This is a genomic window from Ancylobacter oerskovii (assembly GCF_018390555.1).
GTDB classification, from domain to species: Bacteria; Pseudomonadota; Alphaproteobacteria; order Rhizobiales; family Xanthobacteraceae; genus Ancylobacter; species Ancylobacter oerskovii.
Window position 1 is genome coordinate 1 of the sequence record NZ_JAHBGB010000006.1, and the last position, 53,320, is coordinate 53,320.

A 53,320-nucleotide genomic window follows, 5' to 3' on the forward strand; every position below is an offset into this window, starting at 1 on the left:
CATGAGGCCAAAAATCAACCCAAGGACTCTCTCCTAAGCCGGAGGAGAAAAGGGTCTCAGGTCATCGGTCATCGGCGTCTCTCCAGACTGACCGGATGGTAGCTTACCTAGTGAGAGAGTCGAGTCAGGGCGCGGGAGCCTATTTTTTTCCTGCTGGCGCAGCCTGCACGGAGCCTGTGTCTTCGTTTGGTTTGCCGACGTCAGCGATATCGAGTTCACCCTGAAGATATCGAAGCAGGCGAGTAACCGCATCCGGTTTGAATCTCAGGTGGCGACGGTCATGAGACACCTCGCCAAGTTCTAGGACGAGTTGCAGAGATTGTGCCGCCGCCTTCGCCGCCGCGTCTTGTGCGATGCGTTCCGCATAGCGTTCAAAGTCTGCTTCGTAGCGGGATTGTTCGTCCACTTCCTCAGCTTCGAATGAAGCTTCAAGACGAGCGACAATCTCGGCGTTCATGGAGCGGCCGTTCTCGCGTGCGGCTGCTTCAATACGCTCACGTAGGTCAGGCATCATCCGCAGCCCAAATGGTGCGATGTTGCCGATTTTCTCGTCTTTAGGCTTCTTGGCGCTCATGACGACACTTTGTAGCCAAGAAGTCATTGACGGCAATCGTTACACAATGTAGCCATAGCTACACAGTGAAGTTAACGCTGTGAGTCAAAATGGGCACCCTAATGAAGTCTACCCGGTCTTCAGCGCAGCCGCCCTTCGGTCTGCGGATGCCGCCGGCGCTAAGGGAGAGGGTACGCGCAGCGGCCTTCGCCAACCGCCGCTCCATCAATTCAGAGATCGTGCTGATCTTAGAGCAGGCGTTCGCGTCCGCTCAGGGCGGCGACGGAGCACAGGCCTCGTAAACCAAACGCTCCGTCGCCGTTTCTCGTCCGTCGCCTGCCAGGGCGGCGTCCTAATCAACCCCGATGTATGAGGCATCGAGAATGACCGGCAAGGAATATAGCAAGGCCGCGACGATTTCCATCGCCGGCACTGACGTTCAGCAGGTGCTCTATAAGGGTGAGCCTGTCGTGACCTTCGCCATGGTGGATATGATCCACCAGCGGCCGGATGGGACCGCGAAGGATGCGTTCGCGCGCAACCGCGAACGTTTCGTCGGAGACACCGATTTCTTTACGCTATCTCGGAAGGTTTGGCCTACCGACATGCCTTGGCCCTTCGGCGTCAAAGCACCAGTCGGCACCCTCCTGACGCGCCGGGGCTATCTCAAGCTGGTGAAGCCCCTCACTGACGACCGCGCGTGGGAAGTGCAGGGCGAGATGATCGACCGCTACTTTGCGGTGGAGAAGCTGGCGGCGCTGGCACCCGACGTGCTCGAAATGATCCGTCGCGACGACGGCATCTCCCGCATGCTGGCGCACAAGGTGACGGAGCAGGGGAAGGTGCAGGAGGAGCAATCGAAGGCGCTCACTGTCATCGCCCAGGAGGTTCGCGCCCTCGTCGCCCTAGTGCAGCCCTCTGTCCCCGGCGTCATCATCCGGCATGGCAAGTCGGCCGGCGAAATCCTCGCCTCCGCCGGCTTCACCGACGTGCCGAAGAATCTCGCCAAGTGGTTCGGCAACCGGCTGGAACAGGCGGGCTGTCGCGTCGAGGGCAATGGCCACAGCGGTCTGACCTACTATCGCCTGTTCGACCCGGACCGGTCGGAGGCCTACCTGAAGAACGGCGGCAAGGCCGCGGTCGAGATGAAGATCGCCGAGCGGAAGGGGCAGGGGGCTTTGGCTCTGTCGGGCCGGCATGCCGCGGTGCCTTATGAAGAGGTGGAAGGCGACCTTGTTGCCGAAGGGCGAGGCGTCGTCATCCTGAACGGCGAGGTCGTCGTCATCGACACCAGCGTCTACGAGCCGGCGGCCAAGACGGACTATCTCGTCATGCGGTCGGACGGCCAGTTCACTGTGAGCCAGATCACACCGCGGCTCTACGCCGGCATAACTCCGCATCCGCGGCGTGGGGTCGGGAGCACCGGTGGAGGGAAGGACTGGCCGTTGCACATTCTGGGCAGGGTTTTGGAACGCCGCCCCATCCGCGCGCGGCCGGTGCTCGCCATCGACAACGGGGCAGGGGCTTCGGCCTGAGGCAGGTAGCGGGGAGGGCGGCGTGAGAGTCGCCCTCTTCGTCGGGGCGCGGCATCGTGATAGCGCCCCGACCGCTTTCCCTATTTCCTCCGCAACTTTCCACCATACATGAGCGAAGGGTGGCGACGGAAAATTGAGGAATTCGGGCGGAGAATCAGGGATAGATCGGCAACTAGGAGCGGTTGCGGAACGTCGAACATCCCGTTTATGGTCTGTCCAGATTGTGAGGGACGTCATGACTTGGCGCGATGATGTGCTGGATAATCCTGCGGCGAAGGGCAAGCGGTCCGTTCGCGTTGCAGTGACCAAATCGCGAGCGCGATTTGCTAAGCACCACGCGAAGGTGGCAGCGCCGATCTCTGGCCGGTTTCACCTTGTTGACCCGAAGGGCGAAAACGTCGCCGTGGTGCAGGTCCATCGGTTTCGACAGCGCAGGCGGAGGATTGCCTTTCAGAAAGGAGCCTGCGTCGCCAAGTCCGGTGTTGAGGTTCTGCATCTTGATGAGGCTGTCCTGCAGCCTCGTACGACCAACGAAGTGGCGCGCCAAACCGAGGGCGACGACATCGTGGCTTTGGTGAAGCAGTTCGCTGGTGGTCATGACGAGGCCGTGCGTTGGTACAGGAGCAACCCCATTCCGTCGTTCGGTTATCGGACGCCGGAAGCTCTGGTAAATGAGGGCAAGGCGAGCGCCGTTCGCAAGTTTGTTGACCGCATCTTGCTCGGCGGTTTTGCTTGAGGCTCGTCGCCACCTGCTTTCGCTCCATGAATCCGCAATATGCGCATGAACCGCTGTCCGCGGAGGGCGCTAGAATCCATGGCGGGCGCTTCAACGAAGTTGGGGTGTCCGCTTTCTATTTGGCAAGCACCTGGGAAGGCGCGATGAGGGAAACCAATCAAGGACTGGTTTTCCTTCCAGTGACCATCTGCTCGTATGAGGTGGACTGCGACGGCCTCGTCGACCTTCGAGATGAAGACGGGCGTGCAGCGCAAGGAGTCGCGCTGGAGGATTTGGCGTGTGCCTGGGAACTGATCGAGACAAACGGTGGATACCCGCCATCATGGGCCGTCGCGGCCCGGTTTCGCTCGTATCACGCACCGGGGATTTTGGTGCCAAGCTTCGCGAATGGGGCTCTGCCGACCGACTTCAACATCGTGCTTTGGCAATTTAGCGAACGCCGGCCGTTCTCGGTCAAGCCCATTGATCCGGCTGGCCGACTTCCACAGCCGCCGACTTAGACGCCCTCGAAGCGAACACGCGTGGGCCTCGCGAAAGCGGGGCCTTTTCTTTTGAGAGCATGTGAATGGCTGTTCGCACCCGCATCGAGCCGATCGACCGAGACACCCGGGCGATCATAGCGGCAGACCTTTCGCCGGAGGCACAGAGTCAGGCGCTGGCGGCCTTCGCCAATGAGCAGCTTGCTGAGGCGCAGCAAATGAACACCGCCGCGCTCGGCTATCTGCCGGCGCACACGACCTATGTCGACGGCGCCGAAGGACGGCCGGTCGCGGATGTTAAGCCCGACGGCAGCGTGGTGTTCGTTTTTGATCTGGTCGACGACGCATTGACATGGATCGGCGAACAGCTCGTGAAGCACTCCCCGGTGCTGCGCGGGACCTATGCGGCAAGCCATGTTCTGCTGGCTGATGGCGTCGAGGTGACGCCGGGCGAGCCGATCCCGGCAGCTGAGGTCTATGTGTTCATCAACAGCCAGCCCTACGCGCGCAAGATCGAAAAGGGCCTGTCGCAGCAGGCGCCGCACGGCGTCTACGAGGCGGTGGCGGTGCTTGCGGCGCAACGGTTCGGCAATGTGGTGCGGATCGGGTTTACTTGGCGCTCGCTCGTCGGCGGTGCCGTTTCGGCTTGGGCTGCCACCACCAAGATGGAACCGCGGCGGCCATATCTGAAGCGGTCGCGTAAGGCGTTTCAGGACTGGCTCACCCGCCAGCCGGCCATCATCATCAGGACCGGAGGCCGCTGATGGCGCAGAAGCCTGTAATTGACGCGGTGAACGATCGGCTCGCCGTCTATTGGACGCTGTGCCCGGTGTGGGAGGCGAACACCACTACCCAGCCGCCAGCCGACGGCTCAGGCTACCTCGAAATCCAGTACCCGGTCACGAACGCGCAGCAGGTGAGCATCGGCGCGCCGGGGCAAAACTGGCTTCGTGACGAGGGCGTGATCCGTGCCGTCTTCCATGTTGAGAGCGGAAGCGGCCTCTCGGTAGCGTCCACATGGGCGGACACCTTCTCCGCCCTGTTCCGGCTCAAGCAGTTCGACGGGGTTCAGACGTGGGCACCGTCCTCGCCTGCCGTCGACGATGAGAACGACAACGGCGGCTATTACGTCGTGTCGGTCGCCGTCCCCTACTGGTTCGACTACCTCGGCTGATCGCCGCTCCCCCTGACATCGCTGGAGATTTCCCATGCCCCTCGCAAATGGCAGCGGCACCCGCATTGCGCTCGTGCCGGAGACCGTGTTCGGCACCACGCCGGCCAACCCGACCTTCCAGGTGCTGCGCATGACCGGCGCCGGCATCCGCTCGAACAAGACCACCGGCACCTCGGAGGAAATCCGTCGGGATCGGAATGTCACCGACGAGTTCCTGCGCGGCGTCGACGTCGCCGGGGACAACAATTTCGAGTTCTCCTACGGCTCGCAGGATGACCTGCTGGCGGCGGCCCTGTTCAGCTCGTGGAACACCGACGTGCTGGTCAACGGCATCACGCCGAAGTCGTTCACCTATGAGGAAACCCTCGAGCTCGGCCCCACCGACAGCTTCAGCCGGTTCACGGGCGTGATGGTTAGTCAGCTGTCGCTCGACGTACAGGCCCGCGCCGCCGTGACTGGTTCTGTCTCCTTCATGGGACAGAAAGAGACGCTCGGTACCGCCGCGCTCGCCGGCGCGACATATACCGATCCGAACGCCAACAAGGTCGAGACCGCCTCCGGCAGCATCGCGGCGCTGAACGTCGCCGACGTTCCCAACGTCGCGGTCCGCCGCGTGCAGATCCAGGTGGCCAACAACCTCCGAACCCGGCCCGTCGTCGGATCGCTCTATACCGAGGAATTCGGCTTCGGCGTCATCGACGTGACCGGCACGATCGAGGCCTATTTCGCGTCGAATGCCCTGTACCAGAAGGTACTCGACCACGGCGGCGGGGCGCTGGCTTTCACCATCGGAACGGTCGCGGACCAGAAGTACACCTTCACCCTGCCGAAGATCATCTTCCAGTCCGGCGAGCGGACGCAGCGCAACAACACGAGCGACGTGATGCTGACCCTGCCGTTCCGTGCCGTGCTGGATGGCACCACCGGCGGCTCGCTCAAGATCGAACGAGCGGTGGCGTGATGCGCGAAATCCAGATCCTGGCCGGGTTCACCGGCTACCCGAACGGCAAGAAGCGCGCCTTCTCGCCGGGCGTCGAGAACGTCGCCGAGGACTATGCCGACCTGCTGGTCGAGAAGGGCCTCGCGAAGGAAATCCCCACCAAGACGGCCCCCGCCAAGGCGGCCAAGGACGGAGACGAGAAGTGAAGCTTAGCGCTATCAAGGTGAATACCAAGGCGATCGAGGCGGGCAAGTGGGTCGGCGATATCCCCGAAATGGGCGACCTCCGGCTCAAGGTTCGCGGCATTGGTAACAGCGACTTTAATCGCCGGTATGACGAGCTCGTGCAGGCGATCCCGCGCGCCGAGCGGCCGAACAACCGTCTGACGCCGGACGCGCAGCGCAAGCTGACGGCACAGCTCTATGCCGAAACGATCCTACTCGACTGGGAAGGCCTCACCGACGACGACGGGGCGCCCGTCGCCTTCAGCATGGAGTTCGCGGAGCAGGTCCTCGCGGATCCCGAGATGCGCGACTTCGTGTTTGCGGTGCGCTACGCCGCGCAGCAGGTTGCCGGCGAAACCGCGGACAGCAACAAGGCCGACGCGGGAAACTAGCCGAGGCGCTCCGGTGGTTTGTCGAATGGGGCCACCGGGTCGAGTTTCTGCTCGACGCTTGGGAGCAGGGGCAGATCGCTTTCCCCGAGGCGCTGGCAACCCAGCCGGACTTGCCCGGCGAGCTTCTGTTCGCCTGGGGCGCCTTCTTCGATCTTCGCGACGATCGGCCGATGATGGCCGGCGCCATCGGTCGTATCCCTTTCATGGCGATCGAGAAGTGGGCCGAGCGCCACGGTGTGCTCGGCGCCGATCAACTCGACCGACTGGTGACGCTGGTGCGCGCCATGGATGACGAGTGGATCAAGATCGAGGCGGAGAGAATCAAGGCTGCCGCAAGACCCTGACCATCGGGAGTATTCTTACCGGACGGCAGAGGGAGGCGGCGCGCTGAACTTGCCGTTGTGAAGGCAGTCCAGTGGCGCCGGCTGTCCTTCAACCCTTAGCTCGCACGGGCGGGCCACCACGGTCGCTCCGCGGCCCTCCGGCAAGTGAACGCGCATTTGCCAGACATACAAGCCGGAATAAGTGTCGAGGACGGTCACCTTAAGGCCGCCCTTCACAGTTGTGCAGTCCAAGTCTTTTAGCCATGCCGAGTCCCCCTTGTCGCGGGCCTGATAAGCCTGAGGCACAGCTCGGTATGTGCTGCAGACGAGAGCATTGTCGACTGTGACCAACGGCGGCATCTGAGCCTGCGCGCTCTCATTGGCGCCCAACACCGCTCCGAACGCCAACATCATCGCTACAAGTCCGAAGCGCATTGGATGCTCCCATGGTTGCACTCTCCGCCATCCGTGAACTGACCGTTCGAGGTCGGAGCGAAGGGCTCGATACCCTCACCGCCGCCCTCGATCGCGTCAAGCAGGCGCAAGAGGGCGTTGGCACCGCAAGCGAGACCAGCGCGCGCAAGCAGGAGAGCGCCCAGCGCGCCTGGGCTCGCCACGAGGCGTCCGTGGATGGCACCGCACGCGCTTATCAGAAGCTCAACCGCGACCTTTCGCTGGCTGAGCGTGCATTCGGACAGAACGTCATCACGCTCGACCGCTTCCAGAGCGAATGGGGCCGCATCCGCAATGATCTGGAACGTGCGGGTATCGAGGGCTCGATCCGGCTCAATGTTGACCAGTCCGGCCTGAATAGCCTGCTCGGCATCCGCGACACGGTGCGAGACGCGGCGCGGGAGAGCGCATCGGCCTTCGAGCAGGAATTCGCCCGTCTCGACGACATTGCCCGTCAGCAGGGTGAGGCTGCCGGCCGTGCCTTCCAGCAGGCCCTGAACGACAACTTCAGGATCGGCGGTCGTACAGCCGCGCAGAACGGCGCCACCTTCTCCGCTCTGGAGGAGGCGATGCGTCGCCAGGACGAGATCGAGGCGGCGCGAGCGTCGCAGCTCGCATCGTCGACCCAGCGCGGGTATGCGGACCTGTTCGGCTATGACCGGTCGCGCAATTCCGCCTCGGCTTCAGCCGCAGTCTTTGAGGAGGTGGCCAGGGAGCAGGAAGCACTCGCGGCTCAGGCGGTGGCCTTGCGGGGGCAGATCGACCCGCTGGGAGCGGCGTTCGATCGGATGAATGCAGAGGTTGCCCGCTACAACGTCCTTGCCGACGCCGGCCTGATCTCGACGAACGAACTCGCCGTGGCGACCAGTCTGGCGCGGGATCGCTTCGATCACACCGCGCGGAGCCTCAAGACGATCAGCGACACCGGGTTGTCCAGCCACATGTGGACGAACCTGTCGTTCCAGATCAACGACGTGGCCACCATGGCGATGTCCGGCGCCGGTGCTCTGCAGATCCTCGGCACGCAGGCGGGGCAGGTCTTCCAGGTCCTGCAGCAGGGCGAGCGTGGTATCGGCGGGACGCTCGCGGGCATCGGCTCCGAAATCCTCGGCTTCCTGACGTCGCCCACTGGCATCGCCATCGGCGTGACGGCTGCGGTGGCGGGGGCCATCGGCGCGGTTGGCTACTACTCCAATCAGGCTCGCCGAGGGTTCGAGAGCGCGGATGAATCCGTCTCTCGGCATGAGAAGTCGATCCGGGCCCTGAAGGATGCCTATGGTGAGGCCGCCAGCGGGCTCGAAGAATATGAAAAGCAGTCGCGGCTTTCGTTGCGTGCCGACGCAACGTTGTCGCTTCAGTCGACGCGTGCCTCTCTCGCCGCGAGCAGCCGCGATGCGATTGGAACGCTCGGCCAGACGATCGACGAATACGGGGTGAACGTCTTCGCGGTGAACTACCGGTTCAATGCCGCGCGCAAGGAAATCGAGGAGTTCCAGAAGTCGGCCGAGGCCGGCACGCCGGACTTCCTTAAGCTGCGGGACGCGGTGGCGGGCATCTACCTCGCCAATCCCGGCGATGATCGCCTGCGCAAGATGTATGAGGAGATCACCGACCTTACGGCGCAGGGCGCCCGGCTGCAGTCGATGTTGCCGAGCGCGACGCAGGCGGTTCGGGACTTCACCGACCAGTTCGGCGGAAACAAGCTGTCGACGTTCGAGCAGGGGTTGGGCCGGATCATCGGCATGGTGCCGCGGCTGAAGGAGGCGTTCGACCTCCGCACGCAGGCTGGTGATATCGAACAGGCCTTCGTCAATGGCCGTGCCCGGCTGGGCGCCGATCTCAGCAGCGGGCAGATCAGCCAGGGACAGTATCGAGCGCGTCTCGGCACGCTGGAAAGCGCCTATGGCGAGGCGATGGACGCCAACCGGCAGGCTCAGTCGACGCTGCTTTCGCCGATCGAGCGCACGCGCCGCGAACACGAGCTCGAACTCCGGGCGATCCAGGCGAAGACGACCGAGCAGCGCGCTCAGATAGAGATGGATCGCGTTCGTCTCGGTCTCGCGGGCCAGAACGTCGGCTCTGCCGAGCGCGAGTTGCAGATCCAGCAGGCGGGCGCGCGAGTTCAGGCTGAGGCCGCTCAGCGCGAACGCGATCTCGCCCAAGAGCGGGACCGCGCCACGCGCGATCGTTTCGAAGGCGCGCGGCTCGATCTGCAATCGCTCAGCCAGTCCGCCCGCGAGGCGGAGACGATGCGCTATGCCTACGAGCAGATGGCAGATGCGCGCCGAGAGGCAGAGCAGTTCGGCCGCTCCACCGTCTCGGACGAGCGGATCCGCAGGATCAAGGCCGAGGCGGAAGCGTGGGGGGAATTGCAGGAGGCCATCAATCAGACGAGGCTGACCCAGGATCTGCTCTTCGACCGCCAGCAATTCGGCCGCAGCGGTGTGGAGCAGCGGGTGTACGGCACGATGCGGTCGGCTGGGCTGCTCGACACCAACGGCGAAATCACCGGCGCTTATAACCAGGCCATTGCGCAGCAGATCCGGCTCAACGCCAAGGTCGAGGAAATGCAGGACATGTGGCGCGGGACGGGTAGCCAGATCGTCGAAGCGTTCACACAGGGAGGTAACGTCGGGCAAGCTCTGCTTCAGCAGGTTTCGTCGGTCTTCAGCAACTACGCGGGCAATGCGATAGACAACGGGATCAACAGCTTGATCTCGAGTGCCTTCCCGAGCCTCGCGCCCGGACTTGGCCGTTCGGGCCCCCGCGGATCGAGTTCAGCCAACCCACTATGGGTGACATTTGCCGACGCCGGAGGTCTCGGCACTCTCCTCGGCAAGGCCGGGAACGACAACGCGAAGGGCGACACGCTCTCCAAGCTGCCGGGCATCGGCTCCGATCGGGTGGCTGGCGGCGACAGCATGGCCAGCGTGCTGTCGCTGTCGAAGTCGTACGAGGGTCTGAACGAGCGCCGCGACACTGCTGCGATCAGCAGCATCCTTTCGGCGTCGGGCACCGCACAGCTGGACCCGACCAAGCAGGCGTGGTGCGCGGCCTATGCGAACGCCGTGCTGGCGCAGTCTGGGCTCGGTGGCACCGGGTCCAACCTCGCCTCGTCGTTCCAGTCGTGGGGCAAGGCGACCACGACCCCGGCGCTCGGCGACATCGTGAACCTGAAGCCACAAGTGGCCGGTGCCTCCGGGCATGTCGGGTTCTTCAACGGCTTCAGCGGCAGCAACGTGCTGGTGTCGGGCGGCAACCAGTCGAACGGCGTCACCACGGCGGCATTCCCCGCGTCGGAAGTCGTCAGCTTCCGCACCGCGATCACCGACGCCACCACCAGCACGTCGAAGTTCGGCACCGGCCTCACCGACGCCGCCTCGCAGGTGGCGGGCGGGCTGGGCCAGCTTGGCGCCGGCGCTGGCGGCGTTGCTGCGGCGGCGGGCGGAGGTGGTGCCGGCCTCGGCGGGCTGCTGACCGGCATCCTCGGCTTCGCCGGCAAGATCTTCGGCTTTGACGAGGGCGGGTTCACCGGGTTCGGCGGCAAATATGAGCCGGCCGGCATCGTCCACCGCAAGGAATACGTCTTCAGCGAGGAAGCGGTGAATGCGATCGGCGTGTCCAATCTGGATGCCATGCACCGGGTGGCCAAGCGCGGCCGGAGCTTCGCGTCCGGCGGCTATGGCGGCGGCCCGGTCGCTGTTCCGATGCCGGTTATGGCGAAGTCGGGCCCCGACCAGATCGTGATCGATGTGCGCGGCGCCACCGGCAACGACGAGATCCAGCGCATGGTCGCGGCGGGGATCAATCAAGGCATCGCCGCCTATGACGGGCGGATGCGCGACGGTCGTGTGCTGGCGCAGCGGCTCAAGGGCGCCAACAAGCGGTTCGGGGCGCGCTGATGCTGACGCCAGAGATCGCCGAAGAAGCCGCCAAGCGCCAGGCGCGGGTCGGTCGGCTCTACCGTTTCGACTGGATCCCCGGCCCGTCGCGCTACTGGTCCGGCTTCGCTCCGCTCCGTACCCTCGATGGCCAGGAGTGGAAGGGCACCGGCGATGTCATAGGGCTCGGGCAGTTGACGGCGCTGGTGAACGACAGCGCGCCGGAACAGACCTTCACCCTCTCCGGCGTGACGCAGGAGTTCGTCGACAAGGTGACGGGCAGCGAGGAGAACTATCGGCGCCGGATGGCCTTCATCATGTTGCAGGCCTTCGATGACAACTGGCAGCCGAAGGGCCTGCCGCGGGTGACGTGGTGGGGCCAGATGTCCACCTTCATCGTCGCCGAGGACCGGTCGGATGGCATAAAGACCTGCACCATCACGCTGCAGGGCGAGAGCGTGCTGGTGAACCGCTTCTCGCCGCGCCAGTCCTACTGGACCGATCCCGACCAGCAGCGGCGCTTCCCGGGCGACCGCGCCTGCGAACGGGTCATGGGCATGACCGACAAGACGCTGACGATCCCCGGCCGATAGGGAGGACGAGATGATGGATGATCGCAGACTTTCCCGAGCCCTCGGCATGGCGGCGGCGCTCGCCTGCACAGGCGACAATAATATGCGGCCTCATCTGCACGAGATGGCAAAGGCATATGCCGATCTGATCGAGCGCTTCGCAAAAACCGACGATGCCACCTTTGCAGCGTACTGGATCGGCATGTGGTCCGACATGCCGGCCTCAGCGGAATGCGATTCCGATAGCCTCGGCAAGAGTCTTGCCCAGGCCGCTGCCGGCACCTGTCAGGATGCTGCTTAGCGCACCTCCGATAGCGCGCAAGGCGCCACCTTTTAGGGTGTTGGCGCCACTCTTTAACGTCGATGTGAGGTCGGTTGCTTCCGCGCGCTCCTCCTTGGTCAACGGCAGGCTCGGCAGGATGACTTCGATCTCCGACAAGATCCTTGCAAGGTCGGTGATCCCCACCTGTAGCGCAGCATTTTGACTACTGTTCGCGCCAGCGACCTGAACGACACTATAATTGGCATGGATCGTGAGGCCGGAAAGGTCAGGGTCACGCATAGGTACCGCGACCCCTAGACGTTCCGCTTCCATCTGGCCGCGCTGATTGAGGCCGATCGATCCTATCTGGCCGCCGCCCATTAAGCCTTGCTCATAGATCAGCATGGTCGCGCGCTCGAACTCGTCGGCCGTCGCGCCGATGGCTGTTTTAATCTTGTAAGTCTCAACATCCCAAGAGGGATGACCTGCCCCGTGCTCGTACACGTATCGAAGAATCTGATCGCGAACCTCTCTAAGCCGCTGCGGTGAAATCTGGTTCGACATTGTTGCTGCCCCCGTTTCGAGAACGGTAGCAGGGCGCGTGCCGGAGTCGAGACGGGTCTTTTCATGCTCCGCTCATTTCTGATCGACCACGCCCGGCGGGAGTTCGCCTGGGGCACCGAGGACTGCTGCCTGCTGATCGCCGACTGGTGGCGCGCCAATCATGGCGTCGATCCGGCGGCCGGATGGCGCGGCACCTATAGCACCGCCGCCGAGAAGGATGCGCTGCTCGCGCGTGAGGGCGGCGTCGCGCGCATCGTTCGCCGGCTCGCCCTCGATGTCGGCGCCGAGCGCACCTCCGACCCAAGACCCGGCGACTTCGGCGTCGTCCGGGTCGATCGCAAGCATCTCGGTGCCATCCGCGCGCCGGATGGCAAATGGGCCACAAAGAGCCTCGCCGGGCTCGTGCTGTTCACGCCGATCCACATCGTCGCAGCCTGGAAGATCTGATGCGTCGCGCCATCCTGCTTGCCACCACCGCGCTCGCGTTGGTGATGGCTCCCCCACGCCCTGCAAAGGCCGATCCGATCGTCACCCCGTTCGTCCTGTCGCTGGGCGCGGGCTTCGGGACGGCCGCGACCGGCCTGACCGCGCTCGGCACGATCGTCTCGACCGGCTTGCAGATCGGCATCGCCTATGGCGCCAGCTATCTGGCGTCGGCGCTGGCGGACCAGCCGACCGCGAAGCCGGTAGACATCACCCAGATCGTCAAGCAGGACGTCCCGCCGCGCTGGAAGCACTACGGCCGCCGGAAGGTGGGCGGCGCCATGCTGATGGGCGAGACGATCGACGACGCGCTGCACATCGTGCTGGCGCACAACGAGGGGGAAATCGACGGCTTCGAACGGTTCTTCCTGCACGACCGCGAGGTAACATTCACCGGAGGAAGCGACGGCGGCGGGATCAACACCGAGCCCTATCCCGACGGGTCGATTACGCTGGAGGTGCGGAAGGGCACCGATGATCAGACGGCCTTTGGCGGACTGGTCTCGACGGCGCCGTCGCTCTGGACGAACGACCATCGCGGCCGCGGCATCGCCATGTCCTATCTGCGATGCAATGCCGTCGAGAGCGAGAAGCAAAGCGACGTCTACCCGCAGGGCATTCCGGCGCTCACCAACATCGCCCGGTACTCGCTCTGCTACGACCCCCGCACCGACACGCGCGCCTGGACCCGCAACATCGCCCTGCAGCTGGCCGACTTCCTCACCAGCCCGGACGGCCGCCAGATCCCATGGGAATACATCAACGTTCCTCGGCTGATCACCGCGGCGAACATCTGCGACAGCGCCTTTCCGAAGAAGGATGGCAGCACCATCCAGAAATATGCCGGCGGGCTCTCCTACGACCTGCCCGGCGAGCCCGGTCCGGTGGTGGCGCGGTTCCTCGTGGCCATGGACGGCCGGCTCTCCCTGCTCTCCGATGGCACCATCGCGATCGACGCCGGCGCCGCCGTCACCCCAACCTATACGCTCACCGACGATCACATCATCGCCTACGAGCTCAAGCCGGTGCCGGCGCTGGGCGACGAAGTGAACGAGGTCGTCGTCAAGTACTCGAACTCGGCGGCCGACTACGCCGAGGCGACCTGCGATCCGTGGCGCGATGAAGACGACATTTCGGCGTCGGGCCAGATCAAGAGCCACCCGCCGATCGAGGCCTATGAGGTCGAGGATCACGCCCATGCGCGCTACCTCGCCCGGCTCGCCTGGCTGCGGAAGAACGCGCCGTTCCAAGGCTGGATCAGGAGCGACCTCGACGGACTGAACGCCTTCGACGAGCGGTTCATCCGTATCAAGGGCACCATGTTCAATCTCGACCGGACGTTCGAGATCACGGCCGCGCCGGAGTTCGATTTTACGACGAACACCGTCACACTGCAGGTGGCGGCCTTCGACCCGGAGGAAGCCTACAACGGCTGGAACCCGGCGCTGCATGAGGGCACCGCGCCGACGATCCCGACCAAGGCATCGCCGACCACCCTGAACCCGCCGGCGAACCTCGTCGTCACGCCGAAGAGCCGGACGCTCTCGACGGGATCGCTGGCGCCGATCCTCGAACTCACATGGGATCCCGATACGCGGCTCGGCCTTGATGCCCGGGCGCAGATCACGTCCTCCAGCGAGGATGCATGGACGGACATCACGGTCGTGAAGCCCGGTGGCGCCACTGCGCCGACCAAGGCGGTGTCCGAGACCCTGAACGACGGGCAGGCGTATGACCTGCGGGTGCGGTGGGTGACGTCGGCCGGCAAGTTCAGCGATTGGGCGGTCACGGAAAACCATGTTGCCGTCGCCGACGCCGTGCCGACCGACGACCCCGTCGACATCGCGGCGGAGGCCATCGGGCCGGGGCAGGTGCGGGTTTCTGGCGTGGCACCGAACTCGCCGAACGTGAAGCAGATCAAGATCTTTTCGAACACAACGGCGACGCCTCCGGGAGGCCTGCCGGACAAGACCATCAACATCATCAACCCCGGCGACAGCTGGAGCACCGTCATCAACGGCCTCGCGGAAGACGATTGGTATTTCTGGGCGGCCGCCGCCAACGGTTCCGACCTCCTCAGCGACCTGGTGCCGGCAGCCGACAACCCCGTCGCGGTCGAGGCCTGATCATGATCGACATCGACGAATGGAGCCCGCACCTCACCCCGCGCAACAGCTTCTATGAACTGAAGGGGCTGGTCTCCTCGGGCGGCCGGGTAGCGGACGGCCGCGAGCAGCGCGTGCAGGATGATGTCGGCTTCTGGCGGCATTCCCAGACCTACGCCATCCGCAACCGAGCACAGGCTCTCGCCTATAGGGCAATGCTGACGCGCCTACGCGCCGGAGAGGCCATCCTCGCCAAGGTGTTCGACGCCTATGGGCCTCCGACCACCGGCACGGTAGCGGAGCCTTCCGCGAGCCTCACGGCCGCGGCTGATCTCCGGGCAACCACGGTCAGCATCTCGACCTTTGGCTTGATCCTTCAGCCTGGCATTGCCTTCTCGATCGGCCACCGGCTGCACCGGATCACCAAGGTCGTTTTTCACACGCCCGGCGGCACAGCCGCCTGGAACGGCTCCGCCCCATGGGATGGCTCGGCGCCTTGGATCGGGCAGCCGGCAGCCGGGCCGGATCTCTGGACCGTCAACATCCAGCCTCCGTTGCGGCAGGACCTCGCCGCCGGCACCAACGTCGACTTCTTCAACCTCCAGTGCCTGTGCGTCATCGAGGATGTCACCTCCGGCGACATTGACCTCGACCTCGGCTTCTTCGCCGACCCGACGCTCTCCCTGATCGAAACCATCTGACGCTCATCCGAGGACAATATGGCTATTGATCCGCTGCCGTCACCGGTCGCGAATGGCGATGTCGTGACTGACAAAGTCGACGAACTCGTCGTGGGTGCGAATGTCCAGGCCGATAAGGTGGCCACGCTCGAGGTGCGCGGCGTCACGGCCCGCTATGCCCGGCCGGGTGACGAGGATTTCAGCTGGTCCTCGACCCTGACCGGGCCGGCGAAGGAGCGCCCTCTCGGTACGGTAGGCCTCTCCGTGAACAATGCTGACATGGGCGCCTCGCTGCGCATTCGCGGCGAGGACGTGCCGCCAGGGCCGGGCTACCTCGACGTCGGCCTGCGGACGGACTTCGCGGTGGAGGAAGGTCGCACCTATGCCGTCACCTATGTGCTGGCGCGGTCGACCGATCCGACCGATCCCGTCGGCCATGGCGTCGAAACGCGCATCCAGAACCTCTCCGCCGGTAAGGTTCATGTAAGCAACGCGCGCCTCGGCGACGTGCTGTCGCCCACGGTGGCGGGAGGCGTCATCGCGCTCACCTTCCTGATCGGCAAGCCGGGGGCACCCGGGACGCTCGCCTACACCATCCCGCCGACGTCGCGGTACATCGTCCCCTATGTCCGGATCTACGGAAACGGGCAGGAGACCGACCTCGCCGTCATTGGACGGATCGAGGACGTCACCGACAAGATCGTCGGCGGCGCGGACATCGCCGGGATCCTCACGCGCGTCACCTCCGTGGAAGGCTCGGTTGCCGGCAAAGCCGACACCACCGCGCTCGCTGCCGAGACGGCCGCCCGTGAAGGCGCCGTGGCGGCGCTCAGCGGCGAGGTGGCAGGGCTCGCGGCGGATGTCGCGGGCGTTGTCGAGATTGCCGACAACATCCCGATCAAGCAGACGCCGCCGCCGCTTCTCGGTGTGCGCGACAAGATGGGCTTCCCCATCGCGAAAATCGGTGCGAACTACCTCAGCCAGCCCAAGCTTTGGAAGGTGCGTCCGGGCAAGGGGCTTCGGGTCTTCGACAAGTACGGGTTCCGCTGGCCGCTCGGTGGCGGATCGACCCCCACGCCGACGCTGACGACCTATCCCACGGCGTATGGCCACTGGCGCGACAACGATGTCATGAGCCGCGTCTGGTCCGACGACGTGATCATGGGCTTCATTTATTTCGGCCAGAGTTACGAGAAGTTCCGCAACAACTCGGCGGCTCCGGGCGGAGCGGAAACCGTCATTCACGGCACGCCGATTCAGCCGGGCTATGCGCTGATGCCGAACATCGGCCTGCACGTCGACGGCAACGCCTTCAGCAGCTTCGTCGACCTCTATGAGCAGCAGCTACCGGACGTCCCGCTGGCCTCGTCCGAGAGCCCCTGTTCGATGTTTTCGAACAGCGTCCTGACCTACATGCAGACGGCCTTCGGCTTCAAGCGCCAGATGGTGTGCCTGTCGGTGGCGGATGTTGGCCAGCCCTGGCGGGTGTTCATGAAGGGCTCGACGTTCTTCGGCCACTTCGAAAACGCTCTTCGGAACTGCAAGGCGGCGGCCGAGGCGCGCGGCAAGCGCTTCGTTCTCGGCGCCGTGATTTCCTCGCAGGGGCAGAGTGACGGCGTTCCGCACATCGAGGAGCGGGTGCAGCGCGATATGCGCTGGCAGTTCATGATCGAGGAGGCCGCGCGCCGCATCCTCGGGCAGTCGGATGAGGTGGCACTGGTGCTCCGCGGTGCCGACCGCGCATATGGCTGGAACCGGCTGGCGCCGATGGACGCGGCCCATATCGAGGCCTGCCGCCGCAGTCCGGGCCGCATCCTGCTCGCGGGCCCCGGCTATCCGCACCGGGGCGGTGGCGAGCACCCTGTCAACGAGGGCTACATGACGCTCGGCCTGGCCGACGCCGATGCGGTGAACCGTGGTCTGCTCGGCGCCAAATTCATCCCGGTGGTGGCGGACAGCCTCGAGTGGCTCTCGGCCACTCAGTGCCGCATCAACTTCTCCATGGATTCCGCGCGCCAGCTGGTGCTGGACGACGGCACCGGCCCGGTAACCGCCACCGGCATTGAAACCTCGAAGGGGATTTTCTGCCGCGACGCCACGGATGCCTACGCGGCGGATATTCCCGTCACCTCTGTGACGGTCGGATCGAGCGGCTTCACCGCCAGCCCCAACCAGTCGATCTACGTCACTCTCGGCCGGGCCGTGAACCAGCAGGACTTTCTGCTGGGCTACGCCAACTGGCAGACCGACGTGACCCTCAACGGCAACACGAAGGCGCGCGGCCTGATCCGCGACGACTTCCCCGGCGAAACCGCCACCGGGCTCTCCTACCAGCATCATCGCTGGGCCATGCCCTTCATGTTCAACGCGTTCAAGAGGTTCTGACATGCCCGACATCTTCACCCCGGAGGCCGGGGCGCCGCGTGATAATCCCGAGGATATGTATTTCGGGGATCAGCACGAGGAGCTGATCTATGCCAACTGGACGCGCAATACCAAGGCGACGGTGCAGCGGAACATGGTGACCGGCGTCGAGGACGCGACCGTGGTCGGCGTACCGGTCTACGACACGACCTTCACCCGCTTCCTTCGTGGCGCCAGCTATCTCAACACCAACCGCCCGACCGACGGGGCGTTCACCGTCATGATCGCAGCTCGTCTGCCGGATGCCGGGGAATCCATCGCCAGCCCGTCACGCGTGTTCTGCAATTACGCTGCCGGCACGACGGCGGCCGGCAGCGCGGGCAACACCGGCGTGCATTTCCGGCAGCTCACGACGCCGGGCGTGCTGACGTTCTCCATCCAGACGCAGCTGGCGGGTGGGTCGTTCTCTCGCTCCAGCATCGACACGATCCCTTACACGACCAATGTCTGGGAGATCTTCACGCTCAAATTGCGCGACCGCAACGCGGCGGCGAAGGCCATGCTGGCAAACTATGCGACGCAGATCACCTTCCCGGGTGGCCGGTTCTACGACCCTATCGCAACGCCCATGGCGTTCGGTTCCACCACAGAGGCCGTCACCACCGGCGCCCGGCTCGATCTTGCGGCGGCGGTGTGGTCCGACAGCTGGCTTGAGGACGCCGATGAGGCCGCGCTGCTCGCCGACTTCCGGGCTAAAGTGGGGTTGGATATCCCCTCACTTGCCTGAGCGCCAACCCGCATAGCCGTCCACCCGCCGCCCGCTGGGCGGCTTTTTGTTGTATGGTGTTGGCATGGATATTGATGACGTCGTTGTGCAGGTGATGCTAGGCGTTTCGCCTCAGCAAACGGCTGATATGATTGAAGCCGCCATGGACCGCTATAGGACAATTAGCTTCCTCGGCGGCTACGATCCTCGTCATGTTGCTGGCGAGCTATTCTCTCTGATGCGGCGCGTTGGCGACCTCACCGATCTTTCCATAAGTGATCAGATGCGCTCGATTGGGGGCGAAACACTAGAACACGATATGTTGCTTGCGGACCCGTTCGAGCCGAATGAGTATTGCGGTCCGATATCGCCGGGAGAAAAAGCATTGATAGAGATGTACCAAGCTATGCTGAGCGCTAGTCAATTAGCAAATCAGGGAGGTGAATAAGAGAATTATTGCGGAGAGGTATCGACCACGATTGGTTGCAATATTTGGTAGATGAAAGTCCGCAACGCCGAATCCATGCGAATCAACAACACTGAGATTTGGCTGTCCTTCATATTGGTAAAAATCCTTATCGAACTTGAATATATTTAGCTTTTTCAAATCATCTACAGTCACGATGGTTAGCTTATTGATTCGACCTGAAATGTCTGGATCATCAAATGAGGTGCGAATTCTATGAGAAAATTTATTTCTTACGTTTGACACGATTTTTAAATTTACAATAATTTCTTGATGAATTATTCCGGTAAAGCTGGCAAAATTTATTTTGTTAGCATTTCGACTCAATACGCCGTTATCGCCAAGCATTGCCTTAATTGCATCCTGATTTGCGTTTGGGTACTTTTTCTTTATGTACTCTCCTAGGTGCTCATCAAGAATTGCAGTCCCGACTATGCAAAGTTCATAGTCGCTCTTGTCGTGCAGCTCTACGAGAACGTCTCTCAATTGTTGAAAATTCTCATAGGTCAATATTGCCACTATCAACGCTCCCGCCGGCTTCATTGCCTAAGGCGCCAATGTTAAGGGAGAAACATTAGGTCCAATTCCTACACTTCTGTCGAGTCTATACGCCGCTCGCCGGTCGGCCTAGAGCCGCGGCTGGCGCAGCGCTCTGTGTGCGGTCAGCCAGTCGGGCCAACCGAAGAAGTGCTGGAATGCCACACAGAACAGGGTAACCGCTGCGACCACGATCATGACCTGAAGGTGGCGTCGCGATGGCGGGCGGCGCGCCCACATGGCCATACGCATCAGCAGTCGGGCGAGGTCCATTCGATCGCTCCTTTGGTGCGGACGGCGGGGGTCTCGAACCCGCGCTCTGTAGCGCCGGCGCTCTTCAACCTCGTGCGTCGCCCTTCGGGTTGCCCGCAACGGCAGCGGCTTGCTGCTCAGCAGCCCTCGCGCGTCTCCTGACGATGGCCTTTTCTACCAATTCCTTGGCCTGAAACCAGTGGCGCTCAGCTTGGCCATCTGGGCGCCCCTCCTTTTCCCAAAGACTATGGGCTCTTATGCGCACCTGCTCTTCCCGTTGCCATGCCCGCTCTTCGCGCCCGCTCATAGTTTTCTCCACACCAGCGTGTTTGTCCGACAGCCTAACCGAGCCCATCACCGGCTCGATGACGGTTTTCCGATCAGCGGAGATGAAAGAATGAACACACGGGAGCTGCAAACGCGGCTCACGGCGCTTGGCTATGCGCCGGGGCCGATCGATGGCGTTATGGGCCTGAAGACGCGGGCCGCGACCGTCGCGTTTCAGCGGGCGGCGGGGCTGTACCCCGACGGCGTCGCCGGGCCCAAGACCGAGGCGGCGCTGATGGCGGCCATCGAGGCGCGGACGGCCGATGCCACGCCGGCGCCGGTGCGCCAGAGCATGAGCGCGATCGGCCTTGCCGTGCTCATCAGCCGCGAGGCGCGCAAGCTGACGGCTTATCGGGACACCAAGGGCATCTGGACCATCGGCATCGGCCATACCGCCGCCGCCGGCGCGCCGATCCCCTATCAGGGGCTCACGATCACCGCGGCCGAGGCGGACGCCATCTTTGCCCGCGACCTCACCCAGTACGAGGACGCGGTGCGCGCCGCCATCAAGGTGCCGCTCGCCCATCACCAATTCGATGCGCTGGCCTCGGTTTGCTACAACATTGGCACCGGCGGCTTTGCGGGCGCGACGTTCGTCAAGCGCATCAATGCCGGCGAGAGCTCGGCCCGGATCCGCGCCGCCATCCTCATGTGGCGCAAACCGGCGGAGATCATCTCCCGCCGCACCGGCGAGGCGGACCAGTTCGTCACGCCCTACAGCGTTTCGCTTCCCAAGGCCCGGTCCACCGATGCCCGGCCGATCAGTCTCGCTGCCTGAATGGTCATCCTCTTCTTGGAGAATCTCGGAGGTAATGACACCATCCCCACAAGTCGGGGGATGGCGTGGAATTCCAGACGGCGGACACGATTGATGGCTGGCTGGAGCTAGCACGGGTGGCGAGACGCATGGCAGAGATGGCCATGAGCGAACCAATGACGCGCAATGCTGCGTGGGCCCATGCGGGTTTTGCCTGTGAATGTCTGCTCAAGGCATCCATCATGGCAAAGGAGCGATTGAATCGCTTCCCGGACCGGCGAGAGAGGCGTGAATTGTATGTCCATGACCTCGGCGCCCTCGCCAAACTGTTGGGCGTGCAAATAGGTCCAATGGATGAAGTGGCCCCCGCTTGGATGGTTGCGCTGGAATGGCGCAGGGATCATGCTTATGTTGATGGACGTATGCCCGTGGCTGTTGTCCAAGGCTTGTTTGACGCGGTGTTCTCTGATGGAGGTGTTGGCGAATGGATAGTCCGCAACTACCTCAGAAATTATACGACGCCGGGAGGCAGTATTTTTCCCAGTTAAAAGAACTTGGATTGCGGCCTGAAGGTCTGATGTGGGTGTGGGATAACACACGCAGCCAGTTCATCCTCATGATGATCTGGTCCGGCATTGATCGCGTAGGCCCATTGGCTGTGGCCAAGATGCTTTTTAAGGCATACAGGGCTTCTGCGCTGACACAAGATATCGATCCGTTTACGGTCCATGTGCGCAGTAACAAAGAAGTTTTGGCAGCGCGCATGAACGACGCTATCGCCACCGGAGCCGACGAGTATCAGCTGCTGCGGAAGGATCGGGAGCATCCCGATGAATTCCTGTATCAGTGGGCGAAGCCTTGGATTTATACGCTTTCAGAGAAGCGGAGATCCGCAGTGGATACCTCGCGCGATTGGAAGCGCTTTTCTGGCAACATCGAGAAGCTTGCCGCCTGAGGCGCCTCACATACTTCTTGACCAAAAGGCCCCGCTGTAAGCGGGGCCTTTTTCATTGGAGATCATCATGAGCACGACCACGAAGGCCACGGCGAACGCCGTGCTGGCCACCTTGACGCCTGCCATCGCCGCCGCGACGCATCGTGCTGTCGCACAGACGGCTTCCGGCCTCGGCGGCACCGAGGCCTCTGTCATCGCAAAGGAGGTGGCGAAGGAGACCGCCGCCGTGGTCGTCAACCAGACGAACAATGAGCCCTGGTACCAGAGCCGCGTGACGTTGGGCGCCATCCTCGCGGCGCTCGCCGGCATTCTCGGGCTGTTCGGCTGGGCCTTCCCGGCCGAGATGCAGGGCAAGGTGATCGACCTTATCGTCGCCCTCGGCCCGGTCATCGGCGCGGCCCTGGCGCTCTATGGCCGCTGGGCCGCCAAGAAGCCGCTGGGCTCCTGACGACGTCTCACCCGCTGCGCATGAGGTGCCTGTGATGCCCAACTCGGAAAGGGGGGCGGCAATGGACCAAGACAGCCGGCAGTCCTTCGATGTTCTTGACACCCGCCTGCGCGCCAATGAGCGCGGGCTTGCCGATGTGCAGTCGACCATGCGGGATGGGTTCGCTGAACTCACCCGCCAGATCGGCACGCAGTACACCAAGTTCGAGCAGGCGATGGCCGCTCAGGGGGCGCGGTTCGAGCAGCAGATCAACGCACAGAATGCATTGATCGAGAAGCGGAGCGAGCCGAAGTTCCAGATTTACGCAATCATCATCCCGATCATCCTCGCCGCCGTCGGCTTCGTCTGGGCGATCCTCCAAACGCAGATCTCCTCCAAGCTCAATCAGGAGACCTTCGTCGTCGCCACCGAGAGGGCGAAGGAAACCCGCCAGGGGCAGGAGAAGGCTGTCGAAGCCATCGTGGCGAAGATGGTGCCGTTCGAGGTCCACAAGATCCAGTGGGATGCACAGGCCTCTGAGAACGCCAGCCTTCAGCGGCAGATCGACGAGGTGAAGCGGAGCTCCGCCGACACCTATTCGGCGCGTGACGTCATCCTGCGGCTGGAAAGCCGCCAGCGGGAGCTTGAGGATTTGGTGATGCGGGGGCGGGTCGGTGCCGCTTCCCCCTGAGGCTTGCATCCTTCGTGTGCCTGGCGCGGATTGGGCTGTGCTCGATCTCGCGACCGGGCGCATCCTTCTGACACGCGGACACAACGACATCATCGGATCGGTGGAGGATCTGCGGCGCTCGCCCGCGCGCTCCTTGCTGCCAGCGATCAGGTGGCAGGAGGTGCAATGGTCATGACCGGACGAAAGCCGCGTGCTTCAATCTGCGCTGTGGATTGAAGCGCATCGGCGCGAGGAGGACAAATGCCTGACCTTAGCTATCTCGCTGCGGCAGTTGGTGCAGCTCTCGACGACCGGACCGATATGACGGTTCGCATCCCAACCGACTATGCGACGCTCCAGGCGGCTATCGACGACCTCAAGAACGCTCCCGTTCAGCAGGGTAACCGCATCCTCTTGCTGATCGAAAGCGGCCATGCGCTCACGCACGGGCTGAAACTTCTCGATGGAGACTACAGCAGCTTTGTCATTGGGAGCGAAGATGCCATCGTTGAGCTGGCACCGAGTTTCGTCGCCATACCAAATGACACGCGGTACGGAGAGGCGATGGATGAGCGGGACGGTGCTCTGATATTTATGCTCAACGCACGCGGTTTGAACGTTGAGACAGTCGTGGATATGGGATTTCGTAGCGATGCTGATGTCGGCGTGTTTGTCGGCACCAACTCATCGATAAATTTTACTCCAAGCAGTGGAATTAAAAACTCATATTACAATAATTTATTCAGCGTAAATTCTAGAATTTGGTGCGATCAAGGGATATTTACTAACGCCGGAGCCGAGGGCATTCGGGCCCGGGTTGGCTCGACGATCATGGCATCGACCGCCAATTTTGATGATTGCTGCTCTCACGAAACTCCCGCAGACGCATCGATATTTCTCAGTCGCACCAGCACCGGGTATTTCAACGGAGCCACAGCCAGGAATAGCGGCGCCATGGGAGTGGCCGTGCATCGATCGGTCGGCAGCTTCGAAGGGGTCAATTGCGACAATGCCAAGACATTCGGACTGCAGGTTGATACCGGATCAGTGGTGAATGCCGCTGGCATAACTCTCACGAATGCACAGGGTCGTGCTCTACAGGCTCAGAGGTCCTATGTCAGCATCAGAAATGGACATTTAGAAAATTCGGCAAACAAACCTATTCAGATTAGTTTCGGTGCCATTGTAGACGCGAACGGCGTTGGCGTAGATGATATATCGGATTACATAGAAACTGGCACGCCAAACCAGATAAATGGATCTGGTATTGTTTTCAACGCAGCCAATCCATCCCCTCTAGATGGAAATTATGGGACCTTTTCCAACACAGGCGCGTCGAACGGCAAAGAATTTGGAACGGCCAGCATTCTTTTAAGCAGTAGGGATAGCGCAACTACCGCCCAATCTCACTATGGGTTCTACAATGCCAATGGCCAGGTCGGAAGCATAACGACCGCCGGGGCCCGCACCCGTTATCATGTCACTGCTAGTGCGGCAGTTGTCATTACCGGAGGCAGCGGCAGTCCCGAAGGAGCGATCGTCGCGTCCCCCGGCTCGCTGTATACCCGCACCGACGGTGGGGCAGGCACGACCCTCTATGTCAAGGAAAGTGGCACCGGAAATACGGGGTGGGTTGCCAAATAGTAGGTTGTGGACTGAAGCCGGACGATCACCCCAGGTCGTCCGGCGTGTTATCATTCTCTGCGAAGCCGGTTCGATGAAGGCGTCGCCTTTGTACCGCCATGGCACCTTGTGCGAGCTCGCGCATCATCCCGCCATGTACACGCCCATGGATCCGGTCTCCGTGTGGGAGACGCACAGCACGAAACGCACCCTTGGAGATGTCGAGGGCGCGGCTCGCTTCCTGCTGGAGCGATGGCCGGAGGAGTTCGCCGAGACGCCCTTGCATCGCGGCGCGCGGCAGGTCGCTCTCGACGCGCTCGCAGGCCATGTTCCGGTCGATGCGTTCCGCATGGCTTTTGTCGCCGCGGCCGAAGAGGCGGGCATCTTGGCCTAGCTCGCTGCGTCACGCTTGTTGCACTTCTTGCAGGGGATGCCGCGGGCGATCTCAGAGAAGGTGAGCTTGCCTTTTATTTTGGCACGCAGCCCGCATCGTGTGCATTTGAACTCGGCCCAAGCCACGCGTGCGATCGAGCCGGATGCCGGGTCGCTGCTCCCGACAAGGGGCGAAGCTCGCATCATCACCCGGCGTTTGCGGGTTGTGTCCGGCAGGGAGGGCGGTGTCGACATTGCCAAGCTCAAGCAGTCGAGGTTCAGAGGGTCTGCCCGATTTGCATGATCGATGCCGTTGAGACCTATTCCAAATCGTCAGGCGTCTCGCCGTAGCGCGATCGTGGCCCCGCCAGTCCTCTCCGAAGACGGGCGGGCTTTTTGCATTGTGTGGTCACCGCTCGCACTCCCCACGTTCAGCAAGGGAGAAGTGCCATCGCACGGCTCACTGGAGCCCAAGCGATTTAATCGTTCACAATAGCGTCCGACATTTTCAACTACTACACTTCCTTTGCCGTTCCGGGAGCGGCTCATTGGTGTTCTACGCAACGATGGAGTCATCATGACGACCGCATTTTTCCCAACTTTGGTTGAGGCTCAGAGTGCCGGCGCGCCGACCCCCCTACCAGATTACGTGCATGTCCTTGACTACGACGCTCCAGGTGTCGGTGTCGGAGGGGAGGCGATCTATGCACTACAAAAGGATGCCGAAGGCGATCCGCTCACGATGGATTCTTTCCCACCATTCGGAAGCACCTTATTTGCTAACGGGACATTTAGCTCAAATTCGTCCGCAGGGTGGACGTTGGGCGCCGGTGTCACAGTGAGCTCTAATCGATTAAATGGCCTTAATTCAAGCAAGGCGACGACAACGTTGGAGCTGATAGCCGGGCGCCGCTACAGACTGAGTTGGAATTGCACGAGAGATAGCTCGACATACGCGGCGCGGGTCTATCCGAACGGATACAGCTCGAGTGATATTGTCCTTGTTGCAAATGCAGGCTCCGGCCCAAAGACCGTGGAAATCGTTCCATCGATCACGGGCACATGGATATTCGAAGTGGGAGGTGAGCACACCGGATTTATTGGGTGGTGGGATAATTTTACCTGCCTTAACATGCTTGATCAGGGATATGTTCAAATATTCGGATATGCGTATTTGCCGATGCCTCTGGAGTCGAGAGATGGTGTTGGGGGATACTTACGTCCGGAGATGTTCAGGCTAGATACGACAGGCGCGGGATATGATGACGATGCCTTCACGCGGATGTTCTTGCGAGCTCAGGCTATCGGTGGGGACATAACAATTAAATTGCGGGGGCGCTATCGTTGCAGAACGCCGCGACAGACGTTAACGCTGCCAAAAGGCGCATCAATTACCATAGATGGCGAAGATAGCGGTCATATTGACCTCCGTAGTGGAACTATTACTGAAGCGGTACCGTGGCTTATTTTGCGCGGACCAGGCTACACGGGAAACACAAAGACTTATGTGATTGCTCCAGTGATCGAGGGGGCCACCTCGATCATGGTCAATAGTGCGACGGGTATCCAGCCGGGTGACTGGGTCGCCATCACATCCACGCATCAGTACTACATCGGTGTTCCCGGTGTGTCGGGTTACGCGGTGGCGTTTCGCGGCGAGAAGATGCAGGTGTGGAAGGTCGAAGGCAACAAAGTGACGTTCGCCACTGGCACCATTCTTTCCTACGATCTTGCAGCGGATCCGGTGGCGAACCCAGTCAACGTCCGAGTAGTGGATCTCGGCGGCACCTGCGCGATCAAAGGCATTTCGGCCACCGGTCCTGGCGACGGAAAATCGGAAGGTAATAAAGAAACCGAAACGGCGGCAATCGGCTTCATCTCGGCGTCTTATTTCGAGCATATGAAAATTCACAGTACCAGGTGTGAAAATTTCAAAGGCTCATCTATCAATCTAAGTTTCTATGGCTTCGGAACGATTTCGGATGCCACTACGCTTGGCTCGCGTCTTGGCGATCCGTCAAACGTTACGCCGACAAAGATCAGTCAGCGCTTCTATGGCCTCCAGCTTCAGGGAGCGGGGCCCACAACCGCATCCAATATCAATGGTGAATATTGCCGGCGCGCTCTCGATTGCGGGTTTATGAATTTCCAAGGTTCTTTCATCGATGCTGCCAACAGCTCTGAGGGGGTCATCACCCAACAGGTCGTCGTCACCGGCGGAATTTCAAAGAGATGCGAGACGGCACCCTCGGGACATGAATGCCATGAATTCTCGCTGATCGGCCATCGCGCTCACGATGTGGACGGGCTCACGATCCGTGGCAAACACTACCACATATCAGACCTTGTCATGGTGTCATCCGGAGGTATCGGCATTGGCGGGGTGGTCCCTGCCAATCCGGCAAGCTACTCAGAGGATCCCATCGCCGGAAACATTTCGCTGAACAATATCGAACTTTATGGCGGCGGCATTCGTAGCCGCGTCGGGTTCGAGTCGCTGAGCATGCAGAACGTCAAAGTACGGGATGCAAGTAACCCGGTGTGGCTGACTGGCAAGCATCAGTCGAACGTGAGGATCGTTGATTGCGACCTACAGGGGACAGGAGGCCAGCCGGTTATTTGGCTTCAGTATCCTATCAAGTTTGACGGATCTAATATTACGATCCGAAATAATAGGCTGGCCGGAGGATCGTATGGAATGCTGCATGAGGGCGCAGTCGAGATCGTAAAGAATATCGACGTATCCGGCAACACCTTTGAAGGAATTTCATCCAGTTACGTTAAGCTTGACCCTCTGGGTGGGGATTGGGCTTCGGACGGCTCGCTTCGCTTTCAAAATAATCGCGTTGTCGGATCGTTACTTTCCGTCCCCATAGATGCATCCGGCCTTGTTCTCAATGCGACTGACAACCAATGGGGGACGGGTGCGGTTGTTGTGGAGCCATCATCGGGCACCATCCAGCTGCCTGACCTTCTCTTGGGGCCGACGATACGGGTGAGGGCAAAGCTTAGTGCAGCCACGACGGTGACGTCGATCGTTGGCGCTAAAGATGGCCAGCTCGTGCAGGTCCTTCTGGATAGCGGATCGAGCCCTCTCACTCTTGCAGCGGAGGGAGGAAATCTCATCTCTTCGGCTGACGTTGTTCTTAACAACTTAAACGATACCGCCCTTTTTGTGGCTCATGGTGCAAGCCTTATTCTGTTGGCAAAGGCGGAAAAGGACAATGTGAGCGGTAACTTTATTGCCGGGCAAAGTTCGGTCCCTATCACTTTGACGGGCACGACGGCTCAGACGGTGCTCGCCTCTGTAAATATACCGGCAAATTCTTTGCGCCCGAACGACAGCATAAGGGTAACGTCCCTGTGGAGTCATGACAGCAGCGCCAATGTAAAAACAATGAAGGTCAGATTTGGGCCGGAATATTATAGTAATATTTCGGCAACAACGACAGTGTCGTCTAGATTGCAGGTGCAGATCTATAATAGAGAAAAAGACACGGATTACCATCAAGTGACTGCACCCGCAGGACTCGTGGCGTTCGGACCGTCTTATTCGGGAGTTTTGGAGAGGAATGTAAGTACGAATACGATTCGCCAAGTCACGTTGACAGGGACATTGGCGTCAATTGACGGGACCATAACCTTAGAGGCGTACACTGTTGAGGTGATACGGGCGTAGTATGTGACGATGGTATTTTCCGCGCCCGGCCTCTTTTGGGGGGCGGGCGAGGTTTTCCCATTCGACGGCAAATGGCGCGGCATCGCGCCATTCAATCGCCCAAGTGCAGGACTTTGCGCCAATCGACTTGTGCGAGACCGAGGCGCTGATGCCGGCTCTCGCTAACCCCGCAGCGCCGTCACGATCTTCTCAAGGTCGTTATAGCCCGCCAGGATGACGGTGCCGTCCTCCACCGGGATATAGTCGGCCCGGAAGGCGATCCTGACGGCGTCGCCCTTCTTCTTCACGATGTCGACCGGAGCCGGGATGAAGGCGGACCAGCCCGTCCATGTCCGCATGTCCTCGGGTGGGTTTTCGGGCGCCATGGCCCATTTATCGCCGTCCTTGATCACGCGGCTCTGAACAAATGCGTAGGGGTCCATGGCCCGCTTCATGGGCGATTCCCGCCTCTCGCGCCACCCCCTACCAGGATCGGGCTTGTTCTCTTTTCGTTCTCGTGGAATCAATCTGCTCATCAACCGATGGAGCCGACCATGCCGAGCGAGCGAGCGCCCGCCGAACGCGAACCTATTGTCATCACGGATGCCGATATCGACGAGGCCATTTCGACTTGTGGCGGTGACGCGCGTGAGGCTGTCCGAGCGCTGCTGATCGCCGGCCAATTCATGGAGGTGGAACTCGAGGAAGCCCGCCAGGAAGCGAGCTGGGGCTATATCCGAGGACGACCATCCCGGCGAATTCGTCAGGAAGGACAGGAGGGCTAACAGATGGTGCAGAGATCAAAGCGCACCTTGGCAGGCGCCGAACAGATGCAAAAAGACCTCCGGCAGTTTCACCACTTGGTGCGGCAGTGGGCGGGCGAGGTGCCGATCGGGACGAACGTCTATATCGGCTGCGACTTCCTCAACTATGCGATCATCATGATGGACATGCAGCTAACGGCAGCTATCCAAAAGGCGCCTTACGAACGGCCTCCCGGATTCCAGGGCCTAGAGTGATCTTCATAGGAGAGAGGGCTGTGCCGGCAACGATGATGCACCCTCCTCGACAGGTCGCTCCACGATCACGACGGCCTCATCGGGCAAGGGTCGCTGAAGCGCCTTCGCCTCGTCCCATGGAGCGCGCAGCCAAACCTCGCGCTCCTCTGCCGTCGTCAGGATTACCGGCATCGCCTTGGTGTGGACCGAGCCGACTACGGCATTAGGCTCGGTCGTCAGGAATCCGTAGAGGTCGGCCGTCACCTCTCCCTCTTTGATCTTCCGCACGCCGGTCCATGTGGTCCACAGCCCGGCGAAGAACGCCAGCGGCTCGTCAGGCGACAGGGCGAACCATGACCATGTGTCCGGGCCGCGAGCGCCCTCGGGCGGCTCGCTGAACGAGGTGAACGGCACGAGGCACCGATGCTCCACGCCGAGCCAGCGCTGCCAGTGCCGGCTTGAGGTGTTGCGGATGTTCGTCACGCCCTTGTCGGGCTCGGCGCGCAGGAGCGCCTTGAAGTCGACCACCTGGCCTTTCGCCTCCAGCTTGGCGGCGCGCTTCTTGGTGGCCTCCATATGGACGACCTGCGACGTCGGCATGCCCCAACGGGCATTCACCAGCTCACGCTCGCTGTCAGCACCGGCCCGTACAATCGGCGCCGGATAGTCGGGATAGATGCCCGGCTGCGGCGCGAGGTTGCCGACGCCATTTCGGAGCGTCCCGACAAGATCGGCGATGGCGGAGAGATTGGATTTATGGCTGTACAGGTTGCACATGGCGACTAGTCGTCAGCCTGCGCGTGGCGCAAGCGGTGGCGAATCCATAAGATCACTGCCGCCGAATAGGCCAGTCCAAATCCAATCCCGGCCCAATACGCCCACTGCATCACGGAGCCGCGCCGACGCTATCCTTGACGCACTTGGTCGTGAAGCTGGTCTTGGCCGCCCCGGCCAGCTTCTTGGTCGCGGCCCGAGCGTCGCACGCCGTCTGAGCGTCGCGCTCGCACTTCCCGAGGAAGCTAGTCCTGGCAGCGCCTGCGAGCTTCTTGGCGTCAGCATTCGCGACGCAGCTATCGGCGAGAGCAGGCCCGGCGAAGGCAACCAGAACGGCGAGAGTGATGAGCGATTTCATCGAACCGTCTCCTCTTCAGGTGCCGGGAGCTAATCACGGCTCTGTGTCGGCGTCGAGATCTCGGGCACTCATCGGCGTCGCAGGAGAAGAGACACGTAATGCCCGACAAAACACCCGATGAAGGGGAAAAATAGGGCTGTCCAAATGGGGTAGCCACTACCGTGGGCAGTTAGACCCATATTGCCGATGGATAGCGCGAAGAGAAGTCCCGCGACACCAAAGGCCGTCGGCAGCGGATTGCGACGCACCACGCGACCGCCCCACCGTACGACGGCACTGAATCCAGACACGGCTTCATCCCCAGTTGCCCGGCCAGATCTTACGGTGACGGAGAGCGGTGTCTACTACCCCTCCTTCTCCCCGAGAGCGGCGCGGCCGGCACGCCTTTCGAGCATGGCTGCCTTGAGTTCGTCGGCCGTCTCGTGATTCTTCGCGGCGCGATGGGCGATGACCCAGATAGCATTGGCGGTGCGGTAATATTGCTCGGCCGGCATGTTGCACGAACAGAACCGCACTATCTCGTCAGCGATATCAAGCATCTCGAACAACTCGTCCTTAGGAAGCTGGACGCTATCCCCCTCACTCTGCATTGCGTGCGTCCTCCAGAGCGGCGCGGCCGGCGGGGGTGTCACGTCGAACACACGCCTCGATGCCGGCGGCGATGGCCTGATTCGCCGAATACTCGCCGCCGCCATGTGCGATCAGCGCGGCGAAGCAGACCCTGCTCTTGCTGTCCTCCATGTCGCGGGTGTTCATGCAGCCCCCGCCTATGAGGAAGGCGCGTCCGCAGAAGCGGCAAGGCCTCTCACTCATCCTTCGCCTCCTCTGCGAGGCTCGGGGGTGCGGGGCGCCCTGAAATCGAAGCGATCCGGGCCATGATTGTTCACCGCGGCGGCAAGCGTCTTGGCCCGGCGCTCAGCGTAGCCATCCGACCCGCATTCGACGATGAAGCCATCGGCAAAAACGACGCAGAAGACGGTCGCTCCGCCGCATTCGCTATTGATCTGCCGATGACAGACGATGGCCTCGGGGCTGCGGATCTTGTCGATGTCAATCACATGGTTCTCCCATGAAGAATAGACCGATACCGAATTCGGTTCATCGCCCGCGATATGTCTTCCACCATCAGGCGGTCGTCGCGAAGCAGGTTGCAGAGGTACCTTTCCTCATGGCCAACATCGCCGTCGTGATGGTCTGTCAATTCGGACGGAGCCCCCTCAGGACCGGTCTCCGTTCTGTCCACTAATGCCTTCAGGATGGCCCGGCGCAGGCTCTCTGCGTCATGGCCGGCCTCGTAGTTCCACCCCGCCACGTCGAAGCTCTTTACGAGCGCGATGGCATATTCCATCGCCTGATCGAGATAGATCGGCTTTGCAAAAGCCAGCACAGCCGCAACGCCCTCCTTGTTGCCGCCCTCCGCACCCCAAAAGTGCTCCATGGCGATGTCGAGGATATCTTCATCGCGAATAGGCGATGCCCTTCGTTCCATCATCCCTCTCCCAGAGCCTCAGCCGCGAGGCGGCGGATGTCCTTCGCTGTGCTGCCGATGCTATCGTTCGTGCGCTCGATGATGGCGCGGAGGGCGGCAGCGTAGCGGCCGGCCTGATGGCCAAGCGTTACGATGTCCATCGCTCTCAGGGCCGAATGGCGCTCTAGCTCCTCGATGCGTGCGGCACCGGCCAAGAACCGCTCGGCCGCGTCCATATCGCCTTCTCGCCGTGCAATGATCGCGCACGCCCGCAGATCATCTGCGCTGCCTATTGGAACGTGCGAGATCATGATGCCACCTCCTTCTCCTCACCGGCGCGCTGCTCCTCGCGGACTATGAGGGCCTGAAGGATGCAGGACAGGATCGCGTAGCAGGTGCGGTGACGGCCATCGCCGGGGGCTAGATCCGCATCAAAGCCGCCGTCGAATTTCTCGACAGGGAATTCGCGCTTCAGCCTCTCGCCGGCCGGCCCGTTGTAGTCGGGTCCGATGCTGGCGTGGCCGGTCAGGGAGCATAGACCGGCGGTGATCCACCAGTTGGGGAACACCTTCGCGACCAAGGCGTGGGCGGCGTCGATGCTGGCGGTGTAGGTTGGCGCCCTGTAGAGGTCGCGCATGCCATCGCTGATGGGCGGGTCGCCAAGTAGGCCGAAGGCCTCCTGATCCAACTCGCGATCCGGCCCTTCCGCAGCCTCGCACCTCTCAAGGAGGGCACGAAGGCGAACCACATCGTGTGACTGGTGGGAGGTCATACCGCCTCCCTAAGACGGGCCTCGGCGGGGATGGGCGATAACCCATCCCCTTCAGAGACCGCAGGTCCAGCGGCAACCTCCAGCAGAGAGCGAAGGCGGCCCTGTATTCTAGCGCGAACAGGCCAGGCGCACCAGCGAAGGCGGGTGATGTCGGGGGTGGGGGTCATTTAATCTCTCCCGCGTCTCTGAGTTTCTTGATCCAAGCGGTGAGGCCGGCTTGCCCAGCTGATGCGGGGCAGGTCTGCGCGGTGTGGTGCGCCCCCTCCGAACACACGTCATGTTCTGGCGATTCACGGTCGACCCAGAACCGATAGATCGGCAGCCAGCAGACGTGACAGTAGGCGCAGAACTTCCCGTTCAGGGTCTTGAGCGGCGGCAGCTCTTGCATGCTCACGTCCCTGTCTCCTCGTTGAGGATGGCGTCTACCGCCCCACGCATGAAGTTTCTGAAGACCGGATAGGATTCGCCGAAAACCTCATATCGGCCGTCGCGAACGAGGTCGGTGACGCGCTTGAAGAAGCCATCATCGACTTCGCGCAGCGCTTCGACGGCAGCGCGGGCAAGCTCCATGTGGAGGTTCGGCGTTTCGTCGAAGTCCTCCATGTTCGCGCCGGCAATCGCCCTCGCCACCCGTTCGATCATCGTCTGCTCAGCCGTGGTCATGCGGGGTCTCCTTGGCGGCTTGCGGATCGACAGCGGGCACCCACACGCCGTCAACCTTCTCTTCAATGCAGAGCACCGCATTCAGCATGCAGCTCTCATCCCAGCCGTTCCGCACGCCTTTGCCATAGAGATTGGGCGACGTCTTCCCGCACGCAGCGCAGACGAAGACGTACCCCGGCCTCGCGAACTCATTCGGCATGGGGCATCTCCACCAGATCGCTGCCATTGAAGGGGGAGGGGATCACGCGAACGGACCCGGAACGGCCCGTTGGGACTTTGTTGGGACTTTCGGTTCCGTCTCTTGCCATTGGGTGCCTCTCTATGCCATTTGGTGTTTCAGGCATCAGGTCGCCTGATGTCTAAAAACGTTGGAACACAACGGGTTTCGGTCGGCGGGGTATAGCGCAGCCCGGTAGCGCGGAAGTTTTGGGTACTTCAGGTCGCAGGTTCGAATCCTGCTGCCCCGACCAGACCGGACGCGCGCCGTGCTTCGCCGTCATGCCTGCTGGAGAAAGCCGGGCCGCGGACCTCGGTGTCGCGGGGATTTGGGAGCGCAGGGTCGATGGTCGCACGCATCTACAAGCCGAGCCGGAATGCGATGCAGTCGGGCACCGCCAAGACGAAGCTGTGGGTGCTGGACTACGAGCCCGAGCAGCCCCGCTTGGTGGAGCCGCTGATGGGCTATACCAGCTCCGGCGACATGAAGAGCCAGCTGCGCCTGCGCTTCGACAGCAAGGAAGAGGCGGTTGCCTATGCCGAGCGGCACGGCATCGCCTACCAGCTGCAGGAGCCGAAGGAGCCGGCCCGCCGCCGCATCGCCTATTCCGACAATTTCAGCTTCCGTCGCGTCGGTCAGTGGACGCATTGACGCCGGACCGGCCGGTGTCTTCGGGCGCGGCCGAACGTGGCGGCGCCCGTGCTGGCGGCGCCCGTGTTTCCAGCGCCCGCGTTTCCAGCGCCTTTGCCGGAGGCCCCGTAGCTCAGCTGGATAGAGCAGCCGCCTTCTAAGCGGCAGGTCCCTGGTTCGAGCCCAGGCGGGGTCGCCATCCATCCCCTTGGAAATAGCCGGGTCATGCGGGGGGGCCCGCATGGCGCAGCGAGGCGGGTGCGGCAATTTCGGCCGCTTCGCGCGCTTGTCGGCCGCGCGGCGTCGTGCCGCTCATCCTCCGACATGATCGCCCGGGCCCAGCTCCGCCATTGGGGCGGCCATCACCTTGCCGATGCGGCTGCCGCAGCCTCGCGCCCCGTGGGTGATCGGCGCGCGGCGGCCCGTTCACCCACGGGCAACCGGCGCCGCCGCCGAAAAAAGGCCGGAGAATCTCGCCACTCGTCCGAAATGTCGCCGGCAGATGCATCGGCTGGCCGCGACTGTCTCGCTCCGCCGGCCCCTAAGATGGGTGCAAAGGGTGGCGAGGGGGCCATGAAGGCGCCCCGCCCGCGTGACGGAGAATAGCATGCTCGATCATCCCGGCCCCACCGAGAACCAGCTCCACGCCTGGGACCGGGATCACTTCTTCCATCCCTCCACCCACATGGCCCAGCATGCGCGCGGCGAGACGCCGAACCGCATCGTCACCGGCGGCGAGGGGGTCTACATCGTCGATCGCGACGGTCGCCGCAGCCTCGATGCCTTCGGCGGACTTTATTGCGTGAATGTCGGCTATGGCCGGAAATCCATCGCCGACGCCATCGCCGATCAGGCGCACCAGCTCGCCTATTATCACGCCTATGCCGGCCACGGCTCCGAGCCCTCGATCGAGCTCGCCAAGATGGTGATCGACCGCGCCCCCAAGGGCATGAGCCGGGTGTTCTTCGGCCTGTCCGGCTCGGACGCCAACGAGACCAACATCAAGCTCATCCGCTACATCAACAACGTGCTCGGCCGGCCGGAAAAGAAGAAGATCATCTCGCGCTGGCGCGGCTATCACGGCTCCGGCCTGATGACCGGCAGCCTCACCGGGCTGGCCGGCTTCCACAATCTGTTCGACCTGCCGATGGGCAACATCCTGCACACCGAGGCGCCGTATTATTTCCGCCGCGCCGACCGCAGCCTCAGCGAGGAGCAGTTTTCCGATTTCTGCGCCGCCCGGCTGGAGGAGATGATCCTCGCCGAGGGGCCGGAAACGGTGGCCGCCTTCGTCGGCGAGCCGCTGCTGGGCACCGGCGGCATCGTGCCGCCGCCGGCCGGCTACTGGCCGAAGATCCAGGCGGTGCTGAAGAAATACGACATCCTCTTGGTGGTGGACGAGGTCATCACCGGCTTCGGCCGGCTCGGCACCATGTTCGGCTCGGATTTCTACGGGCTGGAGCCGGACCTCATCACCATCGCCAAGGGCCTCACCTCCGCCTATGCGCCGCTCTCGGGCGTCATCGTGTCGGAGAAGGTATGGAAGATCCTGGTCGAGGGGTCGGACACGTTCGGCCCCATCGGCCATGGCTGGACCTATTCCTCGCACCCGCTCTGTGCCGCCGCCGGCGTCGCCAACCTCAAGCTGATCGACGAGCTGGACCTGCTCGCCAATGTCCGCGACGTCGGCCCCTATTTCCGCGACGCGCTCGCCGATGCGCTCGCCGATCACCCGCTGGTCGGCGAGGTGCGCGGCGAGGGCCTGCTGGCCGCCGTCGAGCTGGTGCGGGACAAGGACGACCGGGTGTTCTTCGACCCGCCGAACAAGGTGAGCGTGCGCGTCGCGGCGGCGATGCTGGAGCGCGGCGTCATCGCCCGCGCCATGCCGCAGGGCGACATCATCGGCTTCGCGCCGCCGCTCTGCCTCACCCGCGCCGAGGCCGACATCGTGGTGGGGGCGACGAAGCAGGCGGTGGAAGCCGTCGCCGCCACGCTGTGAGCACCGGCTTTTGCCGGGGCGTTCCGCGTTCTAAACACATCGACGGGGCGGGTTGGTTCCCGCCCGCCCATTGCCTGGAGGCCTCATGAAGATCGGCGCCCTGTTCCCGCAATTCGAGATCGGCACCGATCCGAAGACCATCAAGGATTTCGCCGTCATATCCGAGGAGCTCGGCTACACGCACCTCACCGCCTTCGACCAGATCATCGGCCTCAACAAGGCCAGCCGCCCCGGCTGGACCTATGTGCACGATGCCGAGGACATGTTCCACGAGCTGTTCGTGCTGTTCGGCTATCTGGCGGCGGTGACGACGAAGATCGATTTCGTCACCGGCGTGCTGGTGCTGCCGATGCGCGGCACCGCGCTCGTCGCCAAGCAGGCGGCGGAGGTGGACCTCTTGTCCGGCGGGCGGCTGCGGCTCGGCGTCGGCGTCGGCGTGAAGCCGGAGGAGTTCGAGGCGTGCGGCGAGGAATTCGGCAATCGCGGCAAGCGGATGGACGAACAGATTGATGTTCTGCGTAAGCTCTGGTGCGCCGATCTGATCACCTATGAGGGCAAGTATCACCGCATCGAGGATGGCGGCATCAATCCGCTGCCGGTGCAGCGGCCGATCCCGATCTGGATCGGCGGCGTGTCGGAGGCGGCGATCCGCCGGGTCGCGAAGCTCGGCGACGGCTGGCTGCCCAACTTCCAGGCCGACGACACCGGCCGGCGCGGCATCGAGGAGATGAAGGCGCGGGCGCGGGCCAATGGCCGCGACCCGGATGCCATCGGCATCGAGGCGACGATGACCATCATCGACCGCACCCCGGCGGAGCTGAAGGAGGAGGTGGAGGCCTGGCGCGCCATCGGTGCCACCCACATCACCGTCAACACCATGCCGGAACGCTGGGTGGAGGAAGAGAAGCGCTGGAACAAGGCCGACATCGGTGGCCTGCACGACCCGCAGGCGCATATCGAGGCGATCCGCGACTTCCGCGCCGCGCTGCCGCATCTGTTCTGAGGAAGGTTCCGGCCGCCGCCTGTCACGTGGCAGAGCGGCCGACCCATGGTGCAGTCCTTCTATGCGCCGCCCCGTGGGACGCCCTTATCCTGAGGTGCGAGCGTAAGCGAGCCTCGAAGGATGCTCGCCATGGCGCACCCGGACCACCATCCTTCGAGGCCCGGCTGAGGCCGGGCACCTCAGGATGAGGGGGCTCGGATATGAATGTGGCGCCGTCAAAGACGGTATCGACTATTGAGGACCCCGCCCATGCCCGTCTTCCCGCGCGAGGAATATCTCGCCCGCCTCGCCCGGGTGAAGGCGCGGATGCGCGCGCGCGGCCTCGACGTGCTCGTCTGCGCCGATCCGGCGGGCATGAACTATCTCACCGGCTATGACGGCTGGTCCTTCTACGTGCACCAGTACGTCGTGGTCGGCCTCGATCGCGAGGAGCCGCTCTGGGTGGGACGGGCGATGGATGCGCCCGGCGCCCGTCTCACCGCCTTCCTCGCCGCCGATTCCATCCGCGCCTATCCCGAGACCCATGTCGATTCCCCGGCGCTGCATCCGGCGCAGTTCCTCGCGGGGGTGATCGCCGATCTCGGCTGGCAGCGGTCCGTCATCGGCGTCGACCTCGATGCGTTCTATTTCACCGCCCGCGCCTATATCGAGCTCGGCAAGGCGCTGCCGGCCGCGCGCCTCGTCGATGCCGAGCTCATGGTCGCCTGGGTCCGGCTGGTGAAGTCCGAGGCCGAGGTGGCGCTCATCCGCGGCGCCGCGGCCATCGTCTCCCATGCGATGCAGGTCGGCATGCAGGCGGTGGCGCCGGGGGTGCGCGAATGCGATGCCGTCGCCGAGATCACCGCCGCGCAGTTCCGCGGCGCCGCCGGCTTCTGGGGCGACTATCCCGCCGCGCTCGCCAATGTGCCGCATGGCGCCAAGACCGCCGCGCCGCACCTCACCTGGTCCGGCGAGCGCTACAGCCACGGCGAGGTCGCCTATCTCGAACTCGGCGGGTGCCACGCCCGCTACCACGCGGCGCTCGCCCGCACGCTCTATATGGGCACGCCGCCGGCGAAGTTGCTCGAGGTGGTGAAGGTGGTCGCTGAGGGCATGGAGGTGGCGCTGGATACCGCCCGCGCCGGCGCGACCGCGCATGAGGTGGCGGGCGCCTGGAACCGCGTCATCGCGCGGGCCGGCTATGAGAAGCCCTCGCGCATCGGCTATTCCATCGGTCTCAACTATCCGCCCGACTGGGGCGAGCGTACGCTGAGCCTGCGGGAGGGCGAGCATGCCGTGCTGGAGGAAAACATGTGCTTCCACATGATCCTCGGCATGTGGATGGATGATTGGGGCTATGAGCTCAGCGAGACGTTCCGTATCACCGGCGCCGGCGGGCCGGAGGTGCTGACGGATTTTCCACGCGAACTGGTGATCAAGCCCTGACGGGGAAATGATGGCGATACTCGACGAGAATTCGCGGGAGCAGGTCCTGGCGCTGTGCGGCGGCATCGGCGGTGCCAAGCTGGCGCTGGGCCTCTACCGCACGCTGGCGCCGGGCCGTCTCACCGTCGCCGTCAATACCGGCGACGATTTCAGCCATCTCGGCCTGCATGTGTCGCCGGACATCGACACCGTGGCCTATACGCTGGCCGGCCTGAACGACACCGAGCGCGGCTGGGGGCTCGCCGGGGAGACCTGGCATTTCATGGAAGCCCTCGGCCGGCTCGGCGGCGAGACCTGGTTCCAGCTCGGCGACCACGATCTCGCCACCCATGTGCTGCGCACCCGGCGGCTGGCGGCGGGCGAGACGCTCTCGCAGGTGACGAGCGCGATGGCCGGCCGGCTCGGCCTGCATGCCCGGCTGCTGCCGATGAGCGACGATCCGGTGCGCACCCTGGTGGACACCGAGGAGGGACGGCTCGCCTTCCAGAACTATTTCGTCGAACATCACTGCCGGCCGCGCGTCACCGGCATCACCTTCGCCGGCGCCGAGGCGGCGAAGGTGCAGGAGGACGTGCTGGCGCTGCTCGGCGACGGCGCGTTGGCCGCCATCGTCATCTGCCCGTCCAACCCCTATCTGTCGGTTGACCCGTTGCTGGCGATCCCCGGGCTGAGGGAGGCGCTGAAGGCCTCGCCGGCCCCGGTCGTGGCGGTGTCGCCCATCGTCGGCGGGCGGGCGGTGAAGGGGCCGACCGCCAAGATCATGGAGGAGCTCGGCCTGCCGGTATCCAGCCGCGCCATCGCCGAGCATTACGGCGATCTGCTCGACGGCTTCATCCTCGACGACGCCGACGCGGCGGATGCCACCGGCCTCGGCGTGCCGGCGGTGGCCACCCGCACGCTGATGGAGACGCTCGACGATCGCGAGCGGCTCGCCCGTTCGGTGCTCAACTTCGCCTCCGGCCTGCGCCGCCACCCCTGAGCGGGCGGCCCGCCTTGTGCCGATGTTCCCCGTGCCGGCCGGTTCGTCCCGCCCTATTATGTTTAGGGGCCGGGCTTACGGGCCCCGGGGGGAATATTCGCCATGCCGGATACATCGACCGACACCTATTATCTCTTCGGCGCTCTCGTGCGCTTCCTGCAGCGCAGCAGCCAGACCGGCGGCGCCTATTGCCTCGCCGAGGCGCTGGTGGCGCCGGGGGCCGGCGCGCCGCCGAACCGCCATCCCGGCGACGACGAGGCCTTCTATGTCCTCGACGGCCGCTTCGAATTCATGATCGACGGCGCCATGGTTCCGGCCGGTGTCGGCAGTTTCGTGAAGGTGCCGCCGGGAGCGCCGCATGCCTTCCGCAATGTCGGAACCGAGCCGGCGCGGCTGCTGGTGCTCAATACGCCCGGCCGGGTGCATGACGGCTTCTTCAGCGAGGTCGGCCGGCCGATGCCGCCGGGGACCGCCACGCTGCCGCCGCCCGACGGCGAGGTGCCGGATATTCCCCGCCTCGTCGAGATCGCCCGGCGCAACGGCCTCGAATTGCTGGTGGGCGAGGCACCGCATTCCCGGGAGTGAGAACGCCCCGACGCGGATCCCGCCCGACAGCTCCCTCTCCCCGTCGGGGAGAGGGGTGGGGTGAGGGGGCTCGCCGCCGGCAATCGGTGGTGCCTCGACCTCGCCCGCGTGCCGACTATGGCAGCCGCGCGATGCGCTCCAGCATCAGCTCGTAGAAGGGCGGGTTGTCGAGGTCGCGCAGCACCAGGCAATTGGCCGGCTTCTTGGTGACGTTCCACCAGTCGACCACCGTCATGCCCGAAGTGACCGGCGAGTGGATCTCCACCTCGACATGGCATTTCCGGCCGTTGAACAGCTCCGGCCGCAGCAGATAGCCGATCACGCAGGGGTCGTGCAGCGGGTAGCTGTCGGTGCCGAATTTCTTGTTGCCGTAGTCCTGGTAGAACTCCGCCATGCCGGCGGCTTCCACCGCGGCGCGGGTGCCGAGGGCGCGCAGCCGCCGCAGCCAGTCCGGCGTCATCAACGCCTTGTAGGTGACATCGATCGGCACCATCGTCACCGGCGCGCCGGAGGCCAGCACCACATGCGCCGCATGCGGATCGACATAGATGTTGAACTCCGCCGCCGGCGTGGTGTTGCCGCCCTCGAAGAAGCCGCCGCCCATGAACACCACTTCGGCGAGGCGCGGGATGATCGCCGGCTCCTTGATCATCGCCACGGCGAGATTGGTCATCGGCCCGAGCGTGCAGACCGTGATCTCTCCGGGCGCCGCCGCCATCACCGTGTCGATGATGAAGTCGACGCCGTGCCTGTCGCCGAGCGGCGCGGCGGGCGGCGGCAGGTCGCAGCCGTCGAGCCCGCTCGGCCCATGCACATATTCGGCGGTGAAGCCGGGCTTCACCATCGGGCGCGGGCAGCCGGGATAGACCGGCAGGTCGGCGCGGCCGGCCAGTTCGACCACCATCTGCGCGTTCACCGTGGTGCGGGCGAGCGGCACGTTGCCATGCACGGCGGTGACGCCGACGACCTCCAGTTCGTCGGGCGAGCCGAGCGCGAGGAGCAGCGCGAAGGCGTCGTCCTGGCCGGGGTCGGTGTCGATGATGATCTTGCGCCGCGTCATGAATCCTCCGGTAGGTGCTTTCGGCGGGAACGATACGCCGGAGGCCCGGAGAAAAGCCGGGCGGGCCGTGCGCGCTTCGCCGAAAATCCTTCGGAGCCTCGGCGGTCCATCGGGTTTTCTTTCCCTCCGTGGCCATTAACGTGGTGGGGTCATGCGCAGGGTCGGCTTTTCCGCGTCGAATGCGACGCCACGGCCGCCCCGCGCCAAAGAATAATCCGCAAGCGACCTGACCGGAGAGAGGCACGATAATGAAGAATTTTCTGTCCCTGGCCTTTTGCAGTGCACTCGCTCTCGCGGCGGTGCAGGGGCCGGCCTTGGCCGCCGACCCGATTGAGATCGGCGTCATCGCCAACCTCACCGGCTCGGCGGTGAAGACCAGCGTGCAGATGACCCGCGGCGTCGAGCTCGCGGCCGACGCCATCAATGCCGCCGGCGGCATAGACGGTCGGCCGGTCAAGCTGATCGTCGAGGATTCGGAGAACCGTGCCCAGGAGGCGCTGAACGCCGCCAACAAGCTCTACAACGTCGACAAGGTGCCGGCGGCCATCATGTTCGGCGGCTCGGGCCTGATGATCCCGGTGGCGGAGCTCGCCAAGGAGAAGGGCAGGGTGCTCGTCAACACCTCCTCCTCCTCGCCCAAGCTCGGCAACTATCCCGGTACGCTGTTCTCGATCCTGCCGCTCGACGATATCGTCGGCAAGGAACTGGGCCTGCTGATCGCCGACAGCGGTGCCAAGACCGCCGCCATCGTGGTGCCGAACTCCACCTTCGGCCTCGGCGTCGCCGATGCGGCGGCGGCGGCCTTCGAAGCGAAGGGCGGCAAGATCGTGAAGAAGGTCGCCTTCACCGAAGGCCAGCCGGATTATCGCGCCGACATCCAGCCGGTGGTGCCGGTCAAGCCGGATGTCATCATCACCGCCGGCTATGGCGATGATTCCCGCGCCATGCTGAAGGCCGGGCGCGAGCTCGGCCTCACCGCGAAGTGGTACGCCGCCTATCCCTCGATCCTCGAGATCGAGAACAAGGACTTCCTGAACGGCAAGCTGTTCGGCGTCGACAATGGCGGCTATGCGCAGGCGGCCGGCAAGGCGGTGGCCGACAAGTACGGCGCCAAGTTCAACGGCACCGCCGACCTGATGGCGCATGTCTATTACGGCTATGACGCGCTGATGGTCATCGCCGCCGCCATCAGGAAGGCCGGCAGCGCCGAGCCCGCCGCCATCGCCAAGGCGCTGCCCGAGGTGGTGTCGAGCTATGACGGTGCCACCGGCAAGATCGTCTGGGATGCGCGCGGCCAGCGCATCTCGCCGCCGATCGACGTCATCGAGTACAAGGCCGGCGACTTCGCCACCACCGCCACCCGCAACTGACGCCACGCCTCGCGCACCGTCCGGCACGCCCCGCCGCGTGCCGGACGGTGCCGTCTCCGCTCTTGGGAAACCGTCGCCGCCCGTGCTCCAGGTCCTGTTCAATTCCCTCGTCTATGCCAGCATGATCGCGGTGATCGCGGTCGGGGTGTCGCTGTGCTACTCGATCCTGCGCTTCGCCAATTTCGCGCATATCCAGTTCGCCGTCGTCGGCGGCTATCTCACCTACAGCTTCGCCGCCATTCCCGGCCTGCCGCTGCCGGCCGCTATGGCGCTGAGCGCGGTGGCCACCGGCCTCATCGCCGTCCTCGTCGATTTCCTGGTGTTCAGCCGCCTGCGCGACATCACGCCCGAGGGCAAGATGATCGTCTCCTGGGGCGTCGCGCTGTTCATCCGCTCGGTGGTGGCCATCGTCTATGGCGGCGGCGGGCGCAGCTTCGACCTGTCCTATGAGGTGGTGCTGGTCGGTGACGCCGTCTTCACAACGCTGGACGCGCTGGTCGTCGCGGTGGCGGCGGTGCTGATGCTGCTGCTGCACCTGTTCCTCAATTTCACCCGCGTCGGCTCGGGCCTGCGGGCGCTGGCCTCCAATGCCGATCTCGCGGTCACCCGCGGCATTCCCGGCGACCGGCTGGTGCGGCTGATGTGGTTCCTCTCCGGCGCGCTCGCCGCGACAGGCGGCACGCTGCTCGCTCTTGAGACCCGCCTGCAGCCGAACATGGACCTCATCATCCTCCTGCCGGTCTTCGCGGCCGTCACCATTGGCGGCCTGTCCAGCGTGTTCGGGGCCGTCATCGGCGCGCTCGTCCTCTCCCTCGCGCAGAACCTGCTGATCTATATCGATTTCGGCGCGCTCCTCGGCGGCGAGAGCTGGCAGGTGCCCACCCAGTTCCGCGATTATGTCGCCGTGCTCGCCCTGGTCGTGGTGCTGCTGCTGCGCCCGCGCCTGTCGCCGCTGGTGGGGAGGTGAGGCGATGCTGGATTTCGCGATCTACTGCCTCACCATCATCGCCGTCTGGTCGGTGCTCGGCCTCAGCCTCAACATCCAGTTCGGGCTGACCGGGCTCGTCAATTTCGGCCAGATCCTGCCCTTCGGCCTCGGCGCCTATGCGGCGGCGCTCGCCGCGCAGGCCGGGCTGTCCTGGCCGGTCGGGGCGGGGCTCGGCCTCGTCGCGGCGGTGGTGGTCTCGCTGCTGGTGCTGCTGCCGGCGCGCCGGCTGTCGCAGGATTACTGGGCGCTGATCACGCTCGGCGCCGGCGAATTGTTCCGCCTCACCGCGCTCAACGCGCCGAGCCTCGGCGGCGCCGACGGCCTCACCGTGCCGCGCTTCGCCGATCCGCATCTGGCGCTCGGCGCCGCGCTGGCGCTGATGGCCGCCGCCTGGCTGCTCAGCCATCGCATCGCCCATTCGCCCTTCGGCCGCATGCTGAAGATCCTGCGCGAGGACGAGGTGCTGGCGGCCACGCTCGGCCGCAACCCGGTCGCCTACCAGCGCACCGTGTCGATCATCGCCTGGGCGATGGCCGCGGCGGGGGGCGTGCTCTACGCCCATATCGTCGGCTATGTCTCGCCGGCGAGCTTCACCGTCACCGAGACCTTCATCGTGTGGACGGCGCTGATCCTCGGCGGTCCCGGCAGCACGCTCGGCGTCGTCATCGGCGCGGCGGTGGTGCAACTGCTCAGCGTCTCCTCGCGCTTTCTCGCCGCCTGGATCGACCTGCCCGCCGACGTGCTGGCCAATGGCCGGCTGGCGCTGTTCGGCCTGGTGCTGGTGCTGATGTTCCTGTTCCGCCCGCAGGGCCTCGTTCCCGAGAAGAAGGAGGTCCGCGATGCTCCGCGTCCGTGACGTCTCTGTGTCCTTCGGCGGCTTCAGGGCGCTGAACGCCGTCTCGCTGGAGGCGCCGCCGGCCAGCATCACCGGCATCATCGGGCCGAACGGCTCCGGCAAGTCGACGCTGCTGAACGTCGTCGCTGGCGTCTATGTGCCGGATTCCGGCGCGGTGACGCTGAACGGCCACCCGCTGGCCTATGGCCGGCCGGAGCAGGTGGCGGCGGCGGGCGTCGGCCGCACCTTCCAGGTGCCGCGCCTCGCCCACAAGCTCACCGTGTTCCAGAACATGATGGCCGGCGCGCGCGACCAGGCGGGGGAGGGCGTGTTCAACCTGTTCCTGCGCCCCGGCGCGGTGGCCCGCTGCGAAAAGGAGATCGCCAGCCGCGCCGAGGCGATGCTGAAGCGCCTCGGCCTCGCCCACAAGGCCAACGACTATGCCGGCTCGCTCTCCGGCGGCCAGCAGAAGCTGCTCACCATGGGCATGCTGCTGATGGCCGATCCCGCCGTGCTGCTGCTCGACGAGCCGGCGGCCGGCGTCAACCCGGTGCTGATCGAGCAGCAGGCGGCGCTGCTGCACGAGCTGAAGGCGGAAGGACGCATCGTGCTGCTGATCGAGCACAATATGGAGATGATCGCCAATGTCTGCGACCGGGTGTTCGTGCTGGATGCCGGCGAGCTGATCGCTTCCGGCACCCCGGCGCAGATCCGCGCCGACGAGCGGGTGGTGCGCTCCTATCTCGGCATGCCGGCGTGACCGCGATGACCGATGTCCTGACCCTTTCCAGGCTCACCGCCGGCTATGGCCCGATCACCGTGCTGGACGACCTGTCGCTCACCCTGCGCGCGGGGGAGATCGTCACCGTGCTCGGCGCCAACGGCTCCGGCAAGTCGACGGTGCTGAAGACCGCCATGGGGCTCACAAGGGTCCGCGCCGGCACCATCATGCTCGGCGGGCGCGACGTCACGCATCTGCCGGCGCATGGCCGCGCGAGCGCCGGCCTCGGCTATGTGCCGCAGACCCGCAACGTGTTCGGCGACATGAGCGTCGCCGACAATCTGCGCATGGGCGCCTATCTGCGGCCGAAGACCTTCGAGCGGGAGGTGGAGAAGGTCTTCGCGCTGTTCCCGCGCCTGAAGGAGCGGCGCCGCGCGCTGGCCGGCAACCTCTCCGGCGGCGAGCGCCGCATGCTCGCCATCGGCTCGACGCTGCTGCTCGAGCCTTCCGTGCTGCTGCTCGACGAGCCGTCGAGCGACCTCGCCCCGGCGACCGTCGATCTCGTCTTCGAGGCCATCGCCGACGTGCACAAGCGCCTGTCGATCCCGATCCTGCTGGTCGAGCAGAACGTCGCCAAGGCGCTGGCGCTGGCCAACCGTGTCTGCGTGCTGGTGCGCGGCCGCGAGGCGCTGGACGCGCCGGTCGGCGAGGTGAATACCCATGACCTGCACGCCCTGTTCCTCGACGGAGGCGTGCATACCAGCTGAGGACGCCGAGATGATCGCCAACCCGCCGCCCTGGCCGAACGGTGCCCGCTGCGCGGTCGCCTTCAGCTTCGATGTCGATGCCGACAGCGTCGTGCATGCCGCCCACCGCGCCGGGGCGCTGGATCTGCCGCAGGCGCTGGCGCATATGCGCTACGATCCCTTCGTCGGCACGCCGCGCCTCGCGGATCTGTTCGCCCGCGCCGGCGTGCCGCTCACCGCCTTCGTGCCCGGCTGGGTGGTCGAGACCTATCCCGCCGCCGTTGAATCGCTGCTCAATGCCGGCGCGGAGATTGGCCATCACGGTCATTTCCACGAATGGCCGAGCAGGCAGACGGTCGATGAGGAGCGCGCCACGCTGCAGCGCGGCAGCGAGGTGATCGAGCGATTTTGCGGTGCGAAGCCGCGCGGCTATCGCGCGCCCTATTACGGCCTGTCGCGCGCGACCTTCGACCTGCTGATCGAGCAGGGCTTCACCTACGATTCCTCGCTCTTCGCCGACGACATCCCGATCCGGCTCGACAATGGCAGGGGCAGTCTCGTCGAACTGCCGGTGCCCGCCTCGGTGGACGACTACAACCAATATGTGTCCGCCCGCGCCTTCGACTACCTGATGAAGATATCCGCGCCGTCGCAGGCACTTGCGGTGTTCCGCGAGGAGTTCGACGCCTTCTGGGAGTTCGGCGGCCTCTTCGTGCCCGTCTGGCACCCGGCGGTCAGCGGGCGCCCGGCGCAGGCGCTGGCGATTCGCGCGCTCATCGAGCACATGCAGGCGAAGGGCGGGGTGTGGTTCGCCACGCTCGAACAGGTCGCCGACCACGTTCGCACGCTGGAAGCGAACGGGCTGTGGATACCTCGAAAGGAACGAATTCCATTTTATTTCGAACCGATTATCGATTGAAACGGCTCGATCCTATCTCAAGGATCGTTCAATCTTATGCTGCACCGCATTCCATATTGTGGTGAATTCGTCTACTAGTTGTCTATGAATTCATACCACTTCACGCCCTCGGGTCGTCCGCGCACCCGCCGCTACGGCATTGCCTTTGAGGGCACGCCGGGGGGCTGCAACGCGATCACCGACGTACCCGGCGTCTGCGTCGGTTATACGACCCTGATCGAGGGGGAGGGGGTGCTGGTTCCCGGGCGGGGACCGGTGCGCACCGGCGTCACCGCCATCCTGCCGCGCCCGCGCGAGCAACTGGCCACGCCGGTTTTTGCCGGCCTGTTCAGCGCCAATGGCAATGGCGAGATGAGCGGCTCGCACATCATCGAGGAGATCGGCGCCTTCAGCTTCCCGATCACCATCACCAACACCCATAGCTGCGGCGTCACCCGCGACGCCACCCTCGCCTGGATGAACGCCCGCGCTCCGCAGGTGATGGAGGAGGCCTGGGGTCTGCCGGTCGCCGCCGAGACCTATGACGGCTTCCTGAACGACATCAACGGCTTCCATGTGAAGCCCGAGCATGTCTTCGCCGCCATTGACGGCGCGGTGGACGGGCCGATCGAGGAGGGCAGCGTCGGCGGCGGCACCGGCATGATCGCTTTCAATTTCAAGGGCGGCTCCGGCACCGCCTCGCGCCGGGTGGAATGGGCCGGGGAAACCTTCACCGTCGGCGCCTTCGTGCAGGCGAATTTCGGCCAGCGCCGCAACCTGATGATTCGCGGCCGGCGCGTGGGCGCCGAGCTCGCCGAGCCGGCCATGGTCGAGCGCACGCCGCGCATGGAGAAGGGCTCGATCATCGCGGTGATCGCCACCGATGCCCCCTTCCTGCCGCACCAGCTCAAGCGCCTGGCTCGCCGCGCGCCGCTCGGCGTCGCCTGGACGGGAGGGCTCGGCTACCATTCCTCCGGCGACATCTTCCTGGTCTTCTCCACCGCCAATGGCGACGCCGCGGCCGGCGCGCGCGGGCGGCGGCTGAAGGCAGAATTCGTGCCGGACTCCGACATCGATCCGTTTTTTGACGCATTGGTGAATAGTGTGGAGGAGGCGATCCTCAACGCGATGGTCGCCAACGACGATATGACCGGGCGCGACGGCAATTTCGTGCCGGCTCTGCCGAAGGATTGGTTGAAACGTAATTACGGTTGATTGCAGCGCGAGACGCAACCAAGGGGATTTTCATGGCAGGCGACAGGCTGGACGCGGTGGATGTGCGGATCCTCGCCCTGCTCCAGAAGAACGGGCGTATCAAGAAGGTCGAGCTCGCCTCCGCCATCGGCCTCTCGCTCAGTTCCTGCTGGGATCGGCTCCAGAAGATGGAGCAGGCCGGCTATGTGCGCGGCTATCGCGGCGAGATCGATCTCGGCCGGCTGATCAAGACCGAGCTGATCTTCACCACTCTCACGCTACAGCATCATACCAGCGCGCATTTCGCCCGCTTCGAGCAGGTGGTGAAGGGAATCCCGGAGATACTGGCCTGCCACGCGGTCGGCGGCGGCATCGATTATGTCCTGCACATCATAGCGCGCAACATAACCCATTACCAGGAAATCATCGACGATCTCCTCACCCGCGAGATCGGGATCTCCGTCTATTTCACCTATGTCGTGACCAAGACGGTGAAGCGCTTCGAGGGTTATCCGCTGGCCGAGCTGCTCGAGGTCTCGCTGGAGATGGAGGAGCCGCCGCGCCTGCGCCGCGGCGGCTGATCCCTCAGCCGCGCCCGACGAAGGGGGCGGCGCTCGCCATCACCGTCATGCTCAGCACATTGGCGTCGAGCGGCAGGCTGGCCATATAGGCGACCGCCCGCCCGGCATGGACGGGGTCGAACACCGGCTCGACCATGGTCTGGCCGTTGGCCTGCAGGATACCGGACTTCATCTTCACCGCCATGTCGGTATCGGCGTTGCCGATGTCGATCTGGCCGCAGGCGATGTTGTGGGCACGGCCTTCCAGCGCCACCTGCTTGGTGAGGCCGCTCACCCCGTGCTTGGTGGCGGTGTAGGGGGCGGTCAGCGGCCGCGGCGCATGGGCCGAGATCGAGCCGTTGTTGATGATGCGCCCGCCCTTGGGCCGCTGCGCCTTCATCAGCCGGATCGCCGCCTGCGTGCAGAGGAACACGCCGGTGAGGTTGATGTTCACCACCCGCTGCCAATCCTCGAAGGAAATGTCCTCGATCGGCGCGCCCGGCGACCAGCCGCCGGCATTGTTGAACAGCACGTCGAGCCGGCCAAAGCGGGCCGCCACCTCGGCGAACAGCACGTCGATCGCCGCCTTGTCGCTGACATCGGCGGGCAGCACATGCGCCTTCTCCCCGATCTCGGCGGCGAGGGCGTCCAGCGGCTCGCGCCGGCGCCCGTTTAGGGCCAGCGTCCAGCCGTCGGCGGCCAGCGCCAGGGCGGCGGCCTTGCCGATGCCGGTGCCGGCGCCGGTGACGAGGGCGACTTTCGCGCGGTTGTCCGCGGCAGCGTTCATGGTTTTCACTCCCTGCTCGACGCCGGATTCATGGAACCGAATGGTCCGGCGCTGGTTATTCAAGGCAGAACGGCTCGAAACCTCAGGGAGGGCTCAAGCAATGCCTGCCATTCTTATGTGGCTTATCGGAATTCCGATCCCGATTATCATCCTTCTCTACCTGCTGACCTGATCGGTGGCAGAATAGACGCCAGCATCCACGGTGAAGCCCGGCCGACATTCCGTTGTCGCCGGGCTTCGTCTTTCGCTCAGCGATAGGGCGGGCGCGGAATATTGTTGTGCGCCGCCCGCAGCGCGGCCGACCAGCGCTCGCGCAGGTCGTGGAAATAGGGCTCGCCGGGCTCGATGCGATAGTTGAGCTCGGAATGGCCGGCATCGCGCCGCGCCAGCAGGATGTCGATCGGCATGCCCACCCCGAGATTGGACCGCATGGTCGAATCCATCGAGATCAGCCCCAGCTTCAGCGCATCGTAGAGATCGGTGTTGTAGGTGACGGAACGATCCAGCACCGGCTTGCCGTATTTGTGCTCGCCGATCTGCAGGAAGGGCGTGTCCGCCGTGCATTCGATGAAGTTGCCGGCGGCATAGATCATGAACAGCCGCAGGCGGCCGCCATTCACCTGGCCCCCGAACAGGAACGAGACGTCGAAGCGCAGATCGGCTTCCTTCAGCCCCTCGGCATAGAGGCCGTGGACGTGGCGGATGGCACGGCCCACCAGCTGCGTCGCGCGGAACATGCTGGAGACCTCGGCCAGCGTCTCCTTCTCGCCGGTCTCGGGATTGTCGAGCCCTTCCTGCAGGGTGGAGATCACCGCCTGCGAGATGGAGAGGTTGCCGGCGGTCGACAGCACCATCACATGGCGGCCGGGTTCCTCGAAGACGTGCAGCTTGCGGAAGGTCGAGATGTTGTCGAGCCCCGCATTGGTGCGGGTGTCGGCGATCATGACGAGACCGTCGCGCACCAGGATTCCGCAGCAATAGGTCATGGAAGGCACGTCCCCCGGGCAGCGCCGTCCGGCGCGTTATCTGGCGCGTCCTTATAACGGGACGCTTCGACGGCGGGCAATATCAGCCCTGGACCTGGCGGCTGGATTGATCGACGGTGAGCGCCACCGAAAGCACCTCGTCGCCGCCGCCATAGCGGTTTCCCCGCACCGGCGCGGCGCTGAGATAGTCCAGCCCCACCGCGACGCGGACATAGGCGTCGGTCGGGCACACATCGTTGGCGGCATCGAAGCCGACCCAGCCGAGTCCCTCGACATGGGCTTCCGCCCAGGCGTGCCCCGCCTGGTGGCCGGCGCCCTGCTCGGCGCTGGCGCCGTCGCCCACCAGATAGCCGCTGACATAGCGGGCGGGTATGCCGAGATGCCGCGCGCAGCCGATGAAGGCATGCGCGAAGTCCTGGCAGACGCCGCGCTTCAGCCCGAAGGCCTCGGCGGCCTTGGTGGAGACCACGGTCGGATCGGGGTCGTAGGTCATGACCCGCGCCAGCCCGCCCATCAGCCGGTGCAGCCGGGCGAGGAGGTCCGGCTCGTCGCCGGTCTCCTCCTGCGCGAATTGCCGCATCTCGGCGCTGGAGGCAGTGAGCTCGCTGTCGCGCAGGAACAGGCTGGGCGGAAAGCGCTCCACCGTGCCGCGCACCACGCCGGAAGTGTCCTGCGTCTCGATCTCGCCCTCGACGGTGACGCGCAGTTCGGCCAGCGGGCCCTCGACGGCGAAGGTGTGGGTGAGGTTGCCGAAAGCGTCCTCGTGCGCCTGCAGCCGGCAGCTCTCGGAGACGTCGATGCGCCAGGCGACGACATATTGGCCGTCATGGCTGCGCGGGGTCAGCCGCAGGATCTGGATGGCGCCGTTGGCCGGCGGATCGTAGCGATAGACGGTGGCATGGCTGACATGGATACGCATGGAAAACACCGTTGGCGGCGCGAAAGGCGAACACACGAGGCAGCAGGCAAATCAGGCAGCAGCGACAGGCACATCAGGCGGCGGGCACGTCGGGCGTCACGCGCGCCGGGCGGCGCCCGCTACAGCAGGTACTGCTCGGCGACCACCGAGCCGAGGCGGTTGTTCTCGGTCACGAAGGTCTCGATATATTCGTGCAGCCCGGTCTGGAACACGTCGTCCATCCGGCTGTTGGACAGGCGGGTGAAGGTGGAACGGGCAAGCCGCTGCGCGGTTCCCTGCCGTCCATAATAGGCGGCTATGTCATCGAGATAACGCGAGATGTTCTGGTAGCAGCTGGTCAGCGAGCGCGGCATCTGCGCGTTGAGGATCAGGAGGTCGGCCACCAGCCAGGGCTTGACGCTCTCGCGATAGACCCAGTGGAACGAGGTCAGCGCCGAGACCGAGCGCAGGATCGAGGACCACTGGAAATAGTCGAGCGGCCCGCCGATGTGCTCGCTGTCGGGCAGCAGCACATGATACTTCACGTCGAGGATACGGGCGGTGTTGTCGGCCCGCTCCACATACATGCCGACGCGCGAGAACCAGAAGGCGTCGTTGCGCAGCATGGTGCGGTAGGCGGCGCCGTCGAAGCGCAGCGAGGTCTCCTTCACGAAGGACAGGAAGCGGGAGAGCTCCTCGCGGGTCATGTCCTTGGTGGAATAGCGTTTCAGCTCCAGCCAGGAGGTGTTGATGGTCTCCCACATCTCGATGGTGAGCGCGGTGCGCACCGAGCGGGCATTGGTGCGGGCGATCTCGAAGCAGTTGCGGATCGAGGAGGGGTTTTCCGGCGCGAAGGCGAGGAAGTTGATGACGTTCTGCTCGGTGACGTCCTCGCCGTAGAGCTGCTGGAACTCGTCGGCGCAGCCGGCGGTCAGCAGCGCCGAGCGCCATTCATTGGTCGAGCCGCCATAGGCGACGGGCAGCTGGGCGAGGCGCTGGGTCACGTCGAGCAGGCGGGCGAGGCAGTCCGCCCGCTCCATGTAGCGGGCCAGCCAGTAAAGATTGTCGGCGGTACGTGACAGCATGGGAACCCGCGTCTTATTTGGCGTTGCGCCAGGCGAGCGTGGCAAGGCCCGCCCCGATGAGAAGGGAGCCGCCGATGCGGTTCACCGCCACGACGACCGAGGAATTGGCGATGGCGCCGCGCAGCCGGCCGGCCACCAGCGCATAGGTGAAGGCATTCGCCGCCGCCAGCACCAGGAAGGTGGTCTCGAACACCATCATCTGGCCGAGCATCGGCCGGGCGGGATCGAGGAATTGCGGCAGGAACGCCACGAAGAAGGTGAGGCTCTTGGGATTGAGCGCCGTCACCAGCCAGGCGTGCCCAAGCATCTTCAGCGCGCGGCCCCGGCCGCGGCCGTCGCCCTGCGCCGGCGCCACCAGCGGGCTGGAGCCGGCCCGCCACAGCTTGATGCCGAGCCAGATCAGGTAGAGCGCGCCGATCCACTTCAGCACGGTGAACAGGCTGGCTGAGGTCGCCAGCAGCGCGCCGAGGCCGAGCATGGAGAGGGTCATCGCCGTGAAGTCGCCCAGCGCCACGCCGGCCGCCACCGGCAGGGCGACCCTGCGCCCCTGTCCCAGCGCATAGGAGACGACCAGCAGGATGGTCGGTCCGGGAATGATCAGCAGCACCGCCGAAGCGGCGACGAAGGCCAGCCAGGTCTCGATGGTCATCTGCGTGCTCCCTCGTTCTTTCCGTCGTCGACACTATCGACGCTCGGGTTTCGTGCCGCTCCCTCTCCCCGTGGGGGAGAGGGCTGGGGTGAGGAGGGCGCCGTTTACCGTTCCGGTCGAACCCCTCACCCAACCCTCTCCC

General features: G+C 64.1%; 66 protein-coding genes and 2 tRNA genes. 45 read left to right on the forward strand and 23 right to left on the reverse strand.

Annotated features, from left to right (window positions below; genetic code table 11):
• Positions 1-139 precede the first annotated feature (139 nt).
• Entirely contained in the window at positions 140-574 is a 435-nt protein-coding gene (locus tag KHC19_RS05195; RefSeq protein ID WP_213351228.1) for an Arc family DNA-binding protein, read from the reverse strand.
• A gap of 101 nt (positions 575-675) precedes the next feature.
• On the opposite strand from KHC19_RS05195, the gene KHC19_RS26420 reads away from it, so the two are divergent.
• The 13 genes from KHC19_RS26420 (at position 676) to KHC19_RS05260 (ending at position 11,563) form a co-directional block, all read left to right on the forward strand.
• Complete coding sequence (locus tag KHC19_RS26420; protein ID WP_425514512.1) at positions 676-855, forward strand: Arc family DNA-binding protein; 180 nt, start codon at positions 676-678, stop codon at positions 853-855.
• A gap of 81 nt (positions 856-936) precedes the next feature.
• Positions 937-2,088, forward strand: coding sequence for an ORF6N domain-containing protein (locus KHC19_RS05205; RefSeq protein ID WP_213351231.1), 1,152 nt, complete (start codon positions 937-939; stop codon positions 2,086-2,088).
• A gap of 235 nt (positions 2,089-2,323) precedes the next feature.
• Complete coding sequence (locus KHC19_RS05210) at positions 2,324-2,824, forward strand: antitoxin Xre/MbcA/ParS toxin-binding domain-containing protein (protein ID WP_213351232.1); 501 nt, start codon at positions 2,324-2,326, stop codon at positions 2,822-2,824.
• A complete protein-coding gene (locus tag KHC19_RS05215) occupies positions 2,821-3,324 on the forward strand; it encodes an RES family NAD+ phosphorylase (protein ID WP_213351233.1) in 504 nt (167 codons plus the stop codon). The genes KHC19_RS05210 and KHC19_RS05215 overlap by 4 nt, the downstream gene beginning before the upstream one ends.
• A gap of 65 nt (positions 3,325-3,389) precedes the next feature.
• Complete coding sequence (locus KHC19_RS05220; RefSeq protein ID WP_213351234.1) at positions 3,390-4,067, forward strand: hypothetical protein; 678 nt, start codon at positions 3,390-3,392, stop codon at positions 4,065-4,067.
• Positions 4,067-4,477, forward strand: a complete 411-nt coding sequence (locus tag KHC19_RS05225) for a phage tail terminator-like protein (protein ID WP_213351235.1) — start codon at positions 4,067-4,069, stop codon at positions 4,475-4,477. Before KHC19_RS05220 ends, KHC19_RS05225 begins: the two co-directional genes overlap by 1 nt.
• Positions 4,478-4,511: 34 nt before the next feature.
• Positions 4,512-5,438, forward strand: coding sequence for a phage tail tube protein (locus KHC19_RS05230; protein WP_213351236.1), 927 nt, complete (start codon positions 4,512-4,514; stop codon positions 5,436-5,438).
• On the forward strand, positions 5,435-5,623 hold the full coding sequence (locus KHC19_RS05235; protein ID WP_213351237.1) for a hypothetical protein: 189 nt from the start codon (positions 5,435-5,437) through the stop codon (positions 5,621-5,623). Before KHC19_RS05230 ends, KHC19_RS05235 begins: the two co-directional genes overlap by 4 nt.
• Complete coding sequence (locus tag KHC19_RS05240; RefSeq protein WP_213351238.1) at positions 5,620-6,033, forward strand: hypothetical protein; 414 nt, start codon at positions 5,620-5,622, stop codon at positions 6,031-6,033. Before KHC19_RS05235 ends, KHC19_RS05240 begins: the two co-directional genes overlap by 4 nt.
• 74 nt (positions 6,034-6,107) lie before the next feature.
• Positions 6,108-6,377, forward strand: coding sequence for a phage tail assembly chaperone (locus KHC19_RS05245; RefSeq protein WP_425514513.1), 270 nt, complete (start codon positions 6,108-6,110; stop codon positions 6,375-6,377).
• 425 nt (positions 6,378-6,802) lie between these two features.
• A complete protein-coding gene (locus KHC19_RS05250) occupies positions 6,803-10,711 on the forward strand; it encodes a phage tail length tape measure family protein (RefSeq protein ID WP_213351240.1) in 3,909 nt (1,302 codons plus the stop codon).
• Positions 10,711-11,283 carry a hypothetical protein gene (locus tag KHC19_RS05255; protein WP_213351241.1) on the forward strand — a complete coding sequence of 191 codons (573 nt, stop codon included), beginning with the start codon at positions 10,711-10,713 and terminating at the stop codon, positions 11,281-11,283. Before KHC19_RS05250 ends, KHC19_RS05255 begins: the two co-directional genes overlap by 1 nt.
• 10 nt (positions 11,284-11,293) lie before the next feature.
• On the forward strand, positions 11,294-11,563 hold the full coding sequence (locus KHC19_RS05260; RefSeq protein WP_213351242.1) for a hypothetical protein: 270 nt from the start codon (positions 11,294-11,296) through the stop codon (positions 11,561-11,563).
• Here the strand turns inward: KHC19_RS05260 and KHC19_RS05265 are convergent.
• The gene (locus tag KHC19_RS05265; RefSeq protein WP_213351243.1) at positions 11,486-12,088 is read right to left on the reverse strand and encodes a hypothetical protein; all 603 of its coding nucleotides are present in this window, start codon (positions 12,086-12,088) and stop codon (positions 11,486-11,488) included. The two genes, KHC19_RS05260 and KHC19_RS05265, sit on opposite strands and share 78 nt — an antisense overlap.
• Positions 12,089-12,151: 63 nt before the next feature.
• Here KHC19_RS05265 and KHC19_RS05270 point away from each other — a divergent pair, with 63 nt between their 5' ends.
• The 6 genes from KHC19_RS05270 to KHC19_RS05295 all read left to right on the forward strand — a co-directional run bounded on the left by KHC19_RS05270 (position 12,152) and on the right by KHC19_RS05295 (position 18,934).
• On the forward strand, positions 12,152-12,535 hold the full coding sequence (locus KHC19_RS05270; RefSeq protein ID WP_213351244.1) for a DUF6950 family protein: 384 nt from the start codon (positions 12,152-12,154) through the stop codon (positions 12,533-12,535).
• The gene (locus tag KHC19_RS05275; protein WP_213351245.1) at positions 12,535-14,697 is read left to right on the forward strand and encodes a phage tail protein; all 2,163 of its coding nucleotides are present in this window, start codon (positions 12,535-12,537) and stop codon (positions 14,695-14,697) included. The genes KHC19_RS05270 and KHC19_RS05275 overlap by 1 nt, the downstream gene beginning before the upstream one ends.
• Positions 14,698-14,699: 2 nt before the next feature.
• Positions 14,700-15,377, forward strand: a complete 678-nt coding sequence (locus KHC19_RS05280; RefSeq protein WP_213351246.1) for a hypothetical protein — start codon at positions 14,700-14,702, stop codon at positions 15,375-15,377.
• Positions 15,378-15,395: 18 nt separating this feature from the next.
• On the forward strand, positions 15,396-17,741 hold the full coding sequence (locus KHC19_RS05285) for a hypothetical protein (RefSeq protein WP_213351247.1): 2,346 nt from the start codon (positions 15,396-15,398) through the stop codon (positions 17,739-17,741).
• Between the two features lies 1 nt (position 17,742).
• Complete coding sequence (locus KHC19_RS05290) at positions 17,743-18,507, forward strand: hypothetical protein (protein ID WP_213351248.1); 765 nt, start codon at positions 17,743-17,745, stop codon at positions 18,505-18,507.
• A gap of 64 nt (positions 18,508-18,571) precedes the next feature.
• Complete coding sequence (locus KHC19_RS05295) at positions 18,572-18,934, forward strand: hypothetical protein (protein WP_213351249.1); 363 nt, start codon at positions 18,572-18,574, stop codon at positions 18,932-18,934.
• Here KHC19_RS05295 and KHC19_RS05300 read toward each other — a convergent pair.
• The 3 genes from KHC19_RS05300 to KHC19_RS05310 form a co-directional block, all read right to left on the reverse strand.
• Entirely contained in the window at positions 18,911-19,471 is a 561-nt protein-coding gene (locus tag KHC19_RS05300; RefSeq protein ID WP_213351250.1) for a hypothetical protein, read from the reverse strand. The genes KHC19_RS05295 and KHC19_RS05300 overlap by 24 nt on opposite strands.
• Positions 19,472-19,579: 108 nt before the next feature.
• Positions 19,580-19,762, reverse strand: coding sequence for a hypothetical protein (locus KHC19_RS05305; protein WP_213351251.1), 183 nt, complete (start codon positions 19,760-19,762; stop codon positions 19,580-19,582).
• Positions 19,763-19,826: 64 nt separating this feature from the next.
• A complete protein-coding gene (locus KHC19_RS05310) occupies positions 19,827-20,048 on the reverse strand; it encodes a DUF2934 domain-containing protein (protein WP_213351252.1) in 222 nt (73 codons plus the stop codon).
• A 90-nt stretch (positions 20,049-20,138) separates the two neighbouring features.
• Here KHC19_RS05310 and KHC19_RS05315 point away from each other — a divergent pair, with 90 nt between their 5' ends.
• The 8 genes from KHC19_RS05315 (at position 20,139) to KHC19_RS05350 (ending at position 28,551) form a co-directional block, all read left to right on the forward strand.
• Positions 20,139-20,846: a glycoside hydrolase family protein gene (locus KHC19_RS05315; RefSeq protein ID WP_213351253.1), complete on the forward strand. Its 708-nt coding sequence runs from the start codon at positions 20,139-20,141 to the stop codon at positions 20,844-20,846.
• A 65-nt stretch (positions 20,847-20,911) separates the two neighbouring features.
• Positions 20,912-21,373 (forward strand): hypothetical protein, encoded by a 462-nt coding sequence (locus tag KHC19_RS05320; protein WP_213351254.1) that lies wholly within the window; start codon positions 20,912-20,914, stop codon positions 21,371-21,373.
• Entirely contained in the window at positions 21,310-21,780 is a 471-nt protein-coding gene (locus KHC19_RS05325) for a hypothetical protein (RefSeq protein ID WP_213351255.1), read from the forward strand. Before KHC19_RS05320 ends, KHC19_RS05325 begins: the two co-directional genes overlap by 64 nt.
• Before the next feature lie 67 nt (positions 21,781-21,847).
• Entirely contained in the window at positions 21,848-22,228 is a 381-nt protein-coding gene (locus tag KHC19_RS25775) for a hypothetical protein (RefSeq protein WP_246548265.1), read from the forward strand.
• A gap of 34 nt (positions 22,229-22,262) precedes the next feature.
• Positions 22,263-22,898, forward strand: coding sequence for a hypothetical protein (locus KHC19_RS05335; RefSeq protein WP_213351256.1), 636 nt, complete (start codon positions 22,263-22,265; stop codon positions 22,896-22,898).
• A 240-nt stretch (positions 22,899-23,138) separates the two neighbouring features.
• Positions 23,139-24,521, forward strand: coding sequence for a hypothetical protein (locus KHC19_RS05340; protein WP_213351258.1), 1,383 nt, complete (start codon positions 23,139-23,141; stop codon positions 24,519-24,521).
• A gap of 73 nt (positions 24,522-24,594) precedes the next feature.
• A complete protein-coding gene (locus tag KHC19_RS05345; RefSeq protein ID WP_213351259.1) occupies positions 24,595-24,894 on the forward strand; it encodes a DUF982 domain-containing protein in 300 nt (99 codons plus the stop codon).
• A 555-nt stretch (positions 24,895-25,449) separates the two neighbouring features.
• Positions 25,450-28,551 carry a hypothetical protein gene (locus tag KHC19_RS05350; RefSeq protein ID WP_213351261.1) on the forward strand — a complete coding sequence of 1,034 codons (3,102 nt, stop codon included), beginning with the start codon at positions 25,450-25,452 and terminating at the stop codon, positions 28,549-28,551.
• A 161-nt stretch (positions 28,552-28,712) separates the two neighbouring features.
• Here KHC19_RS05350 and KHC19_RS05355 read toward each other — a convergent pair whose 3' ends face one another.
• Entirely contained in the window at positions 28,713-28,985 is a 273-nt protein-coding gene (locus KHC19_RS05355; protein ID WP_213351263.1) for a hypothetical protein, read from the reverse strand.
• Positions 28,986-29,084: 99 nt separating this feature from the next.
• Between KHC19_RS05355 and KHC19_RS05360 the strand changes: the two genes are divergently transcribed.
• Together KHC19_RS05360 and KHC19_RS05365 are read left to right on the forward strand one after the other, a co-directional pair.
• Positions 29,085-29,315: a hypothetical protein gene (locus KHC19_RS05360; RefSeq protein ID WP_213351265.1), complete on the forward strand. Its 231-nt coding sequence runs from the start codon at positions 29,085-29,087 to the stop codon at positions 29,313-29,315.
• Positions 29,316-29,318: 3 nt separating this feature from the next.
• A complete protein-coding gene (locus KHC19_RS05365; protein WP_213351267.1) occupies positions 29,319-29,549 on the forward strand; it encodes a hypothetical protein in 231 nt (76 codons plus the stop codon).
• A 3-nt stretch (positions 29,550-29,552) separates the two neighbouring features.
• Here the strand turns inward: KHC19_RS05365 and KHC19_RS05370 are convergent, their stop codons facing one another.
• From KHC19_RS05370 to KHC19_RS05420, 11 genes are all read right to left on the reverse strand, one after another.
• Positions 29,553-30,305 carry an SOS response-associated peptidase gene (locus KHC19_RS05370; RefSeq protein WP_213351268.1) on the reverse strand — a complete coding sequence of 251 codons (753 nt, stop codon included), beginning with the start codon at positions 30,303-30,305 and terminating at the stop codon, positions 29,553-29,555.
• Positions 30,306-30,414: 109 nt separating this feature from the next.
• Entirely contained in the window at positions 30,415-30,660 is a 246-nt protein-coding gene (locus tag KHC19_RS05375; RefSeq protein ID WP_213351270.1) for a hypothetical protein, read from the reverse strand.
• Between the two features lie 344 nt (positions 30,661-31,004).
• A complete protein-coding gene (locus KHC19_RS05380) occupies positions 31,005-31,250 on the reverse strand; it encodes a hypothetical protein (RefSeq protein ID WP_213351272.1) in 246 nt (81 codons plus the stop codon).
• Positions 31,240-31,416, reverse strand: a complete 177-nt coding sequence (locus tag KHC19_RS05385; protein WP_213351274.1) for a hypothetical protein — start codon at positions 31,414-31,416, stop codon at positions 31,240-31,242. Before KHC19_RS05385 ends, KHC19_RS05380 begins: the two co-directional genes overlap by 11 nt.
• A gap of 53 nt (positions 31,417-31,469) precedes the next feature.
• A complete protein-coding gene (locus KHC19_RS05390) occupies positions 31,470-31,718 on the reverse strand; it encodes a hypothetical protein (protein ID WP_213351275.1) in 249 nt (82 codons plus the stop codon).
• The gene (locus tag KHC19_RS05395) at positions 31,715-32,149 is read right to left on the reverse strand and encodes a hypothetical protein (RefSeq protein WP_213351276.1); all 435 of its coding nucleotides are present in this window, start codon (positions 32,147-32,149) and stop codon (positions 31,715-31,717) included. Before KHC19_RS05395 ends, KHC19_RS05390 begins: the two co-directional genes overlap by 4 nt.
• Positions 32,149-32,439, reverse strand: coding sequence for a hypothetical protein (locus KHC19_RS05400; RefSeq protein ID WP_213351277.1), 291 nt, complete (start codon positions 32,437-32,439; stop codon positions 32,149-32,151). Before KHC19_RS05400 ends, KHC19_RS05395 begins: the two co-directional genes overlap by 1 nt.
• Entirely contained in the window at positions 32,436-32,816 is a 381-nt protein-coding gene (locus KHC19_RS05405; RefSeq protein ID WP_213351278.1) for a hypothetical protein, read from the reverse strand. The genes KHC19_RS05400 and KHC19_RS05405 overlap by 4 nt, the downstream gene beginning before the upstream one ends.
• 247 nt (positions 32,817-33,063) lie before the next feature.
• Positions 33,064-33,294 (reverse strand): hypothetical protein, encoded by a 231-nt coding sequence (locus KHC19_RS05410; protein WP_213351279.1) that lies wholly within the window; start codon positions 33,292-33,294, stop codon positions 33,064-33,066.
• On the reverse strand, positions 33,291-33,563 hold the full coding sequence (locus KHC19_RS05415) for a hypothetical protein (protein WP_213351280.1): 273 nt from the start codon (positions 33,561-33,563) through the stop codon (positions 33,291-33,293). Before KHC19_RS05415 ends, KHC19_RS05410 begins: the two co-directional genes overlap by 4 nt.
• The gene (locus tag KHC19_RS05420) at positions 33,550-33,762 is read right to left on the reverse strand and encodes a hypothetical protein (protein WP_213351282.1); all 213 of its coding nucleotides are present in this window, start codon (positions 33,760-33,762) and stop codon (positions 33,550-33,552) included. Before KHC19_RS05420 ends, KHC19_RS05415 begins: the two co-directional genes overlap by 14 nt.
• A gap of 194 nt (positions 33,763-33,956) precedes the next feature.
• Between KHC19_RS05420 and KHC19_RS05425 the strand changes: the two genes are divergently transcribed.
• The 8 genes from KHC19_RS05425 to KHC19_RS05460 all read left to right on the forward strand — a co-directional run bounded on the left by KHC19_RS05425 (position 33,957) and on the right by KHC19_RS05460 (position 40,401).
• A tRNA-Pro gene (locus KHC19_RS05425) sits at positions 33,957-34,033 on the forward strand.
• A 92-nt stretch (positions 34,034-34,125) separates the two neighbouring features.
• Complete coding sequence (locus KHC19_RS05430) at positions 34,126-34,431, forward strand: ETC complex I subunit (RefSeq protein ID WP_213351284.1); 306 nt, start codon at positions 34,126-34,128, stop codon at positions 34,429-34,431.
• Between the two features lie 101 nt (positions 34,432-34,532).
• A tRNA-Arg gene (locus KHC19_RS05435) sits at positions 34,533-34,609 on the forward strand.
• A 408-nt stretch (positions 34,610-35,017) separates the two neighbouring features.
• A complete protein-coding gene (locus KHC19_RS05440; protein WP_213351286.1) occupies positions 35,018-36,409 on the forward strand; it encodes an aspartate aminotransferase family protein in 1,392 nt (463 codons plus the stop codon).
• Between the two features lie 85 nt (positions 36,410-36,494).
• The gene (locus KHC19_RS05445; RefSeq protein ID WP_213351288.1) at positions 36,495-37,412 is read left to right on the forward strand and encodes an LLM class F420-dependent oxidoreductase; all 918 of its coding nucleotides are present in this window, start codon (positions 36,495-36,497) and stop codon (positions 37,410-37,412) included.
• Between the two features lie 249 nt (positions 37,413-37,661).
• Positions 37,662-38,837, forward strand: a complete 1,176-nt coding sequence (locus tag KHC19_RS05450; protein WP_213351290.1) for a M24 family metallopeptidase — start codon at positions 37,662-37,664, stop codon at positions 38,835-38,837.
• A 7-nt stretch (positions 38,838-38,844) separates the two neighbouring features.
• Positions 38,845-39,816 (forward strand): 2-phospho-L-lactate transferase, encoded by a 972-nt coding sequence (gene cofD, locus KHC19_RS05455; RefSeq protein ID WP_213351292.1) that lies wholly within the window; start codon positions 38,845-38,847, stop codon positions 39,814-39,816.
• Between the two features lie 102 nt (positions 39,817-39,918).
• A complete protein-coding gene (locus tag KHC19_RS05460; RefSeq protein ID WP_213351294.1) occupies positions 39,919-40,401 on the forward strand; it encodes a cupin domain-containing protein in 483 nt (160 codons plus the stop codon).
• A gap of 115 nt (positions 40,402-40,516) precedes the next feature.
• Here KHC19_RS05460 and KHC19_RS05465 read toward each other — a convergent pair whose 3' ends face one another.
• Positions 40,517-41,461 (reverse strand): nucleoside hydrolase, encoded by a 945-nt coding sequence (locus tag KHC19_RS05465; RefSeq protein ID WP_213351296.1) that lies wholly within the window; start codon positions 41,459-41,461, stop codon positions 40,517-40,519.
• Positions 41,462-41,709: 248 nt separating this feature from the next.
• On the opposite strand from KHC19_RS05465, the gene KHC19_RS05470 reads away from it, so the two are divergent.
• From KHC19_RS05470 to KHC19_RS05505, 8 genes are all read left to right on the forward strand, one after another.
• Complete coding sequence (locus KHC19_RS05470) at positions 41,710-42,831, forward strand: ABC transporter substrate-binding protein (protein ID WP_213351298.1); 1,122 nt, start codon at positions 41,710-41,712, stop codon at positions 42,829-42,831.
• 82 nt (positions 42,832-42,913) lie between these two features.
• On the forward strand, positions 42,914-43,798 hold the full coding sequence (locus KHC19_RS05475) for a branched-chain amino acid ABC transporter permease (RefSeq protein ID WP_213351300.1): 885 nt from the start codon (positions 42,914-42,916) through the stop codon (positions 43,796-43,798).
• Between the two features lie 4 nt (positions 43,799-43,802).
• Positions 43,803-44,675: a branched-chain amino acid ABC transporter permease gene (locus tag KHC19_RS05480; protein ID WP_213351302.1), complete on the forward strand. Its 873-nt coding sequence runs from the start codon at positions 43,803-43,805 to the stop codon at positions 44,673-44,675.
• Positions 44,659-45,414, forward strand: a complete 756-nt coding sequence (locus tag KHC19_RS05485; protein WP_213351727.1) for an ABC transporter ATP-binding protein — start codon at positions 44,659-44,661, stop codon at positions 45,412-45,414. The genes KHC19_RS05480 and KHC19_RS05485 overlap by 17 nt, the downstream gene beginning before the upstream one ends.
• A 5-nt stretch (positions 45,415-45,419) precedes the next feature.
• Positions 45,420-46,142, forward strand: a complete 723-nt coding sequence (locus tag KHC19_RS05490; RefSeq protein ID WP_213351304.1) for an ABC transporter ATP-binding protein — start codon at positions 45,420-45,422, stop codon at positions 46,140-46,142.
• 10 nt (positions 46,143-46,152) lie between these two features.
• Entirely contained in the window at positions 46,153-47,040 is an 888-nt protein-coding gene (locus tag KHC19_RS05495) for a polysaccharide deacetylase family protein (RefSeq protein WP_213351306.1), read from the forward strand.
• An 84-nt stretch (positions 47,041-47,124) separates the two neighbouring features.
• Positions 47,125-48,234 carry a DmpA family aminopeptidase gene (locus KHC19_RS05500; RefSeq protein ID WP_378296662.1) on the forward strand — a complete coding sequence of 370 codons (1,110 nt, stop codon included), beginning with the start codon at positions 47,125-47,127 and terminating at the stop codon, positions 48,232-48,234.
• A gap of 32 nt (positions 48,235-48,266) precedes the next feature.
• On the forward strand, positions 48,267-48,794 hold the full coding sequence (locus KHC19_RS05505) for an Lrp/AsnC family transcriptional regulator (RefSeq protein WP_213351310.1): 528 nt from the start codon (positions 48,267-48,269) through the stop codon (positions 48,792-48,794).
• Between the two features lie 4 nt (positions 48,795-48,798).
• On the opposite strand, the gene KHC19_RS05510 is transcribed toward KHC19_RS05505, so the two are convergent.
• From KHC19_RS05510 to KHC19_RS05530, 5 genes are all read right to left on the reverse strand, one after another.
• Complete coding sequence (locus KHC19_RS05510; RefSeq protein ID WP_213351312.1) at positions 48,799-49,560, reverse strand: SDR family oxidoreductase; 762 nt, start codon at positions 49,558-49,560, stop codon at positions 48,799-48,801.
• A 248-nt stretch (positions 49,561-49,808) separates the two neighbouring features.
• A complete protein-coding gene (locus KHC19_RS05515; RefSeq protein WP_213351314.1) occupies positions 49,809-50,546 on the reverse strand; it encodes a proteasome-type protease in 738 nt (245 codons plus the stop codon).
• Between the two features lie 82 nt (positions 50,547-50,628).
• On the reverse strand, positions 50,629-51,465 hold the full coding sequence (locus KHC19_RS05520) for a transglutaminase family protein (protein ID WP_213351315.1): 837 nt from the start codon (positions 51,463-51,465) through the stop codon (positions 50,629-50,631).
• A 119-nt stretch (positions 51,466-51,584) separates the two neighbouring features.
• Positions 51,585-52,529 (reverse strand): alpha-E domain-containing protein, encoded by a 945-nt coding sequence (locus tag KHC19_RS05525; RefSeq protein ID WP_213351317.1) that lies wholly within the window; start codon positions 52,527-52,529, stop codon positions 51,585-51,587.
• Between the two features lie 13 nt (positions 52,530-52,542).
• Positions 52,543-53,178, reverse strand: coding sequence for a LysE family translocator (locus KHC19_RS05530; protein ID WP_213351319.1), 636 nt, complete (start codon positions 53,176-53,178; stop codon positions 52,543-52,545).
• Between the last annotated feature and the right edge of the window lie 142 nt (positions 53,179-53,320).

What these genes read in the sequence shown, in the direction of transcription:
- KHC19_RS05195 (WP_213351228.1), bottom strand. Translation starts at nt 574, where the DNA reads ATGAGCGCCAAGAAGCCTAAAGACGAGAAAATCGGCAACATCGCACCA.
- KHC19_RS26420 (WP_425514512.1), top strand. Translation starts at nt 676, where the DNA reads ATGAAGTCTACCCGGTCTTCAGCGCAGCCGCCCTTCGGTCTGCGGATG.
- KHC19_RS05205 (WP_213351231.1), top strand. Translation starts at nt 937, where the DNA reads ATGACCGGCAAGGAATATAGCAAGGCCGCGACGATTTCCATCGCCGGC.
- KHC19_RS05210 (WP_213351232.1), top strand. Translation starts at nt 2,324, where the DNA reads ATGACTTGGCGCGATGATGTGCTGGATAATCCTGCGGCGAAGGGCAAG.
- KHC19_RS05220 (WP_213351234.1), top strand. Translation starts at nt 3,390, where the DNA reads ATGGCTGTTCGCACCCGCATCGAGCCGATCGACCGAGACACCCGGGCG.
- KHC19_RS05225 (WP_213351235.1), top strand. Translation starts at nt 4,067, where the DNA reads ATGGCGCAGAAGCCTGTAATTGACGCGGTGAACGATCGGCTCGCCGTC.
- KHC19_RS05230 (WP_213351236.1), top strand. Translation starts at nt 4,512, where the DNA reads ATGCCCCTCGCAAATGGCAGCGGCACCCGCATTGCGCTCGTGCCGGAG.
- KHC19_RS05250 (WP_213351240.1), top strand. Translation starts at nt 6,803, where the DNA reads ATGGTTGCACTCTCCGCCATCCGTGAACTGACCGTTCGAGGTCGGAGC.
- KHC19_RS05255 (WP_213351241.1), top strand. Translation starts at nt 10,711, where the DNA reads ATGCTGACGCCAGAGATCGCCGAAGAAGCCGCCAAGCGCCAGGCGCGG.
- KHC19_RS05260 (WP_213351242.1), top strand. Translation starts at nt 11,294, where the DNA reads ATGATGGATGATCGCAGACTTTCCCGAGCCCTCGGCATGGCGGCGGCG.
- KHC19_RS05265 (WP_213351243.1), bottom strand. Translation starts at nt 12,088, where the DNA reads ATGTCGAACCAGATTTCACCGCAGCGGCTTAGAGAGGTTCGCGATCAG.
- KHC19_RS05270 (WP_213351244.1), top strand. Translation starts at nt 12,152, where the DNA reads ATGCTCCGCTCATTTCTGATCGACCACGCCCGGCGGGAGTTCGCCTGG.
- KHC19_RS05275 (WP_213351245.1), top strand. Translation starts at nt 12,535, where the DNA reads ATGCGTCGCGCCATCCTGCTTGCCACCACCGCGCTCGCGTTGGTGATG.
- KHC19_RS05280 (WP_213351246.1), top strand. Translation starts at nt 14,700, where the DNA reads ATGATCGACATCGACGAATGGAGCCCGCACCTCACCCCGCGCAACAGC.
- KHC19_RS05285 (WP_213351247.1), top strand. Translation starts at nt 15,396, where the DNA reads ATGGCTATTGATCCGCTGCCGTCACCGGTCGCGAATGGCGATGTCGTG.
- KHC19_RS05290 (WP_213351248.1), top strand. Translation starts at nt 17,743, where the DNA reads ATGCCCGACATCTTCACCCCGGAGGCCGGGGCGCCGCGTGATAATCCC.
- KHC19_RS05295 (WP_213351249.1), top strand. Translation starts at nt 18,572, where the DNA reads ATGGATATTGATGACGTCGTTGTGCAGGTGATGCTAGGCGTTTCGCCT.
- KHC19_RS05305 (WP_213351251.1), bottom strand. Translation starts at nt 19,762, where the DNA reads ATGGACCTCGCCCGACTGCTGATGCGTATGGCCATGTGGGCGCGCCGC.
- KHC19_RS05310 (WP_213351252.1), bottom strand. Translation starts at nt 20,048, where the DNA reads ATGAGCGGGCGCGAAGAGCGGGCATGGCAACGGGAAGAGCAGGTGCGC.
- KHC19_RS05315 (WP_213351253.1), top strand. Translation starts at nt 20,139, where the DNA reads ATGAACACACGGGAGCTGCAAACGCGGCTCACGGCGCTTGGCTATGCG.
- KHC19_RS05325 (WP_213351255.1), top strand. Translation starts at nt 21,310, where the DNA reads ATGGATAGTCCGCAACTACCTCAGAAATTATACGACGCCGGGAGGCAG.
- KHC19_RS25775 (WP_246548265.1), top strand. Translation starts at nt 21,848, where the DNA reads ATGAGCACGACCACGAAGGCCACGGCGAACGCCGTGCTGGCCACCTTG.
- KHC19_RS05335 (WP_213351256.1), top strand. Translation starts at nt 22,263, where the DNA reads ATGCCCAACTCGGAAAGGGGGGCGGCAATGGACCAAGACAGCCGGCAG.
- KHC19_RS05340 (WP_213351258.1), top strand. Translation starts at nt 23,139, where the DNA reads ATGCCTGACCTTAGCTATCTCGCTGCGGCAGTTGGTGCAGCTCTCGAC.
- KHC19_RS05345 (WP_213351259.1), top strand. Translation starts at nt 24,595, where the DNA reads ATGAAGGCGTCGCCTTTGTACCGCCATGGCACCTTGTGCGAGCTCGCG.
- KHC19_RS05350 (WP_213351261.1), top strand. Translation starts at nt 25,450, where the DNA reads ATGACGACCGCATTTTTCCCAACTTTGGTTGAGGCTCAGAGTGCCGGC.
- KHC19_RS05355 (WP_213351263.1), bottom strand. Translation starts at nt 28,985, where the DNA reads ATGAAGCGGGCCATGGACCCCTACGCATTTGTTCAGAGCCGCGTGATC.
- KHC19_RS05360 (WP_213351265.1), top strand. Translation starts at nt 29,085, where the DNA reads ATGCCGAGCGAGCGAGCGCCCGCCGAACGCGAACCTATTGTCATCACG.
- KHC19_RS05365 (WP_213351267.1), top strand. Translation starts at nt 29,319, where the DNA reads ATGGTGCAGAGATCAAAGCGCACCTTGGCAGGCGCCGAACAGATGCAA.
- KHC19_RS05370 (WP_213351268.1), bottom strand. Translation starts at nt 30,305, where the DNA reads ATGTGCAACCTGTACAGCCATAAATCCAATCTCTCCGCCATCGCCGAT.
- KHC19_RS05375 (WP_213351270.1), bottom strand. Translation starts at nt 30,660, where the DNA reads ATGAAATCGCTCATCACTCTCGCCGTTCTGGTTGCCTTCGCCGGGCCT.
- KHC19_RS05380 (WP_213351272.1), bottom strand. Translation starts at nt 31,250, where the DNA reads ATGCAGAGTGAGGGGGATAGCGTCCAGCTTCCTAAGGACGAGTTGTTC.
- KHC19_RS05385 (WP_213351274.1), bottom strand. Translation starts at nt 31,416, where the DNA reads ATGAACACCCGCGACATGGAGGACAGCAAGAGCAGGGTCTGCTTCGCC.
- KHC19_RS05395 (WP_213351276.1), bottom strand. Translation starts at nt 32,149, where the DNA reads ATGGAACGAAGGGCATCGCCTATTCGCGATGAAGATATCCTCGACATC.
- KHC19_RS05400 (WP_213351277.1), bottom strand. Translation starts at nt 32,439, where the DNA reads ATGATCTCGCACGTTCCAATAGGCAGCGCAGATGATCTGCGGGCGTGC.
- KHC19_RS05415 (WP_213351280.1), bottom strand. Translation starts at nt 33,563, where the DNA reads ATGACCACGGCTGAGCAGACGATGATCGAACGGGTGGCGAGGGCGATT.
- KHC19_RS05420 (WP_213351282.1), bottom strand. Translation starts at nt 33,762, where the DNA reads ATGCCGAATGAGTTCGCGAGGCCGGGGTACGTCTTCGTCTGCGCTGCG.
- KHC19_RS05430 (WP_213351284.1), top strand. Translation starts at nt 34,126, where the DNA reads ATGGTCGCACGCATCTACAAGCCGAGCCGGAATGCGATGCAGTCGGGC.
- KHC19_RS05440 (WP_213351286.1), top strand. Translation starts at nt 35,018, where the DNA reads ATGCTCGATCATCCCGGCCCCACCGAGAACCAGCTCCACGCCTGGGAC.
- KHC19_RS05445 (WP_213351288.1), top strand. Translation starts at nt 36,495, where the DNA reads ATGAAGATCGGCGCCCTGTTCCCGCAATTCGAGATCGGCACCGATCCG.
- KHC19_RS05450 (WP_213351290.1), top strand. Translation starts at nt 37,662, where the DNA reads ATGCCCGTCTTCCCGCGCGAGGAATATCTCGCCCGCCTCGCCCGGGTG.
- cofD (WP_213351292.1), top strand. Translation starts at nt 38,845, where the DNA reads ATGATGGCGATACTCGACGAGAATTCGCGGGAGCAGGTCCTGGCGCTG.
- KHC19_RS05460 (WP_213351294.1), top strand. Translation starts at nt 39,919, where the DNA reads ATGCCGGATACATCGACCGACACCTATTATCTCTTCGGCGCTCTCGTG.
- KHC19_RS05465 (WP_213351296.1), bottom strand. Translation starts at nt 41,461, where the DNA reads ATGACGCGGCGCAAGATCATCATCGACACCGACCCCGGCCAGGACGAC.
- KHC19_RS05470 (WP_213351298.1), top strand. Translation starts at nt 41,710, where the DNA reads ATGAAGAATTTTCTGTCCCTGGCCTTTTGCAGTGCACTCGCTCTCGCG.
- KHC19_RS05480 (WP_213351302.1), top strand. Translation starts at nt 43,803, where the DNA reads ATGCTGGATTTCGCGATCTACTGCCTCACCATCATCGCCGTCTGGTCG.
- KHC19_RS05485 (WP_213351727.1), top strand. Translation starts at nt 44,659, where the DNA reads ATGCTCCGCGTCCGTGACGTCTCTGTGTCCTTCGGCGGCTTCAGGGCG.
- KHC19_RS05490 (WP_213351304.1), top strand. Translation starts at nt 45,420, where the DNA reads ATGACCGATGTCCTGACCCTTTCCAGGCTCACCGCCGGCTATGGCCCG.
- KHC19_RS05495 (WP_213351306.1), top strand. Translation starts at nt 46,153, where the DNA reads ATGATCGCCAACCCGCCGCCCTGGCCGAACGGTGCCCGCTGCGCGGTC.
- KHC19_RS05500 (WP_378296662.1), top strand. Translation starts at nt 47,125, where the DNA reads ATGAATTCATACCACTTCACGCCCTCGGGTCGTCCGCGCACCCGCCGC.
- KHC19_RS05505 (WP_213351310.1), top strand. Translation starts at nt 48,267, where the DNA reads ATGGCAGGCGACAGGCTGGACGCGGTGGATGTGCGGATCCTCGCCCTG.
- KHC19_RS05510 (WP_213351312.1), bottom strand. Translation starts at nt 49,560, where the DNA reads ATGAACGCTGCCGCGGACAACCGCGCGAAAGTCGCCCTCGTCACCGGC.
- KHC19_RS05515 (WP_213351314.1), bottom strand. Translation starts at nt 50,546, where the DNA reads ATGACCTATTGCTGCGGAATCCTGGTGCGCGACGGTCTCGTCATGATC.
- KHC19_RS05520 (WP_213351315.1), bottom strand. Translation starts at nt 51,465, where the DNA reads ATGCGTATCCATGTCAGCCATGCCACCGTCTATCGCTACGATCCGCCG.
- KHC19_RS05525 (WP_213351317.1), bottom strand. Translation starts at nt 52,529, where the DNA reads ATGCTGTCACGTACCGCCGACAATCTTTACTGGCTGGCCCGCTACATG.
- KHC19_RS05530 (WP_213351319.1), bottom strand. Translation starts at nt 53,178, where the DNA reads ATGACCATCGAGACCTGGCTGGCCTTCGTCGCCGCTTCGGCGGTGCTG.